52 protein-coding genes and 1 other RNA gene (2 of these 53 cut by a window edge) are annotated in these 57,671 nt (G+C 41.4%); 34 read left to right on the top strand and 19 right to left on the bottom strand.

The features are described 5' to 3' along the window. From LN995_RS15205 to LN995_RS15190, 4 genes are all read left to right on the top strand, one after another. A protein-coding gene (locus LN995_RS15205; protein WP_229961938.1) for an HAL/PAL/TAL family ammonia-lyase crosses the window boundary here: on the top strand, nt 1–1,124 show its 3' portion. 352 nt of this gene lie to the left of the window's left edge; 1,124 of the gene's 1,476 nt are visible here — the last part of the coding sequence; the start codon falls outside the window, past its left edge; its stop codon occupies nt 1,122–1,124. Nucleotides 1,125–1,275: 151 nt separating this feature from the next. After that, on the top strand, nt 1,276–3,177 hold the full coding sequence (locus LN995_RS15200) for a T9SS type B sorting domain-containing protein (protein ID WP_229961937.1): 1,902 nt from the start codon (nt 1,276–1,278) through the stop codon (nt 3,175–3,177). 393 nt (nt 3,178–3,570) lie between these two features. Then, on the top strand, nt 3,571–3,906 hold the full coding sequence (locus LN995_RS15195; RefSeq protein ID WP_229961936.1) for a YbaB/EbfC family nucleoid-associated protein: 336 nt from the start codon (nt 3,571–3,573) through the stop codon (nt 3,904–3,906). After that, entirely contained in the window at nt 3,896–4,918 is a 1,023-nt protein-coding gene (locus LN995_RS15190; protein ID WP_229961935.1) for a glycosyltransferase family 2 protein, read from the top strand. Before LN995_RS15195 ends, LN995_RS15190 begins: the two co-directional genes overlap by 11 nt. Here LN995_RS15190 and LN995_RS15185 read toward each other — a convergent pair. After that, nucleotides 4,913–5,131: a PspC domain-containing protein gene (locus tag LN995_RS15185; RefSeq protein WP_229961934.1), complete on the bottom strand. Its 219-nt coding sequence runs from the start codon at nt 5,129–5,131 to the stop codon at nt 4,913–4,915. The two genes, LN995_RS15190 and LN995_RS15185, sit on opposite strands and share 6 nt — an antisense overlap. Nucleotides 5,132–5,359: 228 nt before the next feature. Between LN995_RS15185 and LN995_RS15180 the strand changes: the two genes are divergently transcribed. After that, nucleotides 5,360–7,054 carry a tetratricopeptide repeat protein gene (locus LN995_RS15180; RefSeq protein WP_229961933.1) on the top strand — a complete coding sequence of 565 codons (1,695 nt, stop codon included), beginning with the start codon at nt 5,360–5,362 and terminating at the stop codon, nt 7,052–7,054. 96 nt (nt 7,055–7,150) lie between these two features. After that, nucleotides 7,151–8,134 carry a pyruvate dehydrogenase complex E1 component subunit beta gene (locus LN995_RS15175; protein WP_229961932.1) on the top strand — a complete coding sequence of 328 codons (984 nt, stop codon included), beginning with the start codon at nt 7,151–7,153 and terminating at the stop codon, nt 8,132–8,134. A gap of 71 nt (nt 8,135–8,205) precedes the next feature. Here the strand turns inward: LN995_RS15175 and LN995_RS15170 are convergent, their stop codons facing one another. Both LN995_RS15170 and LN995_RS15165 read right to left on the bottom strand, forming a co-directional pair. After that, nucleotides 8,206–9,114, bottom strand: a complete 909-nt coding sequence (locus tag LN995_RS15170; RefSeq protein WP_229961931.1) for a YihY/virulence factor BrkB family protein — start codon at nt 9,112–9,114, stop codon at nt 8,206–8,208. A gap of 191 nt (nt 9,115–9,305) precedes the next feature. Continuing rightward, nucleotides 9,306–10,022 (bottom strand): class I SAM-dependent methyltransferase, encoded by a 717-nt coding sequence (locus LN995_RS15165; RefSeq protein WP_229961930.1) that lies wholly within the window; start codon nt 10,020–10,022, stop codon nt 9,306–9,308. 225 nt (nt 10,023–10,247) lie between these two features. Here LN995_RS15165 and LN995_RS15160 point away from each other — a divergent pair, with 225 nt between their 5' ends. From LN995_RS15160 to LN995_RS15140, 5 genes are all read left to right on the top strand, one after another. Next, on the top strand, nt 10,248–10,790 hold the full coding sequence (locus tag LN995_RS15160) for a DinB family protein (protein ID WP_229961929.1): 543 nt from the start codon (nt 10,248–10,250) through the stop codon (nt 10,788–10,790). A gap of 325 nt (nt 10,791–11,115) precedes the next feature. After that, nucleotides 11,116–12,015, top strand: a complete 900-nt coding sequence (locus LN995_RS15155) for a LysR family transcriptional regulator (protein WP_229961928.1) — start codon at nt 11,116–11,118, stop codon at nt 12,013–12,015. A 78-nt stretch (nt 12,016–12,093) separates the two neighbouring features. After that, nucleotides 12,094–13,293: a threonine synthase gene (locus LN995_RS15150; RefSeq protein ID WP_229961927.1), complete on the top strand. Its 1,200-nt coding sequence runs from the start codon at nt 12,094–12,096 to the stop codon at nt 13,291–13,293. 209 nt (nt 13,294–13,502) lie between these two features. Continuing rightward, the gene (locus LN995_RS15145; RefSeq protein ID WP_229961926.1) at nt 13,503–14,501 is read left to right on the top strand and encodes an aldo/keto reductase; all 999 of its coding nucleotides are present in this window, start codon (nt 13,503–13,505) and stop codon (nt 14,499–14,501) included. A gap of 506 nt (nt 14,502–15,007) precedes the next feature. Continuing rightward, nucleotides 15,008–15,607, top strand: a complete 600-nt coding sequence (locus LN995_RS15140) for a hypothetical protein (RefSeq protein ID WP_229961925.1) — start codon at nt 15,008–15,010, stop codon at nt 15,605–15,607. 1 nt (nt 15,608) lies between these two features. On the opposite strand, the gene LN995_RS15135 is transcribed toward LN995_RS15140, so the two are convergent. Beyond that, nucleotides 15,609–16,217, bottom strand: coding sequence for a hypothetical protein (locus LN995_RS15135; protein WP_229961924.1), 609 nt, complete (start codon nt 16,215–16,217; stop codon nt 15,609–15,611). Nucleotides 16,218–16,975: 758 nt separating this feature from the next. Between LN995_RS15135 and LN995_RS15130 the strand changes: the two genes are divergently transcribed. The 4 genes from LN995_RS15130 to LN995_RS15115 all read left to right on the top strand — a co-directional run bounded on the left by LN995_RS15130 (nt 16,976) and on the right by LN995_RS15115 (nt 21,723). Beyond that, nucleotides 16,976–18,484 (top strand): sensor histidine kinase, encoded by a 1,509-nt coding sequence (locus tag LN995_RS15130; RefSeq protein WP_229961923.1) that lies wholly within the window; start codon nt 16,976–16,978, stop codon nt 18,482–18,484. Between the two features lie 20 nt (nt 18,485–18,504). Continuing rightward, entirely contained in the window at nt 18,505–19,206 is a 702-nt protein-coding gene (locus LN995_RS15125; protein WP_229961922.1) for a sensor histidine kinase, read from the top strand. Between the two features lie 29 nt (nt 19,207–19,235). Continuing rightward, entirely contained in the window at nt 19,236–19,649 is a 414-nt protein-coding gene (locus LN995_RS15120; protein ID WP_229961921.1) for a response regulator, read from the top strand. Nucleotides 19,650–19,761: 112 nt separating this feature from the next. Beyond that, the gene (locus tag LN995_RS15115) at nt 19,762–21,723 is read left to right on the top strand and encodes a hybrid sensor histidine kinase/response regulator (protein ID WP_229961920.1); all 1,962 of its coding nucleotides are present in this window, start codon (nt 19,762–19,764) and stop codon (nt 21,721–21,723) included. A 123-nt stretch (nt 21,724–21,846) separates the two neighbouring features. On the opposite strand, the gene ffh is transcribed toward LN995_RS15115, so the two are convergent. Continuing rightward, on the bottom strand, nt 21,847–23,181 hold the full coding sequence (gene ffh / locus LN995_RS15110) for a signal recognition particle protein (RefSeq protein WP_229961919.1): 1,335 nt from the start codon (nt 23,179–23,181) through the stop codon (nt 21,847–21,849). Between the two features lie 249 nt (nt 23,182–23,430). Here ffh and LN995_RS15105 point away from each other — a divergent pair, with 249 nt between their 5' ends. From LN995_RS15105 to LN995_RS15050, 12 genes are all read left to right on the top strand, one after another. After that, a complete protein-coding gene (locus LN995_RS15105; protein WP_229961918.1) occupies nt 23,431–24,756 on the top strand; it encodes a glycosyltransferase family 4 protein in 1,326 nt (441 codons plus the stop codon). Nucleotides 24,757–25,002: 246 nt separating this feature from the next. Continuing rightward, nucleotides 25,003–26,625, top strand: coding sequence for an AMP-binding protein (locus LN995_RS15100; protein ID WP_229961917.1), 1,623 nt, complete (start codon nt 25,003–25,005; stop codon nt 26,623–26,625). A gap of 171 nt (nt 26,626–26,796) precedes the next feature. Beyond that, entirely contained in the window at nt 26,797–27,816 is a 1,020-nt protein-coding gene (pseB, locus tag LN995_RS15095; RefSeq protein ID WP_229961916.1) for a UDP-N-acetylglucosamine 4,6-dehydratase (inverting), read from the top strand. Between the two features lie 16 nt (nt 27,817–27,832). Continuing rightward, the gene (pseC, locus tag LN995_RS15090) at nt 27,833–29,035 is read left to right on the top strand and encodes a UDP-4-amino-4,6-dideoxy-N-acetyl-beta-L-altrosamine transaminase (protein ID WP_229961915.1); all 1,203 of its coding nucleotides are present in this window, start codon (nt 27,833–27,835) and stop codon (nt 29,033–29,035) included. After that, nucleotides 29,035–29,742, top strand: a complete 708-nt coding sequence (gene pseF / locus LN995_RS15085) for a pseudaminic acid cytidylyltransferase (protein WP_229961914.1) — start codon at nt 29,035–29,037, stop codon at nt 29,740–29,742. The genes pseC and pseF overlap by 1 nt, the downstream gene beginning before the upstream one ends. Beyond that, complete coding sequence (gene pseG / locus LN995_RS15080; RefSeq protein WP_229961913.1) at nt 29,714–31,204, top strand: UDP-2,4-diacetamido-2,4,6-trideoxy-beta-L-altropyranose hydrolase; 1,491 nt, start codon at nt 29,714–29,716, stop codon at nt 31,202–31,204. Before pseF ends, pseG begins: the two co-directional genes overlap by 29 nt. Nucleotides 31,205–31,228: 24 nt before the next feature. Further along, nucleotides 31,229–32,272 carry a pseudaminic acid synthase gene (gene pseI / locus LN995_RS15075; RefSeq protein WP_229961912.1) on the top strand — a complete coding sequence of 348 codons (1,044 nt, stop codon included), beginning with the start codon at nt 31,229–31,231 and terminating at the stop codon, nt 32,270–32,272. Between the two features lie 3 nt (nt 32,273–32,275). Beyond that, on the top strand, nt 32,276–33,568 hold the full coding sequence (locus LN995_RS15070; protein ID WP_229961911.1) for a glycosyltransferase family protein: 1,293 nt from the start codon (nt 32,276–32,278) through the stop codon (nt 33,566–33,568). A 46-nt stretch (nt 33,569–33,614) separates the two neighbouring features. Then, entirely contained in the window at nt 33,615–35,099 is a 1,485-nt protein-coding gene (locus LN995_RS15065) for a LamG domain-containing protein (RefSeq protein ID WP_229961910.1), read from the top strand. Beyond that, nucleotides 35,039–35,602, top strand: coding sequence for a T9SS type B sorting domain-containing protein (locus LN995_RS15060; RefSeq protein ID WP_229961909.1), 564 nt, complete (start codon nt 35,039–35,041; stop codon nt 35,600–35,602). The genes LN995_RS15065 and LN995_RS15060 overlap by 61 nt, the downstream gene beginning before the upstream one ends. A 152-nt stretch (nt 35,603–35,754) precedes the next feature. Then, the gene (locus LN995_RS15055) at nt 35,755–37,239 is read left to right on the top strand and encodes a lipopolysaccharide biosynthesis protein (protein ID WP_229961908.1); all 1,485 of its coding nucleotides are present in this window, start codon (nt 35,755–35,757) and stop codon (nt 37,237–37,239) included. A gap of 302 nt (nt 37,240–37,541) precedes the next feature. Beyond that, nucleotides 37,542–38,195 carry a hypothetical protein gene (locus LN995_RS15050; protein WP_229961907.1) on the top strand — a complete coding sequence of 218 codons (654 nt, stop codon included), beginning with the start codon at nt 37,542–37,544 and terminating at the stop codon, nt 38,193–38,195. Nucleotides 38,196–38,220: 25 nt separating this feature from the next. Here the strand turns inward: LN995_RS15050 and LN995_RS15045 are convergent, their stop codons facing one another. The 6 genes from LN995_RS15045 to LN995_RS15020 all read right to left on the bottom strand — a co-directional run bounded on the left by LN995_RS15045 (nt 38,221) and on the right by LN995_RS15020 (nt 41,662). Continuing rightward, entirely contained in the window at nt 38,221–38,937 is a 717-nt protein-coding gene (locus LN995_RS15045; protein WP_229961906.1) for a cell division ATP-binding protein FtsE, read from the bottom strand. A gap of 6 nt (nt 38,938–38,943) precedes the next feature. Next, nucleotides 38,944–39,147 (bottom strand): fructose-6-phosphate aldolase, encoded by a 204-nt coding sequence (locus LN995_RS15040; RefSeq protein ID WP_229961905.1) that lies wholly within the window; start codon nt 39,145–39,147, stop codon nt 38,944–38,946. Nucleotides 39,148–39,247: 100 nt separating this feature from the next. Beyond that, entirely contained in the window at nt 39,248–39,904 is a 657-nt protein-coding gene (fsa, locus tag LN995_RS15035) for a fructose-6-phosphate aldolase (RefSeq protein WP_229961904.1), read from the bottom strand. A gap of 115 nt (nt 39,905–40,019) precedes the next feature. Further along, nucleotides 40,020–40,117: signal recognition particle sRNA small type (gene ffs, locus LN995_RS15030), an RNA gene on the bottom strand. Nucleotides 40,118–40,264: 147 nt separating this feature from the next. Further along, nucleotides 40,265–40,957: a DUF421 domain-containing protein gene (locus LN995_RS15025; RefSeq protein ID WP_229961903.1), complete on the bottom strand. Its 693-nt coding sequence runs from the start codon at nt 40,955–40,957 to the stop codon at nt 40,265–40,267. Nucleotides 40,958–40,966: 9 nt separating this feature from the next. Beyond that, on the bottom strand, nt 40,967–41,662 hold the full coding sequence (locus LN995_RS15020) for a DUF421 domain-containing protein (protein ID WP_229961902.1): 696 nt from the start codon (nt 41,660–41,662) through the stop codon (nt 40,967–40,969). Nucleotides 41,663–41,933: 271 nt separating this feature from the next. On the opposite strand from LN995_RS15020, the gene guaA reads away from it, so the two are divergent. From guaA to dcd, 5 genes are all read left to right on the top strand, one after another. Next, the gene (guaA, locus tag LN995_RS15015) at nt 41,934–43,463 is read left to right on the top strand and encodes a glutamine-hydrolyzing GMP synthase (RefSeq protein ID WP_229961901.1); all 1,530 of its coding nucleotides are present in this window, start codon (nt 41,934–41,936) and stop codon (nt 43,461–43,463) included. Between the two features lie 116 nt (nt 43,464–43,579). Beyond that, nucleotides 43,580–45,256, top strand: coding sequence for an ABC transporter substrate-binding protein (locus LN995_RS15010; RefSeq protein WP_229961900.1), 1,677 nt, complete (start codon nt 43,580–43,582; stop codon nt 45,254–45,256). A gap of 25 nt (nt 45,257–45,281) precedes the next feature. After that, entirely contained in the window at nt 45,282–46,580 is a 1,299-nt protein-coding gene (gene hemL / locus LN995_RS15005; protein WP_229961899.1) for a glutamate-1-semialdehyde 2,1-aminomutase, read from the top strand. 46 nt (nt 46,581–46,626) lie between these two features. After that, nucleotides 46,627–46,956, top strand: coding sequence for a DMT family transporter (locus tag LN995_RS15000; RefSeq protein WP_229961898.1), 330 nt, complete (start codon nt 46,627–46,629; stop codon nt 46,954–46,956). A gap of 178 nt (nt 46,957–47,134) precedes the next feature. Beyond that, complete coding sequence (dcd, locus tag LN995_RS14995; RefSeq protein ID WP_229961897.1) at nt 47,135–47,671, top strand: dCTP deaminase; 537 nt, start codon at nt 47,135–47,137, stop codon at nt 47,669–47,671. Between the two features lie 164 nt (nt 47,672–47,835). On the opposite strand, the gene LN995_RS14990 is transcribed toward dcd, so the two are convergent. After that, nucleotides 47,836–48,771, bottom strand: coding sequence for a DUF389 domain-containing protein (locus LN995_RS14990; RefSeq protein WP_229961896.1), 936 nt, complete (start codon nt 48,769–48,771; stop codon nt 47,836–47,838). Between the two features lie 334 nt (nt 48,772–49,105). Here LN995_RS14990 and LN995_RS14985 point away from each other — a divergent pair, with 334 nt between their 5' ends. Then, nucleotides 49,106–49,558, top strand: a complete 453-nt coding sequence (locus LN995_RS14985; protein WP_229961895.1) for a hypothetical protein — start codon at nt 49,106–49,108, stop codon at nt 49,556–49,558. 72 nt (nt 49,559–49,630) lie between these two features. On the opposite strand, the gene gldC is transcribed toward LN995_RS14985, so the two are convergent. Next, on the bottom strand, nt 49,631–49,969 hold the full coding sequence (gene gldC / locus LN995_RS14980; RefSeq protein ID WP_229961894.1) for a gliding motility protein GldC: 339 nt from the start codon (nt 49,967–49,969) through the stop codon (nt 49,631–49,633). A 41-nt stretch (nt 49,970–50,010) separates the two neighbouring features. Between gldC and LN995_RS14975 the strand changes: the two genes are divergently transcribed. Beyond that, a complete protein-coding gene (locus LN995_RS14975) occupies nt 50,011–51,096 on the top strand; it encodes an endonuclease/exonuclease/phosphatase family protein (RefSeq protein WP_229961893.1) in 1,086 nt (361 codons plus the stop codon). A gap of 360 nt (nt 51,097–51,456) precedes the next feature. On the opposite strand, the gene dnaN is transcribed toward LN995_RS14975, so the two are convergent. From dnaN to LN995_RS14945, 6 genes are all read right to left on the bottom strand, one after another. Continuing rightward, a complete protein-coding gene (dnaN, locus tag LN995_RS14970; protein WP_229961892.1) occupies nt 51,457–52,581 on the bottom strand; it encodes a DNA polymerase III subunit beta in 1,125 nt (374 codons plus the stop codon). 107 nt (nt 52,582–52,688) lie between these two features. Beyond that, nucleotides 52,689–54,389, bottom strand: coding sequence for a gliding motility-associated ABC transporter substrate-binding protein GldG (gene gldG / locus LN995_RS14965; RefSeq protein WP_229961891.1), 1,701 nt, complete (start codon nt 54,387–54,389; stop codon nt 52,689–52,691). After that, nucleotides 54,383–55,111: a gliding motility-associated ABC transporter permease subunit GldF gene (gene gldF, locus LN995_RS14960; protein ID WP_229961890.1), complete on the bottom strand. Its 729-nt coding sequence runs from the start codon at nt 55,109–55,111 to the stop codon at nt 54,383–54,385. The genes gldG and gldF overlap by 7 nt, the downstream gene beginning before the upstream one ends. A gap of 97 nt (nt 55,112–55,208) precedes the next feature. Then, nucleotides 55,209–56,123 (bottom strand): gliding motility-associated ABC transporter ATP-binding subunit GldA, encoded by a 915-nt coding sequence (gldA, locus tag LN995_RS14955; RefSeq protein WP_229961889.1) that lies wholly within the window; start codon nt 56,121–56,123, stop codon nt 55,209–55,211. Between the two features lie 219 nt (nt 56,124–56,342). Then, nucleotides 56,343–57,071: a hypothetical protein gene (locus tag LN995_RS14950; RefSeq protein ID WP_229961888.1), complete on the bottom strand. Its 729-nt coding sequence runs from the start codon at nt 57,069–57,071 to the stop codon at nt 56,343–56,345. Between the two features lie 54 nt (nt 57,072–57,125). Further along, on the bottom strand, nt 57,126–57,671 hold the 3' portion of the coding sequence (locus LN995_RS14945) for an SDR family NAD(P)-dependent oxidoreductase (protein ID WP_229961887.1). Its footprint extends 162 nt past the window's final position; only the last 546 of its 708 coding nucleotides appear in the window; its start codon lies off the right edge, out of view — the gene reads right to left on this strand; its stop codon occupies nt 57,126–57,128.

Below are 57,671 nucleotides of genomic sequence, written 5' to 3'. Positions count from 1 at the left end.
CGATAAAGCGGCTCATTGATTTCTTTAATCGGGAAGTGTATCCTGTGGTCTATCAACAAGGTACTTCAGCGGCACTAGCTCATTTGTGCCTGCCCCTTGTTGGTTTAGGTGAAGCTAACTTTCAGGGTTATAAGTTAGCCAGCCAGCATATACTGGAGATGTTTAGTTGGCAGCCTATCAGTCTTGCAGCACATGAGGCTCTAGCCTTATTAAGCGGAACACATTTCGTTACGGCTTATGGTACTCATACACTGCTACAGACGAAGCGCCTCTCTAATAATGCTGATACCATAGCAGCTCTATCCTTAGATGCCTCTAATAGTAATCCGACAGCTTTTAAACCACTTTTGCATCAACTAAGGCCACATAAAGGACTACTAGAAACGGTAAAACAAATCCAGTCTTTATTAGAAGGCAGTGAGATAGTCCAGCAGAAAAAGCAACATGTACAGGAGGATTATTTTTCCCGTTCTGTTCCGCAAGTACACGGAACAGCAAAAGATGCCATTCTATATATTGAAGAAGCTTTTACTACGGAAATAAATTCAGTTACAGAAAGCTTAGTAATATTTCCGGAAGAGGATGAAATACTATCAGGCCGCAACATACAAGGCCAGCCTTTAACCTTGGCTCTAGATTTATTAACTATTGCGCTCACAGAGCTAGGAAGCACATCTGAGCACCGGACTTATCAGCTTCTTAAAGAGGACAAAGGTATTTCTGAGCTTTTAACGGCTGGCCCCGACGCTGTTTCTTTCTATACCACAAGCCACCAAACAGCAGCGGCTATAGCAAATCAGAATAAACTTTTATGTGCCCCTTCGTCCATCCAGCATACGGCAACAGCTTATGGGCAGGACGATTATAGCAGTGCGGGAGCTAGCAGCGCTGCCATGAATGCTTACCAGGTGGTGCACAACCTGGAGACAATTTTAGCCATTGAACTGCTAAACGCTACAATGGCCCTTAAGCTCCGCAGGCCCCTTAAAACCTCCTACAAGCTTGAAGAACTGGTTAAGGCCTACCAAGAAGCTGTACCTGATGTTTCACCTGATGGTCTTTTACATGCTGTGCTGGAGAAGACCGTTCACTTCCTCAGAGGTTACCAAGCAGAGATAGCATAATAATATCTTTTGGGAAAAAGCACCTCTACCAAAAGATAAACTTTAAGCGGCTATACTTGCAAAGGCAGGTATAGCCGTTATTACTTAACAGCTGATACTTTTAAAGTATCAGATTAATTTATTACTTGTAAGCTGGCTACAATTTATACCATTGAAAAATCTCCTTGTCTTATTGTTCCTGATAGTAAGTACTTCTAGCTGGGCCCAGACCTTATGCTTTAAGGCCTATGATGCGCAGAACAGAGAAATAACAACCATATGTGCTGGCCAGGAAGTACTGTTTCAGGACTGTGGCAATACTATACCGGATGAGAATGAGTATTATGTCTTTGACTATACTTCAGGGACTCCTATTCCAACACCATCTTCTACTACACAAAAACATACTTATGATACCCCTGGAACATACCGGGTTTTGCAGATTGCCAACTATGGCGGCAGCAGGCTCACAGACACCGTATCACAGGTTTTTGAAGTAAAGACAACTCCAACGCCAGTATTTTCAGCCTTTGCCTGTGCCAACAGGCAAGTTAGTGTTCATGTTACAGACACTCAATATGACACTTACCAAATTGATTACGGCAACGGTCAAAGCCAGCTGATAAGTCCGGGACAGCAGATATCTTATACCTATGCTACGGCAGGTCCTTATGCTATTACAATAAACGGCACCTACCTGGGCAGTTATTGCACGGGCAGCAGCACCTTGCAGGTAGAAGATTTGGCGCCATATCTTCCTCCTGTTATCAGCAGATTACAGGTACAGACAGAAGACGTAACAAACGGCTCTATTAGCTTTACCATTGATAATCTAATAGAGGGCTATGCGTATACTATAGAACGTAAAGCTGCCACAGGATCTGTTTTTACGAAAGTCACCACTCTTGTTAGCTCTCAGCCAACCTTTACTTTAACTAATGTAAATACAAACGAGGCTGCATTATACAGAATAGTCGCACAAGACAGGTGCGGAAGTAACTTATCATCGTCTAATCTGATTAGTACTATTACCTTAGAAGCGACAGGAGGTGATGAACAAATCAATCTTACATGGCAAAGCGTGGCAGGCCAGCAGGAGCGTTATGAACTTTACCGCAACGGAAATTTACTTAAAAGCTTTGACAAAGCAGCCACTAACTTTACAGACATGGAGGTAAGCTGCGGAGAAGAGTACTGCTATCAGCTACGAGGGCTATCTTCTAACGGTCAGGTAACATCTGTAACAGCGGAAGCCTGTGTAATGGCCACATCAACTTCTAAACCTGATAAAGCCCAGTTATTTAGCACCTTTAACTTAAACAATCAGATTGAGCTAATATTACAGCTACCTCAGGGGCAAACACTCAAAAATACGAGTTTCGAACGCAGCATAAGCGGAGCACCTTACCAGTTGATTTCTTCCGGGCCGCAGCCAGAGTATACGGATGCTACCCTTACACCTCAGGAAGTCTGCTACCGTGCCCGATACACCAATGCCTGTGATAACTCATCAGACTACAGCAACATTAGCTGTCCAATCATATTAGAAGCAACACAAGCTGATGATGCAAGTGTTTCTCTGGAATGGACTTCTTATACAGGATTTTCTGATGGCGTAAGTCAATATTCAGTAGAGCTGCTGGATCAAAACAATAATATTATAGCCAGCTACCAGGCAAGCGGCACCACCTATATGGATCGTTCCTTACCTGACGAGCCATTCTTTCAATATCGTATAAAAGCCATATCGATCAGTAACACAGCTACTTCTTACTCTAATATTGTCTCAGTTAAACAACCCATACAATTATATGTGCCAAGCGCCTTCACACCTAATAACGATGGGTTAAATGATGTGCTGGAAGTTAAGGGCAAGTTTTTTAGCAACTACAGCATTACTATCTATAACAGGTTAGGAAATGTCGTTCACCAGTCTACAAACGTAGCGGAAGGTTGGGACGGAACGTTTAAAGGTAATCCTGTTCCAGCTGATGTTTACACTTATGACATTAAAGTAACAACTGCAGAAGATGATCTAAAACACAGAACTGGTACCATAACCTTAATAAGGTAACCATCTGCTTACCCGACACAATACATTTTCATACCATTTTAAAAACCAATATTTTAAATAACACTTATTAAACAAAAAGAGCAACTGTAATTCATATCAGCACCAGTGCTTTTACAGATCAATCAACTCCTACAGTTCAGCTTTGAGAGCACTTAAAGGTGCTCTATTCCAGCCTCTCTGCTTACTCTGGATAATGCTATCTCCTCTTTCATATTTTCCTGATCAAACGCAGATGAGCAGCATTAAAAACAAATCATAATCAATGTTGAGCATTACAAAAGGCATTCTCTTTCATTAACCAATGCTTAACCTTTAAAAGAAGCATGTATATTTGTAACAGCCATATGGCCGGAGCAATATTCCTCCGTATAAGAGAAAAAAACGAAATAGCTTATGTTTGATATGTTCGGCATGATGGGCAAAATGAAAGAAGTCCAGGCCAAATTAAAAGAAGCACAGGATAACCTGCAGCATATAACTGTTACCGCAGAATCAGGAGCAGGATTAGTAAAAGTAACTGTAAACGGGCAGAAAAAACTTCTGAAAATTGAGATAGATGATTCTATCCTGAATGTGAATGACCGTGAAATGGTTAATGATTTGGTGGTAGCAGCAGTAAACAATGCAATGCTTACAGCTGGAGAGAGAGCACAGGAAGAAATGAAAAAACAGACAGAAGGGTTACTTCCAAACATTCCGGGTTTAGATTTAGGAAACTTTGGGCTATAGTGACAGCCACGCGGCTATTGTTATATTAAACTGGAACGGGTTGCATTTTTTGGAGCAGTTCCTCCCATCAGTAGTAACTAACAGCTCAGGCTGTGAAGTTATTGTTGCTGATAATGCCTCTACCGATGGTTCTATAGCATATTTACAGGCGAATTTTCCTCAGGTTCGCATCATTCAGCACATCAGTAACCTTGGCTTTTGTGAAGGTTACAATATGGCCCTGGCTCAGGTACAGGCAAAGTATTATGTGTTGCTTAACTCTGATGTACATGTTCCTGCTAATTGGACAATACCAATTCTGGAGTTAATGGAATCAGATGAAAGCATAGCTGTGTGCCAACCCAAGATTTTAGATCAAAAGCATCCAGGCCTTTTCGAATATGCTGGTGCCGGAGGAGGTTTCCTAGATGCCTTAGGCTACCCTTATTGCCGTGGCCGTTTATTCGAATCCATTGAAGAAGATTTGGGGCAGTATAACGATGTACAGGAGATATTCTGGGCAACAGGTGCCTGTATGTTTGTACGTGCAACTGCCTACCATGCACTTGGTGGTTTAGAACCCGCATTTTTTGCGCACATGGAAGAAATTGACTTCTGCTGGCGCGCAAAAAATGCGGGATATAAGGTTATGTACAACGGGCATAGCCAGGTCTACCATGTAGGCGGAGGGACTTTGCATAAATCAAACCCAAGAAAAACTTATCTTAATTTCCGAAATGGACTGGCACTGCTTTACAAAAACCTGCCTGCTCATGAATTAATTTCTACCGTATTAATTAGAGTGTTGCTGGACTGGGTGGCTGCTCTAAGAATGGTGGTAGCAGGACAGACAAAAGATGCACAGGCCGTACTGGAGGCACATGCAGACTTGTTGCGCAACAACGGTTACTGGCGCAAGCGCAGAAAGGAACAAAAACAAAAAGGTAAGTTCCCCGATTTAAGAGGTGTATTTAAAGGGAGTATTGTCTGGGAGTATTTTGTAAAGCAAAAACGTAAGGTACAGGCACTATAAGTCCCATACAGTGCTTCGTTCCCGCCTCAGACTCTTCTGCACATTTAACCAGAAGGCAAGCATAAGGTATACAATAACAGGCGAGCCCATGGTCAGGAATGACACATAAATAAATGAAAAGCGAATACTACTGGTAGCAATACCTAACTTTTCTCCCAGCATCGTACATACACCAAATGCCTGAGATTCGATAAAATACTGGAAACGTTTCATTTATAAACTAAGTTAAAAACAAAAGTATTCGTAATTATTCTTCCGTCAAAATTTAACAGCTTCTTATGTAGATCAAAACTATAACGCAGCTTCTTGAGTTCATAGTTTATCTACTTTTTACGTATGAAGTTAAAACAGGATATGCAACTGTACAAATATAACTATCTATACCTATTAACTTATACGCTCATTAGCAGCCTTTTCTGTTCAGGATGCACACTCTCACGTATGGCGAACCTGGCCCGAAAGCAGGAAATAACTATACAACCTAACCCCTTATATGCAAGTGGACAGCAAGTAGAGTTTGACCTTAAAGCTCAAATCCCAAGTAAGCTATATCATGATAAACAACTTTATAAGCTAGATGTTTACTATGAATATGGGACTTATGAGCGTGAAGATGTTGCGACGCTAAATTTCAACTTTGGTGAGTTTATCTATGAAGATAAAAAGCCAACCATCATCCGGCATTTGGCCTTTCCCTATGCTCCGGAAAAAGACAAAGGTCGCCTGATGGTGCAGGGCTTAATTGTTGATAAAAGGAATGACAATATTAAAGTAATGCAGCCTATGGAAGTAGCTACAGGCCTCATTACCACTCCTCTATTGGTTACCCGTAATAATAAAACAGACTACTTGCCTGATAATTTCACAGAAATTGCTGATGGACCTGCTGTTGTTCCTTTTTACTTTGGCAAAGAAGATAGCAAGCCTAGCAAATCTTTAGGTTCCAGCCTGGTAATACTGGACAAATACGCACTGGATAACATCAAATCACAGCAAATAATTGTTGAGGGAAGTCAGTCGCCAGATGAAGAAGCTGAAGGTGTAGCTAGTGTAGCTGATAAAAGAGCTAGGGCCATAGAAGCTTTTTACTTACAGAGAGTTAAAACTTTAGATTATAATAATAAGAAAATTCGCGTACAGAGGAAGGTATTAAAAACTAACTGGAATTTGCTGCTACAAAAGGTAAAAGCCTCTGCCCTGCCTCAAGCAGAAATCCAGCAAGTCATTAACATTATCAACAGCAATCAGGAAGAAAAAGAAAAGGCACTGCAGCAGACTGCTGCTTATGAATACCTGCAACAATATATTTATCCAGCCTTACGCTTCACAAAAGTTGTATTCAACTATAACCGCGATAGAAAAGCAGACTACGAAATATATGTGCTGGCAAAGAAAATAGCAGAGGAAAAGATAGAGGCTAGTATGCTAACGGAGGATGAGCTACAATATGCTGCGACGCTTACGCCTCTGTTGGCAGAAAAAAGAAAACTATATGAGGCTGCCGTTAAAACCACAGACAAGTGGCCTGCTTACTATAATTTAGGAACCGTGTATATTGAGATGGCACGAAAAGAATATCGTGCTCCGGCAAAGCAAGCTTTGCTGGCTCGTGCCATTCATAACCTGACATTCGCCGGGTTTCGAAACCCGACTGCCGAGGTATACTACAGTCTTGCCAGCGCCTACCACTTGCGTAGCGATAAACTGGAGGCTCTACAGTATTATGATTATGCCATTAAACTTGGTGGTTCAAAAGAAATACTACATCGCATTTTTGCAGACAAAGCAGCCCTCGAAATTGAGATAGGCCAATACGATGATGCCATTAAGAGCTTACGCTATGCCGGCGACAGCTATCAAACTACGATAAACCTGGGCCTGAGCTACCTCTTAAAAGATAATTATGAAGGTGCAGAAGAATATTATAAAAAAGCATTGAAACAAAAACCAGGTGGAGTCCTTGCCCACTATAGCCTAGCTTTGATTGGAGCCCGTACAGGCAATGAACAGCAGTTGGAAGAGCAATTAAGACTTGCTGTAAGAGCTGATGGTTCGTATATGGAACGAGCCATAAATGATCTGGAATTCGCTCCTTACAAAGGCAAGCCTTCGTTTGAAGACGCCCTATCTAGATAAAATATTAGCCAAAAACTATGGCTTTAACCGTAAGAACATTGGAAATTGCGAGAGTTCTTTTAATTTTACCTTCAGAACCGAGAATATAAAACATATATGCGAAGTATACAGTTTAGAGAAGCCCTGCGTGAAGCTATATCAGAGGAAATGCGCCGTGACGAAAGCGTGTTCCTGATGGGTGAAGAAGTGGCTGAGTACAATGGAGCTTATAAAGTAAGCCAGGGAATGTTAGACGAGTTTGGCCCGGATCGAGTTATTGATACTCCTATTGCCGAACTAGGTTTTGCTGGTATTGGCGTTGGTGCCGCTATAAACGGCTTACGCCCAATTATTGAGTTTATGACTTTCAACTTCTCGTTGGTAGCTATTGACCAGGTAATCAACTCTGCTGCTAAAATTATGTCCATGTCTGGTGGCCAGTATAGTGCTCCTATGGTATTCCGTGGCCCAACAGGTAGTGCAGGTATGCTGTCTTCACAGCACTCTCAAAACTTTGAGAACTGGTATGCTAACACGCCAGGCCTTAAAGTAGTGGTGCCTTCAAACCCTTACGATGCCAAAGGTCTGTTAAAATCAGCTATTCGTGATAACGACCCTGTTATCTTTATGGAGTCTGAGCAAATGTATGGCGATAAAGGTGAAGTTCCGGAAGAAGAATATCTTATTCCGATAGGTGTTGCCGATGTAAAACGTGAAGGTACTGATGTAACTATCGTTTCTTTTGGCAAGATAATGAAAGTAGCTTTGGCTGCTGCGGAAGAACTGGCCAAAGAAGGCATCAATGCCGAGGTGGTTGACCTGCGTACTGTACGCCCCATCGATTATAAAACGCTTATTGAGTCAGTAAAGAAAACAAACCGTATGGTTGTGGTAGAAGAGGCGTGGCCATTGGCATCTATCTCTTCAGAAATTGCTTACCACATCCAAAGCAATGCGTTTGACTATATGGATGCTCCGGTGAAGCGTGTAACCTGCCGCGATGTTCCACTTCCTTACGCTCCTACACTTATTGAGGCATCACTGCCTAATGTAGAACGCACAGTGAAAGCTGTTAAACAAGTAATGTATAAAGAAGCTTAGCCTTTATACAAACCTTATATTTTATAAACAAAATAGGGAGCCACACAGGCTCCCTATTTTGTTTATAATCCTCAATCTTCCGATTCAACTTCCTTTACGCGCACTTTCACGGCATTGTCCTTTGGCTCTATGCCCTGGTCATGGCTTTTAGAATAGACTTGTGTAAACTCAGCACCCAGTAACAAAATGACAGAAGAATAATATACCCATACAAGGATCAAGACAAGAGAACCAGCCGCACCATACGTATCAGCTAAAGGTTCGTGCCTGAAATATATATTTAGAACGTATTTACCAACTGAAAACAGAACAGCTGTAACAGACGCTCCCACCCACACATTTCGCCACATAATTTTAGCATCTGGAAGCACCTTGAAGATAACAGCAAAAATAAGAACGCTGATCAGGATAGAAACAAGAATATTGGCAGCTGTCATAAGATAAACGGCCAGCCCTGATACTTCCTGCTGAAGATAGTCACTTACTACACCCAGTACTATATCAACGGATAAGGATACCAGCAGAAGGAAACCCAGACTAACAACAGTAGTAAGCGATAAAACCCTGTCCATAATAAGCTTCAGCCATCCTTTTTCAGGCTTTGCTCTTACCTCCCACATAGAGTTAATAGAGTCCTGCAAAGCCACAAACACAGTAGTAGCTGTAAAAACCATAGTCCCGATTCCGACAATGGTTCCTATAGTGGTAGACTCTGACTGGCTCGCATTTTCAATTATATTCTGGATCTGTGCTGCACTGTTCTGCCCTACTATTCCTCCTATCTGCTCTACCACCTGCCCCCGAACTGCCTCCTGTCCAAAAGCTGCCCCAGCAATACGTATAATAATGATGAGTACAGCTGGAAGAGAAAATATGGTATAAAACCCTATGATGGCGGCATGATCCAGAGGTTTATCATCGGAGAACTCCTTAAATGTATGCTTTGTAATTTCCCATGTAGATTTTAAAGAATTGTTCATATGCTATGCTACCTTAAACTAAATACCAAAACTTCTGCAGCGCCTAAACAACAAGCTCTGTAGCAGTAATTATTTACTTTTCATACGCACCAAACCTGTTCCTGATACCATTGTTTATTTGCACAATAACACCAATCCTACTGTTACTGCCTCTACAGGTGTTACATACTTTACAGGGTTAAGTAAAAAAATTACTTTTGCATAAGCTTAGCCAAGTAGTTACCAGCTTCACCTTCATAAAGAACTTCAAAGGTGTAGCCATGCTTTTCAGCATAATCTTCCAGTACCGCAGGATCAACAAATAACCAGTTAAACCATCCGCTTTCATGGCTCTTGTACTTCATGTTGTACTTCACCTCTCCATAGTAGCCAGCGTTCAGGTCAAGTAAAACAGAGCCGTCTTCATCTTCGAACATATACAGAATGTCCGCTGATTCTAACAAAATCTGTCCGTCAGCTTGAAGCAGCTTTTTACAATGCTCCAGCAGTCGCTCCAGTCCCTCCAGGTTACCGGCAATACCAATACCGTTCATCAGAAGGAGTATGGTGTCATACTTGCTGGCACTTTGCAGCTCAAACACATCCTGCAGCAGCACTTGCTCCACCCCCTGCTTGTACATAGCCTGCACTGCTCCCTCCGAAATATCAAGTGCTGTAACCAGATGCCCTTGCTGCTGAAGCACCAGGCTATGGCAGCCAGAGCCTGCGCCTACGTCAAGTACAGCTCCCCTGCATTCTTGTAAGGCCAGTTGCTCCCACTCCGGCATTTCTTCTTTCTTCCTGAAAAGATAATCCACAGCAATCACATCATCTTCAGCTAAATTACTTTCTACTGTTACCTCTCCGTCTAAAGCGCCCTGCAAATAATCTAACATGGCAGCACCCATTGGATCATTATCAACAATCATAAACGTTACATTTTGTTACCAGCAAAGGTACTATTTATCGTATTCAAATGATCTTGTTTAAAGTAGCACTTTGTTGCACCAGAAGCGACTCCTGTGCACTTTAATGCATTTAAGCATAGCAACTAAGCTATATGCACTTTGCTTTTAAATTATTTTTTATTAGCTTAGCTACAGTACAAAAACATAAGCCCCATGAGAACTACCTCCTATAGTCACATCCAGCTTATGAATCCAAAACTGGAAATTAAATATTTAAAGTTAGAGAAGTCGAGGAACCGTCTTTTTGACGAATTAGATGGACTGGAGGGAGAAATGCTTAACACACCGCCTGCTGAGGGAAAGTGGTCAATAAACCAGATTATAGCACACTTAATGCTCGTTGAGAAACTTAGCGTGGATTACATTCAGCACAAAATAGAAAAAAAACAACCTCTGCCCCTCTCTTCATTCTCAAATTCTTGTAAGTCGCTTTTAATGAAAGCAGTTTTACAATCTGGCATTAAGTTCAAAGCACCGGAATCAGTGGCTTCCGTACCTGCTACAGCTACACTGTCTTCGCTCAGGAACCAATGGGATGAAGAACGATTTAGGTTAGAGGATGTACTAACAGACCTGCCACACAACTTGTTTGATAAATGCCTCTTTAAGCACCCTTACGCTGGCCCTCTGTCTATCACCCAGACGCTGATTTTCTTTCAGGACCACTTCAACCACCACCTTCGCCAAATACAGCATCAGAAGCAAGTGCTATTGAAGCAGACAGATTAAACTACTCTGATTTTTGTTCTCCATTATGGACATTTCTATCAGATTCTACAGCTTTCCTTTGTACAGCCAACTGATAAATCCATATTCCAATATCCCTTCTTAAATGGCAGCCATACAATAATAGATACATATCCTAAATCTGCCGCTGAACCTTCCTGATATTTAAAGCACGTCACATTTAAGTATACATATTGCAAGGATTCGCAGCATAAATAAAACTGTACTATTTGCTGCACCATATAAAACAATGATTTAATCGGTAATATTATTAGCCTTATTTACCTTTGATGCTGATAAGCAGAAGATATTTACCATATTATACCCCATGCTCTCCCATCAGCACGAAATTTTTCTAGAGGTTGCACGAGTGCTTAGCTTTACGAAGGCAAGTCAGCTGTTATACATTAGCCAATCTGCTATTAGTAAGCAGATTAAGGCACTGGAAGAGTTTTATAAAACAGGATTATTTGAGCGGCATGGCAACACTATTAGTTTAACCCCTGCAGGTCAACTCTTGTACAATAAGCTATTGATAGCAAAACAGCTGCAGCAAGAACTTTACCAGGAGTTCAAGGCGGCTAATGAACAATTTTCGCCACAACTGCGCATGACTATTGGAGCCAGTACAACCATTTCTCTTTATATTCTTCCACCCGTACTCTCTGCTTACCTCCAGAAAAACCCAAACGTCCAGCTAACACTAAAAAACAGAAACAGCCAGAACATATTAAAAGCCTTACTGGACCATGAAATAGATCTGGGCATTGTAGAAGGAGTTAATAAAGTAAGTAATGTCACCTACACTCCTGTGCTAACAGATGAAGTAATTGCTGTTTGCTCTAGCAAAAATCCTTACATAAAGCATCGACTTGAACTCAAAGATCTTTATAATACCCCCCTGGCTTTACGCGAACAAGGATCAGGCACGCTGGCAGTGCTGGAAGATGCTCTTGATAAGAAGCAAGTCAAGTTAACAGATCTGCCTATAAAAATACGCCTTGGTGGTACAGAGGCCCTGAAGAATTTTGTGCGGGTAGATACGTGTCTCTCCTTTCTGCCTAGACAGGCGGTAACAAAAGAATTACAGACAGGTGAACTGGTTGAGGTAAAAATTCAGGACCTTACTGTTATAAGAACCTTCAACTTTATCCAACGCAAAGGCACAGAAAATAATCTTCCCTATAAAGATTTTATACAATTTACAAAGCGGCAGTATTCCAAATAGGAATAGCCTATTCCTAAATTCCATTTTGTTTTTTCATGGTTCAGAGGCTACTTGTTCTAAAATTCACCTCCAGCCATTATGCAACCTGCAACAGAAACCATAAGCCGCATCAGCCTGTTAGAATGCTCTGCCTGCGCAAATACCTGTTCTGCTTTTTCACTTCAAAGAACTTCAGACTGCTGTTCCATGCCACTTGTGGCAAGGTATGAGCAGGCAGAACTGCTGCCTAAGGAGGTGTTAACGCATCGGGAGGGCACCATGTGGCGGTATCGGGAACTTCTGCCAGTATTAAGCAATGAACACATAGTGACCTTAGGGGAAGGATTTACGCCCCTGCTCAAATTGCAGAACCTATCTAAAGAGTACAGCTTAGACTCCCTTTACTTAAAGGACGAAGGGCAAAACCCCACCGGATCTTTTAAAGCCCGGGGATTAAGCATGGCAATATCTAAAGCTAAGGAATTAGGCGTGACTGGCTGTATTATACCTACTGCTGGTAATGCCGGTGTGGCCATGGCAGCATATTGTGCGAAAGCAGGCATGAAAGCTGTAGTCGTAATGCCCAGACACACGCCAAAAGCCTTCAAAGAAGAATGCTACTGGTATGGTGCTGAAGTTCATCTGATAGATGGTTTGATAAATGACTGTGCCGCCAAAGTAAAAGAACTAAATGCAGATGGTAAACTCCTGGATGTTTCTACCCTGAAGGAGCCCTATCGGCTGGAAGGTAAAAAAACCATGGGTTATGAGATTGCAGAGCAAATGAGCTGGCTGTTACCTGATGTTATACTTTACCCGGCTGGCGGCGGCACAGGATTAATCGGTATCTGGAAAGCTTTCTTTGAGATGCAGTCTTTGGGCTGGCTTAGCGCAGAGGTGATGCTACCACGGATGGTTGCCGTGCAGGCAGAAAACTGCAAGCCTTTGGTAGATACTTATTTTGCAAAACAGAAAAATTCACAACAGTACGTAGGAAAGCCCACCATCGCCAATGGCTTGGCTGTACCAAGGCCTATAGGCGAGCAGATGATGCTGAAGGTTCTAAAAGAATCGAAGGGAACGGCAATTAGTATTACGGAAGAGGAAATGATACAGGGGCTACAGGAGCTTGGGAAACAAGAGGGCCTTTTTGTTGCGCCAGAAGGGGCAGCCGTATGGATGGCAGCACGAAAGCTTATAGGCACAGGCATAATAGCACCAGAAGAAAAAATATTACTACTAAACACTGGTTCCGGGCAAAAGTACCTGGAAAATGTTGCTGGAGCTTACAATAAATAAATTTTATCGGATAATTTCTAACTAAGTACGTCATGGGGCCTGATAGCTGACATGGCGTACTTTTTCATTTTATGCTTGAGCAAATATTCGTGGCATAAACAAAAGCTTGGCTAAAGCAATTATACATAATGTAAAGAAATGCTTACCCATTTTGCGCAAATTGCAGTATAGTACACTTAGTTAGCAAAACTCAGACTTCAACCTTATATATGGAACACAGAACCTTAGGAACATCAGACCTTAAAGTATCAGTCATAACCTTTGGCGCATGGGCAGCCGGAGGCTGGATGTGGGGTGGCACTGAACGAAAAGATGCCATAAAAGCCATTCAGGCAGCTTATGATAACGGAGTAACCTCCATTGACACAGCTCCAATTTATGGACAGGGAACCAGTGAAGAGATTGTGGGCGAAGCCATTAAAGATTTGCCAAGAGACAAAGTACAGATCTTGACCAAATACGGCATGCGCTGGGACTTAGCCAATGGAGAGCTTGCCTTCCAAAGCCAGGATAACCAAGGCAATGACATTGATATTTACAAGTATGCTGGTAAAGACAGTATCAGAAAAGAATGCGAAGACAGCCTTCGTCGCTTGGGTACTGACTATATTGACCTTTACCAGATTCACTGGCCGGACCCTACCACTCCTATTGAAGAAACCATGGAAACAGTGGCACAGCTTATAAAAGAAGGCAAAGTGTTGCAGGCAGGCGTATGTAATTATGATGCAGAGCAGATGAAAGAGGCAAATAAATATGTGCAGTTAGCTTCTAACCAGGTTCCGTATAGCATGGTCAAACGCGATATTGAGGCTGATGTAGTACCCTATTCAATCGAAAACAAGAAAGCTATTTTAGCTTACAGCCCGTTGGAGCGCGGTTTGCTTACTGGTAAAATGAAACCAGGATACCTGTTTAGTGAAGGAGACCACAGAGCCGGCTTATACTTCTTCAAAGATGAAAACTTGAAAAGAACCAATGAGTTTCTGGAAAAGATCAAGCCTCTGGCAGATGAGAAAAACGCAAGTCTTAGTCAACTGGTTATCCGCTGGACAGTTGAGCAGCCGGGCATCACAATTGCACTTGTTGGGGCACGTAATGCTGAGCAGGCAGTACAAAATGCCAAAGCTATTGACGTTAAGCTAAGCCAGGAGGAGATAAACTTTATTACAGAACATTTAAACAAACTGGAGCTGGTAAAAGCTTAAAGCACATATCAGTCTGAAGTTTACTTACCAGGGAAAACAAAATTTAGGTATTTACACGGCAGGAGCTTAAAATCTGTTATTATAAGCTTAATAAAGAAATGAAGCGGCACTTGCTGGTTAATACCTGAACCCTGGCTTACTAAATTTGTGTTGTACTTCACCTTGTTATGTAATTTTTACTAAGATTAATCACCTCTGATTGCTTATCTTTATTATTACTTTTGAAAGTCATAAACAAAGAAGCTATGTCTAAACTCAAGAAGAGTCTTAAAAAGCTTGGTATAGCAGGTTTCTTATTCTTCCTGATTAAAGGATTGATATGGATTTTTATTTTTTTAGGCGGTGCCAAACTTCTATTTGATTAAGTTAAAAATTTTGGCACTATAAACAACCAAGCATAACCTAAGAGTAAACCACACTTTACTTTACATAATACTTCAACCACTCTATCAATAGTAGCCTTCCCTGGCTTGATCAATTCAAGAATTAAAACTTCATAAACTAATATGCCGGAGCAGTTTCTTCATATGGGCCTTGACTATGGTTCCCAACTTGCCGGAACTACTGCGGCGGCTATGCTTGTAGAGGGACAAGTTCAAATATGGCAAAGTAAGAAAGGGCAAAATGCTGATGATTGGCTGCTAAACCTTGTTCAGGAAGTAAAGCCAAAACTCATTTATATAGATGCACCTCTTACATTACCTGCTGTTTATTCTCAAACTCCCCTTACTGTTAAAGCAGATTTTTTCTATCGTGTCTGTGACCGGGAGGTAAAAGCAATGTCTCCAATGATTATCGGAGGCCTGACAGCAAGAGCTATTAAGCTAAGAACTCAATTAGCAACTGCAGGGGTTGCTACGCTCGAAACATATCCTACACAGCTTAAGCACCTTCTTTTTCCCCACCTGGAGAACTATAAGAAAGACCTGAAATATCTTACTGAGTTTACAGAAGCACTCGAAGGTATGATAAACTTTAAAATAAATATTCCTCCTGCAAACTGGCACCAGTTAGATGCAATGCTGGCCTGGTACAGTGGTTGTCGGCATTTGCAAAAGCAGTCTGTGCTTTATGGTGATGCCACAGAAGGGAGGATTATTGTTTAATCTAGAGATATCCACTTGCATCATCAGCTGTTTCCAGTGCGCTGAACTCTATTTGCAGGGCCTTAATTTTGACTTCATCATCTGTAGGCAGGTCCTGACCAATCACGCTTTTCCGGTCATTCAGTTTCTGTAGAACACGCTTAGCCATATCCCAATCTTCATTCGACCAGGTCTCATTTTGCTTGCGCACATTTTCTATAAACGTCACATAAACATCCCGTACATTCTGACGGTTGATAGTAGAAAAATCAGCATATTGCCCCAGTAGGTTTCGCTCCCAGGCAGCTATTTTAGCCTCAGAACGAGAACGTTCATAGGAATCGTCCAAGCTTCGAAACTCATTCTTAAGCTGCTGATAGTCTTGTTTAAGTTCATTCGTAAAATGCTCCTGCTGTTCATCCAGGACCTCTGTCCGCTGTTTAAAATCCTGTTTTACCTGCTGCCAATCTTCTTTAGAACGGTTTGCTACATTGGTCGTCTGTGAACTCACCCAAGCCCGGAAATCACTTAACTCATCCTCAACTTCCTGGTCACGGGATGTAGCACAGCTGCTAAGCCCAAGACTAACAAGTACCATAAACCAAAGTAATGTTTTAAGTTGGTTTCTCATTTTTCATAAAACTCTTAATTAAAAATGCATTACACTAACTTTAGCTTACGAAGCTTAAGCATAGAAGATTACTTTGCCAGCAGGCTTAAAGAAGTGTCTGCTACTGAACATTAAGATAACAGAGAGGAAAGGAAAGGCCAAGAGTATCAAAAGAATGAATATCCTAGTATTGAAACTGCCTAAAAAAAGAGAAAGGGTTGCCAGTAGCTACCCCCTCTTTATGGTTACCTAAAATTTATTCACTTAAACAAACTAACGTTAGTAAACATAACAACTTTAGTATACACTTCCAACATTATAATAATATTCTTTTCCTTAGTTCCAGAAGAGCTTAAAGTTAAAAGATAATTTAACTGAGTGAACAGTCATTAAAGCAGATAGGTACTGTACCATTTTACGCAGCTTATTCGATGTATTTGAATATATTTTGATGGACCAGACAACGATAAGCAGTTAAGATAATATTTTGATATAGGCTGTCTGAGTAAAAGAGAAAAAAGAGTAGCTTATAATTCGTGCAAAAAAGAGGCATTCAAGGCTTACGTTCAGGTTTCGATTCCTTTCACTATAAAAGCACAGGACCATGAAGCTATTTAATGTTAAAAATATCAGCAAACTATTTAGTACATTTTAAAGTTTTACAAGACTTTGCGTTTGGAAATATCAGTATAATTTTATTTTCTTTGCGGCATTAAATAAGTGCAAAGGTTGGGAGAAAAAACTAGTTAAACTCTTACCTTCTTTATATTTTCTCCTTTATGAATTTACTCACCAAGATTTACCTTGCCTTTGGCTCAATTCTTTTAATATTCAGCTTTGTTACCCTTACTTATGTAAAGCAGTCAGACAATGTTGCATTCAACATGCATCAAGCTCTTAATTCGGCTCAAGTGATGCGTTTGTCTGAAAGTATGGAAAAAGCTGTTATTGATATGGAAACAGGTGTACGAGGTTACCAAGTATCTGATAATGCTGCTTTTCTGGAACCTTATTATAAAGGCAGAGAAACATACCAGGAAAGGCTCTCAGAAGTAAAAGAACTCGTAGACAATGCTTCCCAAAAACAAAGATTGGCAGTTATTGATTCGTGTGTAAACGAATGGCTGCAAGTTTTTGCAAATCCATCAATTCAACTACAAACAAAAGCACTTTCTTCACCAGCCGAGATAGCTGCTTATCATGAGTTCCTGGTTAAGTACATTCGTAAGGGAGTAGGCAAAGAAATGATGGATAACATTAGAATGCAATTCAGTGCTTTTGATAAACATGAAAGAGCATTAAAAAACGATAGACTGGAAACACTGGATAACTCTTTAGCATTTACAAATGATCTTTCTGTGAGCCTTACAATTTTCTGTATTTCACTTGGTATTGCCATTGCACTTGTACTGGGTAAAACAATTAGGAACAGGCTGAATGAAATTGCGTCGATGGCTAATGAAGTGGCACAAGGGCATTTTAATGCACGCATTTCAGATAACAGGGACGATGAAATTACCAGGGTATCTCAGTCTTTAAACGTAATGGCGCAGAGGCTGGATAACAGTTTCACAGATCTGAAAAAGATAAACAATGAACTTGATCAGTTTGCCTATGTAGTTTCTCATGACCTTAAAGCTCCATTAAGGGCTATAAATAGCCTGGCAGAATGGATTCAGGAAGACCTTCCAAATGTAGAGCCAGATATTCAGCGGAACCTTGAGCTAATGCGTGGGCGTGTATTCAGAATGGAAAATCTTATCAATGGTATTCTTGACTATTCCCGCATTGGCCGGAAAGAACTTCCACAAACTACGTTCTCTGTCACAAAACTTGTAAATGACATTATAGATTCATTGGCACCTGCAAGCAATGTCAGCATACAGGTTAAAGGGATACTCCCAGAAATAACTGCAGAAAGAATACTACTGGAGCAGGTATTTGCAAACCTTATTGGTAACGGGATAAAGTATAACGACAAGCCAAACCCAACTGTAATAGTAAGAGGACGAACATTAGACAATACCTACGAATTTACTGTAGAAGATAATGGCCCTGGTATACCTGCAGAATACCATCAAAAGGTTTTTGGTATTTTCCAGACCATGGAAGCCCGAGATACCCGGGAAAGCACAGGTGTAGGCCTGGCTATTGTAAAGAAAATTATCGAAGAAAAAGGCGGTACTATTCGTCTGGAGTCGGAGGAGGGTATAGGAACCAGCTTTATCTTTACCTGGACCCGAGCCACAGTAAAAGCCAATGCAGTTAAGTCACCTGTAACCGTTTAGAAACACCACAATCCAGCATTATGCAGCAAGCTGATACCACTAAAGAGCAACTCGAACAGCTAAAGCAAGAGTTTGAGGAATTTGCCTACATTGTTTCGCATGACTTAAAAGCCCCCGTACGCGCCATTGCAAACCTGTCGCATTGGATTGAAGAAGATCTAGGAGATAATATTTCAGAAGATGTACGGCAAAACATGGACCTTATGCGAAACCGTGCTAACCGCATAGAACGCATGATAGAGGCTCTCTTAAAGTACTCCCGCGTTAACAGGCAGGACCTCGACATTGCTCTTACTAATGTAAATGAGTTACTGAAAGCTGTACAAGAGGCTTTAGGTTCTGAAAAAAGTCTGGTACTTCATGTTTCTCAGTCGCTACCAACTTTTGATACTTATAAAACAAAGCTTTACCAGGTTTTCACGAACCTCTTACAAAATACAGTATCTTTCAGCCCAAAGCCTGTTGTAAATGTTACAGTAGAATTTTCAAAAAAAGGTACTGACTATGAATTCGTAGTTTCTGACGATGGCATAGGAATACCAGAAGAAGCCCTTGACAAAGTTTTTAAGCTTTTCTACACAGTTTCTCCAAAAGATTCTGTTGATACGGTAGGTGCAGGATTGGCTATTACAAAAAAAATAGTTCAATTTGTGAACGGTAAGGTCGAAGCAGAACAAAACTCTCCGCATGGAACTACTATTCGTTTTACCTGGCCAAGTTAATTAAAAGACCATAATAGAATATATATTATATGAGCGAAAAAGTAGTAAATATCCTACTTGTTGAAGACGACGAAGTAGATGTAATGAATGTGCAGCGGGCATTCAAGAAGAACAGCATCAAAAACCCTCTTTTTATCGCCCGTAATGGATTGGAAGCATTTGAAATGCTTCGAGCTGGCCAGGTACCTTTTCCGCACATTATTATTTTGGATATCAATATGCCAAAAATGAACGGCATAGAGTTTCTGCGTGAGTTAAGAAGTGATGAGGAGTTAAAAAGTGCAAGTGTTTTCGTTATGACTACTTCTAATGAAGACAGCGACAAATTGAACGCTTACAATTTGAATGTAGCAGGTTATATTCTTAAACCTCTTTCTTTTGAGAAATTCATTTCTTCTGTAGCTACATTAGACAGCTACTGGAAGCTTTGCGAACGTCCCTAAACTCTCTCCTATTACCTGTTCCCTTAAAGCTCCTTCCCCTGTTGATTTCTGAAAACACTCTTCATATCGCGTTAGAAATAAACAATTTGAAAGTACAACAAAGACATTGCTCATGCCTGCTTATTTAGATGCTAAAGACGAACCTTCAGAAGAACTACACATTCTTATAATTGATGATGATGAGGTAGACCGGATGATTATCCGCCGGTCTATGCAGAAAGCTAAGCTGCAGGCACAGGTTTACGAAGCAACAACAGCTGCCGAAGGTTTGCAGCTAGTATCGTGCAGAATATACAACTGTATATTTATCGATTTTAAACTGCCTGACATGGACGGTCTGGAGTTGATGGAGCAGATACACCGGAAAGGTGTTCAAGCTCCCATACTGATAGTGACTTCACATGGTGATGAACGACTTGCAGCTAATGCGATTCGTTTCGGTGCTGCAGATTATCTTCCTAAAGCGCTTCTTACTCCGGAAGGTATCTCTAGAAGCATTCGAACAGCTATCCGTTTACAAAAAGTAGAGGCAAGCAGAAAAGAGGCCGAAGAGCGTCTTAGAATGACCCAGCATCAGCTAGAATTTGTAATATCAAATACTCCCATGATTGTTACCAACATTAACGGGGATGGTATTTTTAAATTTGCCAGCGGAGCAGGCTTCAGTCTTCTTAACCTTAATAAAGATGATTTATTAGGTAAAGCTTACTATGATGTTTTCGCGGATTCTCCTCGCCTTTTGAACCGGGTTGAACGAGCTTTAGCAGGAGAAACAGTCCAATCTATAGATGAGACAAACGGAAGTTATTTTAAAGCGCATCATGTACCTATTCTAAGTGACAATAATAGTGTAACAGGCGTTACAAGCTTTGCTTATGATATAACAGAAAGCATTATAAATGAGCGGGAGCTTATACAGGCGAAAGAACTAGCAGAGCAGTCTGTGCGTGTAAAGGAGCAGTTTATTGCCAATATAAGCCATGAGATACGAACACCTATGAACGGTATCCTTGGCTTAACCAGTATATTACAGAAATCAGAACTTGACAATGAGCAGAAGAAATATCTAAAAGCCATCCAGACATCTGCTCAAAACTTAATGGTCATCATTAATGATTTACTTGATTTCTCTAAAATAAGCGCTCAGCAGTATTCATTTGAGGAAATTACATTTAACATAAATGATCTTATTCAGGAAACAGTAGACCTGATGGATGTCAGAGCCAAGGAAAGAAACAATACTCTCTCAACTTATACTGATAAGAAAGTTCCGGAATTGCTGCAGGGAGACCCGCTACGCTTGAAACAGGTTTTACTAAACCTGATCGGTAATGCCACCAAGTTTACTGAAAACGGGGGAATAAAATTGCTGGTGCATAGCATAGAAGAAAGAGCAGATAATGTGATGCTGGAGTTTACTGTAGAGGATACGGGTATTGGTATACCAGCAGACAAACTACAGGCTATTTTCGAAAGCTTTAACCAGGGCAGCAATGATACAACACGTAAGTACGGTGGTACAGGATTAGGCTTAACTATATCTAAAAGCCTTGTAGAGTTGCAAGGTGGTACCATAGCTGTTCGAAGCCAGGCAATGGTAGGAAGTGCTTTTACCTTTTCTCTGCCATTTAAAAAAGTTAACATAAGCTCCTGCCCTAAAGAACAAGACGAAGCATTAGATATAGAATATCAGCATGGGGAGTTAAAAGGACTGAGAATACTACTGGCGGAAGACAATGAGATAAACCAACTCCTGATTAACACGGTATTAAGCGACTGGGAAGTTTCAGTTGATACAGTTGCTAATGGCTTAGAAGCATTAGCAATGTTTGATACCAATGCCTATGATATTATCTTGATGGATATGCAGATGCCAGAGATGGACGGATACGAAGCTATCAATAGGATCAGAACATCGGGGGTGGCGAATGCTGCATTACCTATAATCGCGCTTACGGCTCATGCAACAACAGGAGAAGTTGAAAAGTGTATAGCCGCTGGAGCTAATGCCTATGTGTCAAAACCTTTTGAACCGGAAGATCTTTTCCAGACAATTATGCATTTAACCCGCTAAAGTTATACCTGTCAACCCTTTTTGAGTTCCAGGTTAGAGAATTACACTTCAATACCACATAAAGCAGAAGGGGCGATACTTTGAAAGTATCGCCCCTTCTGCTTTTATTACTTGAAAGAAGTTCTAACGCTTCATCATGTTGGCCATATTGGCTAAACCACCACGCTTACCTGCCATTTTATTCATGGAACGCATCATCTTGCGCATATCATTAAATTGCTTCATCAGGTTATTCACCTGCTGAATATCAGTGCCACTACCTTTTGCAATACGGTTGCGGCGACTACCATTAATCATATCAGGGTTTTCACGCTCAGCCGGGGTCATAGACCGGATAATAGCCTCAATAGGTTTAAAGGCATTATCATCAATTTCTATATCTTTTAGAGCTTTGCCTACACCTGGAATCATTCCAACAAGGTCCTTAATATCCCCCATCTTCTTGATCTGCTCCAGCTGCGTCAGGAAGTCATCGAAGTTGAACTGGTTTTTGCGGATCTTCTTGTTAATGCGTTTTGCTTCATCCTCGTCAAAAGCCTGCTGCGCACGCTCCACCAGGGAAATAACGTCACCCATACCAAGAATACGCTGCGACATACGATCCGGGTAGAACAGGTCAAGAGCTTCCATTTTCTCACCAGTAGAGATAAACTTAATTGGCTTCTCTACAACTGCACGGATAGAAAGGGCTGCACCACCACGGGAATCACCATCTAACTTGGTAAGAACCACCCCGTCGAAGTCAATGCGCTCGTTAAAAGTCTTGGCTGTGTTTACCGCATCCTGACCAGTCATAGAGTCTACAACAAAGAGAGTCTCCGTCGGGTTAACAGCTTTCTTGATCTCCGCAATCTCTTTCATCATCGCCTCATCCACGGCCAAACGACCGGCGGTATCGATGATAACAATTTTTTTGTTCGATTTTTTAGCGTGCTCAATAGCGTTTAACGCTATCTGTACCGGGTTCTTATTCTCCAGCTCAGTATACGCCTCAACGCCTACCTGCTCTGCCAGCACCTGCAACTGGTTGATGGCAGCCGGACGGTACACGTCGCAGGCAGCTACCAGCACATTACGGTTCTGCTTTTTAAGGTAGTTAGCCAATTTACCAGTAAAAGTTGTTTTACCGGAACCTTGCAAACCAGCGATCAGGATAACAGCAGGATCACCTTTGATGTTAATATCCTGCTTCTCCCCACCCATTAGTTCGGTGAGTTCTTCATGCACGATTTTCACCATCAGTTGACCAGGTGAAACCGCAATTAATACGTCACGGCCTAAAGCCTCGTCCTTGATTTTATCGGTAACCGTTTTGGCAACTTTATAGTTTACGTCGGCATCAACCAAAGCACGGCGTACCTCTTTGATAGTTTGCGCAACGTTGATTTCCGTAATGCTTCCCTGCCCTTTCAGCGTTTTAAAGGCGCGGTCTAACTTGTTACTTAAATTATCAAACATCTCTTTTTCTGGATTTACCTACAAAAATAAGCATTATCTGCTTTAATTACGAATTATGGCCTATGAAATACACCTGCTAAACTGCAAAACTATATAGTTTTGACGCTACTACACTCTAATATCCCGAAGAAACACTCAAAAGACTAAGCAGCAACACTTGCAGGGCTAAACAGCAGCAGTTGCAAACCGTAAAGCAAAAGTGGTATAATATTTTTTATCTTTGAAAATTCAGAACATCAAGAGACAGCTTTGAAAGAACAAACTACCCTAAACATCCTATTTATTTCCTACTACTGGCCTCCTTCTGGCGGACCAGGTGTGCAACGTGGTCTCAAATTCATTAAATACTTTCCTCAGGCCGGAATAAACCCAACGGTACTTACTGTAGATGAAAAGCAGGCCTCCTACCCTCTTCTTGACGAAACTTTTATAAATGAAGTTCCACAAGACCTGGAGGTTTATCGTACCAATACATCAGAGCCTTTTGAGTATTACAAAAAGCTTTCCGGAAAAAAGGAAATCCCGTACAGTGGCTTTGCTAATCAGAAAGCAAAAGATACTTTCGTAGATAAACTATTTAAGTTTGTAAGAGGTAATCTCTTTATACCTGACGCCCGTGTAGGTTGGAATAAACATGCTCTTAAACAAGCTGATAAGCTGTTACAAAGCAGCAAGTATAAAGCCATTATCACGACCAGTCCTCCGCATTCCACGCAACTTATCGGACTGAAACTGCGCAAAAAGCATGAAATAAAATGGGTAGCCGACCTTCGTGACCCGTGGACAAATATTCATTATTACGACCAGTTACAGCATACAGCTATAGCCAAAAGGATTGACGAGCGCTATGAACTACAGGTATTGGAGCAGGCTGATGCCATTATTGTTACCAGCGAAGATACAAAGCGCCTTTTTCTGAACAAGCCTGTCAATATCGACCCGAACAAAATACATGTTATTCCCAATGGTTATGACGAAGAGGATTTCAAATATCCGTCAGAACCACCAGAAGACACCTTCCTGATTACCTACACGGGTACCATTACAGAGAACTATAACATTGATGTTTTTCTGAAGGTAATAGCGCACCTAATGTCGGTGCACAGCGAGATAAACTATAGGCTAAGGTTTGTTGGCAAGGTATCAGATGGTGTAAAGGATAAAATAGAAAAAGCAGGAGTGCTGGGTATTACAGAATTCATTCCTTATGTGCCGCACGACCAGGCAATCCAATATCTGATGAAGAGCACTTTGCTATTATTAGCTATTGCCGATGTGCCTAGTGTTTATTCTAACGTGCCTGGTAAGCTTTTTGAATATCTGGCAGCTAACAAACCTATTGTTTGCTTGGGCCCTGTCCATTCTGATACAGACCATATTATAGATGAATGTGGGGCTGGTCGTCTCTTTCACTACTCTGCCTTTGACCTCATGCTGGACCACATGACTCAGATGAGCAAGGGCTGGAAAATTAATCCCAATCTCGACCTGCCACTTATCAACTATGGACGGTTTTCGAGGAGAGCTTTAACAGAGAAGCTGGCTGACGTTATAAGAGATTTAGTAGAAGAATAAAACTTCAGTATTACTACTTTCTAATATTAAATCATAAAAAAGCCATGTTAGAAATAGTAGCCCTCTAACTTAAACATCAAGTAAACATAACTGAATAACAACATGTTATCATACCCTGCATTCTTATTCATGATTAATAATTGCGTTTAAACTTTGTATAAATGCAATACAGTAAGCTTGTTTTAATGTTGTTTATGTTGCAACATTAAGGTTTTAATATATCAACATTAGCCAAGCACAATTTGCATGAATAACTCATCTTACAGCCATGGTGTAAGCAACACACCTCTGAAAGGAGAAACTATAGGAGAATGCCTGAGGCAGACGGTTAATAAGTATGGCGACCAGGAAGCACTTATTATGATTACTCAAAACTACCGCGCCACTTATAAAGAATTCTGGGCTCAAGTAGAGGAAGTAGCTAAAGGTTTAATGGCTTATGGCATCAAAAAGGGCGACAGAGTAGGTATATGGTCTCCAAACCGCGTGGAATGGGTGCTAGTGCAGTTCGCCACGGCACGGGTTGGAGCGATAATGGTTAATATTAACCCCGCCTACAAAGTAAACGACCTGAAGTATGCCCTTCGGCAAAGTAAAATTGACCTGCTGATAGCATCGCATTATTTCCGCCAGACCAATTACGTGGAGATGCTGAACCTTATCCGCCCTGAATGTGAATATCCGAAGCGCACCATTATTATGGAACGAGACTGGAACAGGTTTATAGAGGCAGGTAAAGTTATAACAGACAAAGAACTACATGAGCGGGAGCAAACGCTACAGTTCGACGACCCGATTAATATTCAATACACCTCCGGCACCACCGGCTATCCCAAAGGTGCAACGCTCTCACATCACAACATCCTGAATAATGGGTTCTTTATAGGTGAACGCCTAAAATATACTGAACAGGACCGGGTATGTATTCCGGTGCCTTTTTACCATTGCTTTGGTATGGTATTGGGCAACCTTGCCTGCATTACGCATGGGTCCTGCATGGTTATTCCGGGGGAATTCTTTGCTCCGGAACAGGTGATGCAAACAGTGCAGGATGAGCAATGCACAGCACTCTATGGCGTTCCCACTATGTTCATTGCCGAACTGGACCATCCTAATTTTCACAAATACGATTTCTCTACCCTCCGCACAGGTATTATGGCTGGTTCTAACTGCCCTATCGAAACCATGAAACTGGTACAGTCTAAAATGAACATGCGGGAAATAACGGTTTGCTATGGCATGACAGAAACCTCACCTGTTTCAACACAAAGCCAGTGCGATGACCCTTTAGAAAAGCGTGTGTCTACTGTCGGAACAGTTCACCCGCACCTTGAAGTAAAAATTATAGACCCGGAAACAGGCTTAATTGTGCCTCATGGCCAGCGTGGCGAATTATGTACCCGTGGCTACTCTGTTATGATTGGCTATTGGAACATGCCGGAAGAAACAGCAGAAGCCATTGATAAAAACGGCTGGATGCACACCGGGGATTTAGCAGTAATGGATGCAGAAGGTTATGTACAGATAGTAGGCCGCATCAAAGACCTGATTATCAGAGGAGGAGAAAACATTGCACCCCGCGAAATTGAAGAATTTTTGATGACACACGAAGCTGTGACCGATGTACAGATAATCGGGGTGCCCGACTGGAAATATGGCGAGGAAGTAATGGCATGGGTAAAACTCCGCAATGGCTATTTCACCAGCTCTGAAGAACTTAGGGACTATTGCAAAGGCCAGATTGCCACCTTCAAAATACCTAAATACTGGAAATTTGTAGAGGAATTCCCTATGACAGTAACTGGCAAAATAAGAAAAGTGGAGATGCGGGAAACTTCAGCTGCAGAACTTGGGCCGCAACAGGTATAGAATCAATAATGTGGAGTTACATCAACAAGGCGCACCTGACAAGTGCGCCTTGTTTGTTGAAGAACAAAAAAGTCTTATCCTATGAAGTCTGTGTCGTATAGCTAAATTAAGTAAATTGCAGCAAAAAGGGTGACTAAACAGCACTCTTCGTATAAAGCATAAAAACAGATAATGGCATTAGACCTTAATAATAAGTCTATATTAGTAACGGGTGGCACTGGCTCATTTGGAAAGAAATTTGTGGAAATGGTTTATGCCCGTTTTCCACAGGTAAAACGTTTGGTAATTTATTCCCGCGATGAATTGAAGCAGTTTGAGATGTCGCAGATCTTCCCGCACAGCAAACATAATTCTATCCGTTTTTTTATTGGTGATGTACGAGATGGCGAACGCTTTAAGCGCGCCTGTGAAGGCATTGACATTATTGTGCATGCAGCTGCTTTGAAGCAGGTACCAGCTGCAGAATATAACCCAATGGAGTGTATCAAGACAAACGTACTTGGCGCAGAAAACGTGATTAATGCAGCACTTGATTGTGGCGTTAAGGATGTAGTGGCTCTTTCTACGGACAAGGCTGCTGCTCCAATTAATTTGTACGGTGCAACAAAGCTTTGTTCAGACAAGCTTTTTGTGGCTGCCAACAATATGAAAGGCAAACGTGACATCCGTTTTTCAGTAGTTCGTTACGGCAACGTAATCGGCTCCAGAGGCTCAGTGGTACCTTTCTTCCTGAATAAGCGTTCTGAAGGTGTACTGCCTATCACACATCCTGATATGACCCGTTTCAATATATCTCTGGAAGAAGGTGTTGAACTGGTCTTTCATGCGCTGGCTAACCATTGGGGGGGAGAGATTTACGTACCTAAAATTCCATCTTATCGCATAACGGACGTAGCAGAAGCCATAGGCCCCGATTGTCGTCAGGATATAGTGGGAATCCGCCCTGGAGAAAAGCTTCATGAGGAAATGATCACTGAAACAGATTCCATAAACACAGCAGAGTTAGATAAATACTACGTGATCCTTCCTTCCACTCCGGTATGGAATGCAAATGACTTTTTGAAAGCAAACAATGGGAAGATGGTGGAAATGGGCTTTAAATACAATTCCGGAACTAACGAGGAATGGCTTACCGTAGAACAACTTCGTGCCCAGATTCGCAAACACGTAGACCCAGGTTTTACAGTGTAAAACTTAAAATTAAAACATGACGCAGAAATCAGAAGCCGTTCCAGAGACTAGCCCCATCCCCTACGGGCGCCAGCACATTACAGAGGCAGACATAGCTGCTGTGGTAGAAACCTTGCAATCAGATTTTCTGACACAGGGGCCAAAAGTTGAAGCTTTTGAGCGTGCCTTTGCCGATTATGTAGGTGCTAAATATGCCGTGGCCGTTTCTAATGGAACTGCTGCCTTACATTTATGTGCCATGGCGTTAGGTGTAAACGAAGAAACAAGAGTAATAACCACTCCCATTACCTTCGTAGCTTCTGCCAACTGCATTCGTTATTGTGGTGGCACTGTTGATTTTGCTGACATAGATTCTGCAACAGCCTTACTGGACATAGAGAGGGTACGCGAAAAACTGGAGAGCAAGCCTAAAGGTTATTACAGCGGTCTTATACCCGTAGACTTTGCTGGCAACCCGCTTAACCTGGAAAAGTTCCGCAAACTTGCAGATGAATATGGCTTATGGATAATAGAGGATGCCTGCCATGCGCCAGGTGGCTATTTTTACGACAGCCACGGCAACAAGCAAATCTGCGGCAATGGCCAGTATGCTGATCTGTCAATCTTTTCTTTTCACCCAGTTAAACACATAGCCACAGGTGAAGGAGGCATGATAACGACAAATAATGAATTGTTATACCAGAAGTTGCTAAAGCTACGCACACACGGCATTACCAGAAATCAGGAACTAATGGAGGAAAACCACGGAGGCTGGTATATGGAAATGCAGGAGTTAGGTTATAACTACCGCATACCAGACATGCTTTGCGCTCTTGGCATATCTCAATTGCATCGTGCCGATGCTGGTTTAGCCAGAAGAAAAGGAATTGCTAAAGTATACGACGAAGCTTTTTCAGACATAGCAGGAGTTGAAACGCTGCAGACAAACAAGGTTGCTATAGATGAAAGCGGAGATACAGGCCATGCCTATCACCTTTATGTTATTCTTGTACAGAATCGCAAGGGGCTTTATGATTTCCTGCGGGAGCGCAACATTTTTGCCCAAGTGCATTATATTCCAGCGCACACTATGCCTTACTACCGCAAACTCGGCTTTAAGAAAGGAGATTACCCGGAGGCAGAAAAATATTATGCCGAATGCCTCAGCTTACCAATATACCCAAGCCTGACACAGCAAGAACAGGAGTATATAATAGAGAAAGTGAAGGAATTTGTTTAATGAAAAAGATTGCAATTATTCCTGCCCGTGGCGGTAGCAAACGTATACCCAGAAAAAACATTAAGCCCTTTCTGGGGAAACCAATAATTGCCTATTCCATTGAAGCCGCTGTACATTCTGGTTTGTTTGACGAGGTAATGGTTTCAACTGACGATAAAGAGATTGCTGAAATAAGTAAGTGCTTCGGAGCCAGCGTTCCTTTTTTCAGAAGCACCGCCTCCTCAAACGATTTTGCTACAACAGCAGATGTTCTGACAGAAGTGCTGGAGCAGTACAAAAACAAAGGCAACACCTACGACTACGGTTGCTGCCTCTATCCTACTGCACCGCTAATCAATCAACAAACATTACATAAGGCGCAGGACCTGTTACTGCAAAAGCAATACAACTGCGTGTTTCCGGTAGTAAAGTTTAGTTACCCAATCTGGAGAAGCCTGAAGCTAGAAAATGGTAAAGCAGAAATGAACTGGCCTGAGCACCTTAACACCAGATCTCAAGATTTACCTCCAGCGTATCATGATGCAGGCCAGTTTTACTGGTTTCATGTTGATACCTTCCTGCAAAATAAAACCATTATTGGAAGTAATGCAGGAGCAGTTGAACTTGATGAAACCGAAGTGCAGGACATAGATAACCTTACCGACTGGAAACTGGCTGAACTAAAATATCAGCTTTCACATGAAAGGCAAAAGGATCAGGATGAATAAAACACGTATCATTTTTCGGGCAGATGGTAACAGTAAAATAGGTTTAGGCCATGTGGTGCGTTCACTGGCACTGGCACAAATGCTTCGGCATGAGTTTGAGTGTGTATTTGCCATACAATCTCCTGACATTTTTTTACAAGAGCAAATTAAACAAGTCTGTGATGGATTTATTACACTACCACCATGTTTACCTTCAGAAGATCGCTTTATCTATGAATTAAATGCCTATATATCTGAAGAAGAGATTGTAGTAGTGGACGGTTATAATTTTGATAAAGCCTATCAGGAGAACATAAAAAGCAAAGGCAGCAAGTTAGTTTGTATTGACGATATCAGTGCTTATCCTTTTGTGGCCGATATTGTGTTGAATCAAGCTGGAGGAGTATCAGCCGATACTTATAATATTGCACCTTACACCAAGCTGTTACTGGGTCCGAAATATGCTTTGCTACGCCCCCCCTTTCTAAACGCTGCGCTAAAAAAAAGAACTGTACCAAAAGGAGAATTAAAATTATTACTCAATTTAGGTGGTGCAGACCCAGCTAATCATACATTAGCTATAGCAAAGGAATTGGCAGCTAATATTACTGTCTCTCAAATACACATTGTTGTAGGAAGTGCTTACCTGCATATGGCAGAGCTGGAACAATGGATTGAAGAGCACACAAATATCAGCCTGTACAAAAACTTGTCTGCAGATGAGATGTGCCTTCTGATGACTAGCTGCCCTGTAGCAGTGACATCAGCTAGTGGTGTCGCTTACGAATATGCTTCTGTAGGAGGATTATTATATGTAAAACAAACTGCTGATAACCAACAGACACTATATCAATTTCTTATGAAGAGTGGCATAGCAACAGACTATAGCATGCTGCACGAAACACTTCAGCAAAAGTTAGAGCCAGAAGTTTATGAGGGACAAATACAATACCAACGGCAGTATTTTGACGGGCAAAGTCCGGAAAGGATATTACAAGTCTTTCAATCCCTGAATCAAGGCTCTAAGCTTACTGTTCGTAACGCCATTAAAGACGACCTGCTGCTGCTGTTTAACTGGGCAAATGACCCTGAAGTACGCAAACGATCTTTCAATAAGACTCCGATTCCATTTGATAGCCACTCAATCTGGTTTGAGGCAAAGCTTCAGGATAGAAACACTTTCTTATATGTTGCAGAAGTAAACAGTGAGCCAGCGGCGCATATCAGGTTCGAAATTAGCGATAATGAAGCCATTATCAGCTATTTAATAAGCTCCGCCTTTAGAGGCAAAGGATTAGGACATACTGTGCTGCTAAAAGGCATTAAAAAGCTGCAACAGCAATTACCACAAAGCCTACAGATAGTCGGCTTTGTGCAAAAAGATAATGTAGCTTCCATTCGTGCCTTCGAAAAAGCTGGTTTTGCTTATGCAGAGGCAGATGCAAAGTATCCTGATGCGCAAAAGTTTACGCTTTCTTTATAGCTGTTTAAGCAAGAGATATTACACATGATTAACGAAATAGACATAGCAGGCCGTTTAATTGGCCTTAACTATAAGCCTTTCATAATTGCAGAAATGTCAGGCAACCACAACCAGTCTTTAGAGCGTGCATTGGCTATAGTAGATGCCGCTGCCGATGCTGGTGCTGATGCCATTAAACTGCAAACTTACACCGCTGACACCATGACCATGCAGGGAGCTTTCACGATTGAAGATGAAAACTCGCTATGGAAAGGGCGTGAGTTGTATGACTTATACCAAGAGGCTTATACTCCATGGGACTGGCACCAGGCAATTTTTGAACGTGCTAAAGAGCGAGGTATCCTGGCATTTTCCTCTCCTTTCGATGAAACGGCTGTTGATTTTTTGGAAAGCATAGGAGCACCTGCTTATAAAATTGCTTCCTTCGAGAATACTGACCATCCGCTACTTCGGAAGGTAGCCTCTACAGGCAAACCTGTTATTATGAGCACAGGTGCGGCCACTTTATCAGAAATTGATGAGGCTGTAAGGGTACTGCATAATGCCGAATGCACTGAACTGATATTGCTCAAATGCACCAGCACTTATCCAGCCACACCAGAAAACACAAATTTAAATACTATTCCGCACATGCGGGAGTTGTACCAGGTGCAGGTGGGCCTTTCAGATCATACAATGGGAGTAGGTGCCTCTGTGGCTGCTGTAGCGCTGGGGGCTACTGTTATTGAAAAGCATTTTACTTTAAGGCGTGCCGATGGTGGTGTTGATTCTGCTTTTTCTTTAGAACCAGCTGAACTACAAGCTCTAGTGGTAGAGTCGGAAAGAGCCTGGCAGGCATTAGGTAAAGTGCAATATGGTGTGCAACGGGCTGAAGAAAAAAGCCGGTTGTTTAAGCGTTCAGTTTATGCAGCACAAAACATCAAAGCCGGAGAAGCTTTCTCCAAAGAAAATATCCGTGTAATAAGGCCGGGGTTGGGACTTGCTCCTAAATATTACGATCAGCTACTGGGGCAAAAAGCTAAAGCTGACATTAAAGCCGGCACGCCGCTAAGCTGGGACCTGGTGTAGTTCATGAACAAGTGGTATAAGCTTTACAGTAACATCCTTTACCTGCACTTTTCGGACGGATTTTATAAGCTCCCGGAAAGTGCTAAAAATGCTGTATCCCCCACAAAAGGATGGATGCGACTGTTGAGGATGGCTGGTTATACTGTAGTGCGGCTATTGGGAAACCTTCTAAAATCTGAAGAAAGGCCGGAAGAACTTAAAGGAAAGGTTTGGCTGTATGTGTTGAGCCAGAACAACTACGACAGCTTAAAATTTATACAGGAGGCAATACCCGAAGCTATATTAGTTGCAGGTCAACGTAAAGAAATCGGCAGCTACAATGGCGTCGTCAACAGAATATCCCTCCGATCAAAAATACTTTATTACTACAAGTTCTTCCCGCTGCTGTTCAATTTCCTGCGTAGGAAGCCCCAAAGTACCCGTCGTTTTTTTGATCTGATTTATGATGCAGTAGGGTTCTACGAGGTGTACCTGAAAAAGCTCCAGCAATATAAACCGGCCTGTATAATTTTTGCCAACGATCATAATGCCGACGCACGGGCCATGCTTTTAGCAGCCAACGCCTCAGGCATAAAAACAGCATATATTCAGCATTCCAGTGTAAGCACGCTGTTCCCTCCCCTTCAGTTTGACCTTAACCTTTTGGAGGGCCAGGACTCACTGGATAAATATAAAGCCTGTGGTCCGGTGGCAGGTGAGGTAAAATTAGTAGGAATGCCTAAAGCAGATGATTATGTAAAATATAGAAACTCAAACACAACAATAAAATCAATTGGTATAGGCTGTAACTTAATGGATCTTACAGAAGAGATAAAAGAACTTGTGCAATCTCTTCTATTTTCGTTGCCAGATGTAACAATAGTTTTACGTCCACATCCACGCGATAAAAGAGATTTTTCTTTTATAAAAGACATTGCGCCATCACACATCATTTTCTCCGACAGTAATAAAGAGTCTGCTTTTAAATTTCTCCAAAGAATTGATGTGCAAATAAGCGGCAACTCCGGTATTCACCTGGAAGCGGTTCTTCTTAATGTATGGTCTATTTATATTAACCTCAATCCGAGTGAGAACCTTTACGATTACTATGGTTTTATTTCTAACAACTTAGTAGATGCAGTAACTGACAGAGAGGGTTTAATAAACCTACTCAGAAAAAAATTAAACAGTAAGCCTGATGTTTATCTTAAAGCTCAATATTATAATGCTACCGTCGGCACTCAATATGATGGTTCGAGCAGTAAGTTAGCTTTAAAATATCTTGCAGATTTTATTTATCAATATATTAAAAAATAGAAATTTTTAATATATTGATAAATAATTATCTAATTTCAGTTCAACCTTGAGAACAAGAACATACTTCTGCTTACTAATTTCCGCCATTCTTTACATCTTAAATAATAATATTCATGCACAAGGATCTGGTAATGCCTTTAAAATGGATGGTTTGAATGACTATGTAGGGTTTGATAACAATAACAGAGGCATTGAAAATGAAGTTACTGTAGAAGCTTGGATAAAGACAAACTCCTTTGGACATCACCATATTCTATCTAAATATGATCGTGATGCTGAGAGAGGCTTTCAGCTACTTATTCAGAATGGGAAAGCTTGTTTGGCAGGCAGAGATGGATCTGGAAGCTATAGATTGTCAGGCTATTCCGCTACAATAGTAGCAGATAACAGCTGGCATCATATAGCTGGTGTAGTTCATGAAGGAACATGGACAATATATGTAGATGGGAAATTGCAGAACCAGTTCATTTCCAGATATGAGAATACAATATTAAGGAGCAATGAAGAACTTTTGATAGGGAATTATTACTATTCCCAATTAGGTAATCACTTTTATAATGGCCAGGTCGACGAAGTAAGGATTTGGAAAAGGGCACTTTCGATTGAGGAAATCAGACAGAACATGTGCCAGTCTGTTCCTGTAGCTTCCACTGATCTGGTAGCATATTTTAAGTTTGATGAAACATCTGGCAGTACAGTAAAAGATTACAGCAACTTAAGCATAGATGGCGTGCTTAGAAACACAACCATTGCCACTGCTAAAGTAACCTCTGGTGCCCCTATAGGTGATAAAAGTATTTACCTCTACCCTAGTAGCTGGGCAGGGCAGCAGCTGGAAATTAAAGACGAATATAACAATTCGTTTAAAGTAGATTCTGTTGGAATAGGTTCTCCTATGGTTGGCATTCATCTTTATCATGTCCGTTCAAGGCCAAACTCATTGGCAGGATTAAATAATGCAGTTGATTCTTATTATGGTGTTTTTACCGCTATAAGCCCAGCAACTGCATATAAAACCAATTATGCGGTTGAAGACAATATATGTAGTGCCAGTTTCTTTTCAAGGGCAGATAATTCGGTTCTTTTTTGGAATCCATTGGCAACAACAGTACAGGAAGGAAAAGCAACAGCAAAAACGGATGGCAACAGCAAGGAGTATGTTGTTGCAACAGCACCTGTAGGTAAAGTTAATATACAAGGTCCCAACTATTTCTGTGCTGGTTCAACAATAGAGCTATCTGTTATAAGCGACGCCACACCAATATGGAGCACCGGAGAAACAGGCAATAAAATAACAGTAAGCAGAGGTGGAAAATATTGGGTAAGCATTCAGGACGGCAACTGTCTATTAACAGATACCGTGCAGGTTCAGGCATTTCCCAAACCTGCTTTATCTCTTGGAGATGATATAACAATATGTGATGGTGAAACAGTAGAGCTTGGCGCTCCACCTGGTTTAAATAATTATGTATGGAGCACCGGAGCAACTACTTCTTCTATAAAAGCAACTACAGTGGCAAATATTGGATAACGGCAACGAATCCTTCAGGCTGTTCAGAAACAGATACGGTCAACATATCAGTGATTCCCTCAGCTGATATTGCATTACCATCAGAAATAAATGTTTGCTATGGCAACACCGCCAGATTAAATGCCGCCACCATAGCTGATGCGACTTATACCTGGAGCACAGGCCAAACGACACCTGAAATTGAAGTTGCATCTACATCACACTTATATGAAGTGACAATACATGTTAATGGCTGCTCCTACACCAGAACTATACAGATTATTGAAGAAGAGTGTCCAATAATACCCAATATCATAACGCTTAACAACGATGGCAAAAATGACACTTTCCTTCTTGAAGGAGCTAACCCTGAGAATTTTGCTTTAGAAATTCTGAACAGGTGGGGAAAGTCTATATATAAAACAGAACATTATAATAATAAATGGCCTTCGTCTGACCTTTCCACCGGTACCTATTACTACTTGCTAAGAAGCCACATAAGTCAAAAGTCTTTTAAAGGATGAGTAGAAGTAGTTAAATAAACTCATCCACTACCTAACCTTGTCTCAGAATATCTTTATGTTTAAGCTTGAAGAAGTTTAAGGCAGAGAAATATTATCTGCTTAGTTGAGAAGCAAAAGATAAAGCATAGTTTTGCAACCAGATTCTTGAAAACATGGGTAAACTGCAGCGCGAGGGTATCTGGAACACCATCATTTCTTATGCCGGAATAGCAATCGGTTATATCAATACCATTCTGCTCTTTCCAAACTTCATGGATGAGAACCAGGTAGGGCTTACACGCCTCATTGTTTCTCTGTCCGTGATGTTTGCTCAGTTCTCTGCCCTTGGCTTTGTAAACATGGGCGTGCGGTATTTCCCCTACTTTCGTGATAAAGAAAATAAACATAATGGGTTCCTGTTTCTGCTGCTTTCGGTGCCAATGCTGGGCTTTATACTCGTGTCGGCACTGTTTATTGTTTTCAAACCCATCGTAGTTGATTATTACCAGCAGAACTCGCCCCTGATTATTGACTACTACTATTATATTATTGTACTTTCGTTTTTTACGCTGCTGTTTAACCTGCTTACAGCTTATTTACGCTCCCTCTTTAAAACAATTGTATCTTCTCTGGCGCAGGATTTCCTGCTGCGTGTTCTTACCTCTCTATTGATAGCAGTTTATGCCTTTAACTGGATTTCTTTTCACCAGTTTGTACTGCTGTACGTCTGTATAAACTCTCTTGCTGTTTTAGTGCTGATAGTTTATACTATGTGGTTAAAGCAGCTCTTCATCATGCCTTCGCTTAAAGGATTACGCATATTCCCGCTGGGTGAGATGCTGAACTATGGCCTTTTTACCTTCATGGGAAACATTTCATCCACCATTATTACAACAGTAGACCAGGTGATGATCAGCTCCTACAGCCTGGGCGACAACGGCATTTACACCACTGCGTTTTTTATGACGAGTGCCATTATGATACCAGCCCGATCTATTTACAAAATTGCTTTTCCGCAGGTAGCTGAGTATTGGAAAGAGCAAAATATGGCTGGTATGAAAAACCTTTATAAGCAAATCACTCTTATTAATCTTATTGTGGGGCTGTTGTTGTTCGTAGGAATATGGGCAAATATTGACAACCTTTTCTCATTTATGCCTGAAGCCTATCGTGCAGGTAAGTACGTGGTGTTGTTTTTATCCATGGCACGCCTTATTGACTTAGCAACTGGTATTAATGGCATTATACTTGCCACCTCTGAAAAGTATCGCTGGGATTTATTGTTCAATGTTGTCTTGGCTGTCCTTACCATCTGGACCAACTCCTACTTTATTCCAATCTATGGCATTAACGGTGCTGCACTGGCCTCTATGTTGTCTTATATTATTATAAACCTGCTAAGGCTCTTCTATGTACAATGGGTATATAAAATTCAGCCCTTTGCTTTAAGTTCTGTAACTATCACTATCATCGCGGCACTGGCTTTGGGGGCCACTTACCTCCTGCCCTACCTTGGCAATGTTTACTTAGATATGATAGTGCGATCACTGTTGATTATAGCTATTTATGGCAGTCTCACACTTGGGTTTAAGGTCTTTCCTGAGATGAATGAGCGGCTGCGAAAGCTTCTGAGACAGTACTTTGGGTTAAAGTTGTAGCTTAAGGCTTATTTTATCAGCATCAGGGTTACAGAAACAATTTTCTAAGTATACATTTATTATACATCGGCCGTAAGTATAAATGAGTAGCGTCTTTACAGACTGAGATCTTTATAGTAGCATCGGCACCTGCTCCTTTGATAAGACATAACGAACCTATTCTTTAACTACCTCTCCATTTCAAGTTAGCTATTGAAGTTATCAGTAAGCTCAGAAAGCTTTAGCTCTGCTGCTAAGGCTACACATTAAACCATTGCTTTCCGGCTGCGTTAATATTTTATAAACCAAATTTTTGTTCTAAAATGCTCCAGAAAATTAGAAGTACTGCTATCGCACTTATCATAATTACTGTTGCTGCCTGCAATTCAAATGGCAGTCAACAAGAAGGTGAAACTGCTTTCCAGGAATATGAAGCGTTTGTGACGCAGGTAGAGCGAGATACCTCTGCAGATGTTACTGCTATAGATAGCAGTGCCTGGAATAAAAGTACTCAGGAGTTACAGCAAGAGTTCGATCAGCATACAGAAAACATGGAAGTGTATTTAGAAAGCTTCAAGCCTGAGCGCCGGGAAGAAGTACGAAACCTGATGCAACGTTATGATCAGGCTTTTGAACGAAGGCAGCAAAATTACGAAGAAGTAAGCAGGCGGTATAAACTTAGAAAGGAAATGCTGGGGGTTGAGGTTAATTCAGATGATCTGAACAACATAAAAGCCCAGGACCTTCCAGAGACATACCAGCAATTTGTAAATGCATTGGATGACCGGAAAGAAAACTTAGACAGCAGAGATTGGGAAATAGTAGAAGGATTATGGAGTGCTCTGAATAACCGCAAACGTTCTCTTGAGAATGAACTAGATCAGTCGGCCCGTAATACGATAGAGCAACAGCAAAAAAAATTCCTGGAAATAAGTAACAATTATAAAACAACTGCTCAGGCTAATGCGACAGAGTAGTTGTAAACGCATAAATTTTGCTTACTTATAATCTATAGCCGCTAACCAGATCAAAGGCTTCTTCTTTAGAATCTATCACTCTGCCATTCTCACATTTAAGAACACGCTTCGGATAACGGTTTATAATTTCATAATTATGAGTCGCCATAAGAACTGCTGTTCCACTATTGTTTATCTCCAGGAAAAGGCTCATTATATCATCAGCTACTGCAGGGTCTAAGTTACCGGTAGGCTCGTCGGCAAAAAGAATAAGTGGCTCGTTTAATAATGCACGTGCCACAACCACCCGCTGCTGTTCGCCTCCTGATAATTGGTGCGGCATTTTATTTGCTGATGCGTCCAGTCCTACACGCATCAGAACTTCCGATATACGCTGTTTTCGCTTAGATGTATTTCGCCAGCCTGTTGCTTTTAAAACAAAAGCCAGGTTTTCAGCCACTGTACGGTCGAACAGCAGTTGAAAGTCCTGAAAAATGATACCTATTTTTCTACGAAGGAATGGCACTTGCTTTCGAGACAGCTTAGCAAGGGTAAAACCAGCTACAGCAGCAACCCCTGTATATAAAGGCAAGTCGGCATAAAGTGTTTTAAGCAGGGAGCTTTTGCCACTTCCTGTACGGCCAACTAAATAGACGAACTCTCCTTTCTCAATATCAAAATTGACATTGCTCAGGATGGTATTTACATCTTGATAAACAGCTACATCTCGTAGCGAAACAACAGGAGAGGAAGAAAAATTCATGTAAACTTAAATCTCTAATTTCTGAAGCTTGCCAAACTCCAACCCTTCTATCAATAAGGCAAGAGCATCTTCTTTGCCCTCTAAGCCATAGCGGTCCAGATTCTTTAGAGGACGATCGGCACGAAAATAAGCAATAAGCACAAAATTATTATCCCGCAACTGTATATAGTCAGGAATTTTGGCCTTTCCCTTAACTTTTATAATGTACATCCTTTTGAATTACGAATTAAGAATTATTAACTAGAAACACAGCAAGCAAAGTTAGGCTTACTTCACCTCTAATTCATAATTCTTAATTCACAATTATAAACTAAGCGTTTCCTTTTGCGTGGTCAGCAAGGAAAGTTTTAAGGCCACTGTCGGTAAGTGGATGCTTCAATAAACCTGTAATTACAGATAAAGGGCAGGTTACAACATCTGCTCCAACTTCAGCACATTGTACCAAGTGCATTACATGGCGTACTGAGGCTGCCAACACTTGCGTCTGATAGCCATAGTTACCATAAATGTTTACAATCTGCTCAATCAGTTGAATTCCATCAGTTGAAATATCATCTAAACGACCAACAAAAGGAGAAACATAAGTAGCTCCGGCCTTAGCTGCCAATATTGCCTGTCCTGCAGAGAAAACCAACGTACAGTTTGTTTTAATGCCGTTCGCGCTAAAATGATGAATAGCTTTGATACCATCCCTGATCATTGGCACTTTAACTACAATGTTCGGATGTAATTCAGCAAGGGCTTCGCCTTCACGAACAATCTCGTTGTAATCAGTGGCAATTACCTCTGCACTAATGTCGCCATCTACAATTTCGCAAATCTGCTTGTAGTGCGCCATTACATTATCGTGACCAAAGATACCTTCTTTAGCCATTAGTGATGGGTTAGTGGTAACGCCATCCAACACACCTAAATCGTATGCTTCCTGAATATCTTTCAGGTTTGCAGTGTCAATAAAGAATTTCATAGTAATGTGATATAGATTTATTACAAATCTAATGTATTATTCCGAATCTGAAAAGAATATGAGGTTTATTTGGAATAATAAATGTAAAATATACATTTAAAAGGCAGGGCAAAAAAAAGTGGCAAACCAACATCGCGCCGCTACGACCGCCTACCCTTGCTACCTTCCGGTCCTGGGGGAGTTTGGCGGGAGCTGGCCGTGCCGATTTGCCGATACAAAAGTAGTAAACTTTTTGTTCAACCCAAACTTATGCCTGAAAATTTATTTTTTATTTTGGTACCTGATTAAACAAGTAGTGTTACCCTTTATTTCCCAATCCATTATTGCGAGGTTGAACTAAATGCAGCAAGTTTCTAAGAACTATGCACACACGGCCTGTGCCCAATCCTTACTTGAGCAACGTGCACAAGGAAGTACAGGTCGCTCCTGTGCCATAACGACATCACCACAGCTGCAACAGGCAAAAGCATCTTTTGCAAGAGACTGCTCCTCAAAAAATTCGCTATCCCAGCGTGGAATGATAGAAAGCCCAGGTCTTGGATGCTTAAATGTATAAACTGTAAAAGAACCATTTGCTTCAATATACACCCTTTCTGCTCTGCCCAGGTTTCCGATCTCCTCGCTCCTTAATTCAGCAAACAAACGCTCTCTGGTAAGTCTGGTTTTTTCCATGTTATTTAGGTTTAAAACACCGTCTTTTACAATTATGTCCATATCATCAAGAATGGTACTTTCAAAATTAGTATCATTCGCTGATCTCAAAGAGACAATATACTGTACTCCAATAACCACAACTGCAATAATAACGATGGGAAGTAAGCCCCTTGTTGGATCAGCCATGGGCACCCCTATTGCAGCGGCCATGGATACCAGAGAAGCCATCTCCATGCGTGTCAGTTGGGCAGCCATCCTCTTCCCCATAACCCGCATTGAAAAAATGAGGATAAAGAAAATGAAGAGGACTCTAATAACTACTTCTATGAGAAAAGACCAGGGAACTTCACCTAATAATATCCTTAACCAATCGGTAATTTGTATATCTTCTGGTTTCATGTTAATGTACTAGCTTAACGTTGGGTTGGTCCATTCCTGATACTGGCAAAGGTTACATGGTTTGTTTATGTAATTTTCATCATAAGCCACAAGATTTCCACATTTCTTGCAGACCAAGTTTTCAAGTTCTTTGTCTACAGGCTGTGGAAGCTGATGATCCCGCCCTGGAATAATGCTTAACCCTGGCTTGGGTTCAGCCCTTTTGAAAACACTAAAGAAGCCTCCCGACTCTAAGTATACCCTCTTTATTTCTCCTAAGTGCCTGATTTTATGTGTGCGTAGAACCCCGAAAAGCTGCTCTCTGGATACGCGGGATTTACCCATTTCCTCCAAGACTAAAACACCATTTCTCACCATCAAACTAACATCACCCTGCGTTACAACCTCTACCTTTCTATGCCTGAACGACAACATCCCCAGCCCCTGTTGAAGAAACAGTAAAACTGTTAGGCTAACAAATGCCGGTAGCAAACCACGATCAGGTATCTGCATAGCTGGTGAAACTATAGCACCGAGTGTCAACATTATTGCCATTTCAGTTAATGTTAACTGTGCGTTCATACGCTTTCCGAGCATCCTCAGAATAAATATCAGGAACAGGAAAATGATAATTGTCCGGAAAAATGATTCGAGCATGAATTCCAGAGGCACTTCTCCAATAAGGATACGCTCCCAGTTTGTTATATCTAATTCATCTTTATTCATAGCTTAAAAGAATACGCCTTAGACAACATGTAGTTACGCTTAATTGAATAGTAAAAGTACTTATATGAATGATTAAATACGGTTAATAAAAAGAAAGAACTCCAACTGGCTTTTAAAACATTGTTTCGTTCTGAAAGAATTTACAATCGATAAAAGTATATGACAATACTGTTAGAGAACATCTTGTTAAGTGACTTGAATTTATTCTCCCTATTTACAAAATCATCTTAAAGAAGTTAGTAAAAACTGTAAAAGAGCCTTAATTTTGCACATGCCAGAAAAAATTCTCATTCTCGACTTTGGCTCCCAGTTTACCCAGCTTATAGCCAGAAGGGTACGTGAGCTTAATGTTTATTGCGAAATACACCCTTACAACAATGTGCCAGCTCTTACAGAAGATGTAAAGGGCATCATCTTGTCAGGCAGCCCTTGCTCGGTGCGTGATCAGGAGCACCCCACCATTGACTTGAGCCAGTACCTTGGCAAGTTGCCGGTGTTGGGTGTGTGTTACGGAGCCCAGCTTATAGCTTATGAGCATGCCAGCGAGGTAACGCCTTCTACTATCAGGGAGTACGGTCGTGCCCGCTTAACAGAAATACACAATTCAAACCGCCTGCTGAAAGAACTGACGCTGGGTTCTGTTGTGTGGATGTCTCATGGTGACACCATCAAGGAAATTCCTGATAATATTGAGGTAATCGCCAGTACAGAAAGTGTGCGTGTTGCCGCATATAAACTACGTGACCAGGAAACATACGGGATTCAGTTCCACCCTGAGGTTACGCATTCGGCAGAAGGAAAGACCCTGCTCCGCAACTTTGTAGTGCACATTTGTGAATGTGAGCAGGACTGGACATCAGAGCAATTTATAGAAAACACCGTAGCAGAACTACAGCAAACTATCGGGAACGACAAGGTGGTGCTTGGCCTTTCAGGTGGAGTAGACTCCAGCGTAGCTGCTATGCTGATTCATCAGGCAATTGGTAAAAACCTATACTGTATTTTTGTAGACAACGGTTTATTGCGCAAAGATGAGTTCGAAACAGTATTGGACTCATATAAACATATGGGCCTTAATGTAAAAGGCGTTAATGCAAAAGATAAATTTTATGCTGCTCTCGCCGGCATTAGTGATCCTGAGCTGAAGCGTAAAGCTATCGGGCGTATATTTATAGAAGTGTTTGACGATGAGGCGCACCTGATTGAGGATGTAAAATGGCTAGCCCAAGGTACCATTTACCCAGACGTTATTGAGTCTATTAGCGTAAAAGGCCCGTCTGCCACTATTAAGTCGCACCACAACGTTGGAGGTCTTCCAGATTATATGAAACTGAAGGTGGTGGAGCCTCTGAAGACATTGTTTAAAGACGAAGTACGTTTAGTAGGTAAGACCTTACAAATTGATGAAACCATTATCGGACGTCATCCATTCCCTGGTCCTGGGCTGGCCATTCGTATTTTAGGTGACATAACACCGGAAAAGGTACACATTTTGCAGCAAGTGGATCATATCTTCATCAGCAACCTTAAAAAAACAGGTTTATACGACGAAGTATGGCAAGCCGGTGCTATCCTGACCCCCGTACAATCGGTGGGTGTAATGGGCGATGAGCGAACGTATGAAAGTGTAGTAGCGCTTAGAGCCGTAACCAGTGTAGACGGTATGACTGCAGACTGGTGCCGATTGCCTTATGAGTTCCTGGCTGACGTTTCCAGTGAGATCATCAACAAAGTTAAAGGAGTTAACCGCGTGGTGTATGACATTAGCTCTAAACCACCAGCCACAATTGAGTGGGAATAAATTTTAAGAACACAAATTCAGGAGGCAAGACACAAGGCTTTTATACTACAGTTATAATAGTCCTGTGTCTTATGTTTTATACCAATAATAAAATGAAGAGAAGCTTTTGGAAGCACATGGCAGGAATAATAGTAGCCGGCACACTTGCCCTACCTGTTCAGGCCCAGCAAAGTAATGAGGTGCAGTATCGGAATGGCAAAACGCTAATGGAGCAACAGCGTTATGATTTGGCAATGAATGAACTGTTGCCGCTCACAAACGCATCGCCTGACAATGCTTATGCACCTGAGGCCTCTTACTTTTATTCTTTAGCTGCTTTAAAAGCAAATAAACTGCAGGAAGCGTACCAGATGCTGGTACAGTTACAGAACCAGCACGCTCAATGGTCTGGCATGCCTGAAGCCGATTACCTGCTCGCAAATGTCCTTTTTGAGCAAGGAGAATATGATCATGCTTTAAGTAAACTGCAGGAATTAAAAGGCTCAGCACTTGAGTCTGACGCAGAAAGTTTAAAGCGATATTACCTTAACAGGTTAACAGACAGAACTACATATGAACTGCTGTTAGAGCGATACTGGAACGATAAAACCATTGCACAGGTATATGCTGATAAACTTCTTGGCGGCTGGTACAAAAAACAAGACAGGCAAACACTCGAAAATATTGTTACCCGGTTTAACCTCGATCGCAGCCGTTACCTTAGCAAGGATGCGTTTAACAACCTGGGTTTTAATGTAGCTGTACTTCTCCCCTTTCAGCTGAACCAGGACCTTATGCAGACTGCCCGTAAAAACCAATTTGTAACCGACTTATATGCGGGCATGCAGCTGGCGCAGGACTCTTTGCTGACACAAGGTATTCAGGTCAAACTGTTTAGTTATGATGTCGGAGCAGACACCTCGTCCACTAAACGAATACTTAACCTTCCTGAAATAAAGCAAATGGACCTGATTATTGGTCCTGTTTATAAATCGACTGCTAAGGTTGCCGCCAGGTTTGCAACAGAAAATAATGTAACAGTTATCAACCCCCTGTCACAGGATGCTCAAATGGCTAGCAGTGAAAATGTGTTCCTGTTTGAGTCATCTGTGGCAACACAAGCGCGGCAGGCGGCAGCGTACGCTTACCAGAACTTTTCACCCAAAACAGCCGTCATTCTTTATGAGAATACCAAAGACGACACGACTTTTGCCTACCATTACCGCCAGCAATACATAAAGCTTGGAGGTAAAGTAAAAGTATATAAGAAGATAAGTTCTAACGAGGCCTCTGTTACGGCTCAGACCTTTAAAGACCTGAAGTTAGAAGAAGTTGGTCATATGGCAGTTTTCTCTGATAAGATGACGGCGGCTGTAAATGCTACCAGCTTGTTGCAGAGTAAATCCAGAATGCTACCGCTGCTTACGTACGAAAAGTGGCTGGACATAAACCAGATTACATTGCGGCAGTTAGATGACCTGGAGGTGTACTTTGTTAGCCCTAAATATTTTAATAAGCTTAACCCAGCCAACAATTGGTTCAGAAAGCAGTACATAAGCAAGTATAACCTGCCACCGTCTGTTTATGCCTATTCCGGTTTCGAAATGCTTTACTACTTCGGAATGGCACTTCAGAACTATGGGGCTAACTTTAATCAGGCCTTACCAGCGGCAGGCGTACAGCCTGGTGTATTTTACCCAGGCATTGGGTACAACGATACCAGCATGCGTAACGAAATGCATCAGGATAACCAGTATGTACCTATTACAAAACTTGAAAACCTGCAGCTAACAGTAGTAAATCCTATTTTTTAACCACACAACATCGACTTTCTATTCCATGATACAAGCAACCAATAGCAACGAGCTTTTCGAACGTGCCAAACATAGTATTCCGGGTGGTGTAAACTCACCAGTACGTGCCTTCAGGGCCGTTGGAGGAAATCCTCGTTTTATGGTATCTGCCAAAGGAGCCTATATGTTCGACGAAGACGGAAACCGTTTCATTGAGTTCATCAACTCCTGGGGCCCTATGATTTTAGGCCATGCGGCTGAAATAGTGCAGGATGCCGTACAAGCTGCTATTCCGAACTCTTTATCTTTCGGTGCCCCTACCCGACGCGAAATAGAAATTGCAGAATTGATTGTAAGCATGGTTCCTGGCATTGAGAAGGTACGAATGGTTAACTCAGGTACTGAGGCTACGATGTCGGCTATTCGTGTAGCCAGAGGATACACAGGCCGCAGTAAGATTATTAAGTTCGAAGGCTGCTACCACGGGCATGGCGATTCTTTTCTGATAGCTGCCGGTAGTGGTGCTATTACACTTGGCGTACCAGATAGCCCAGGTGTAACCCAAGGTGTAGCTGCTGATACGCTTACGGCCCCTTATAATGACCTGGAAGCTGTTAAAGATCTTCTAGTTGCTAATAAAGACCAAGTTGCCGCTATTATTTTAGAGCCTGTAGCAGGAAACATGGGTCTGGTGCTACCGAAACAAGAGTTCCTGAAAGGGCTGCGTGAGCTTTGTGACCAGGAAAACATTGTACTTATTTTTGACGAAGTGATGACAGGCTTCCGTCTGGCTCCTGGTGGTGCACAGCAGTTGTTTAATGTAACCCCTGACATGACCACCTTAGGTAAAATCATAGGTGGAGGTATGCCTGTTGGCGCCTATGGAGGCAAATCGGAGATTATGGATTTTGTGGCACCTGCCGGACCTGTTTATCAAGCAGGGACATTATCAGGAAATCCTATCGCGATGGCAGCTGGTATGGCTATGCTTCGGCACCTGGACAACCACCCTGAAGTATATGAAAGGCTTGAAAAAACAACCACGAAAATTGTTAACGGGATAAAGCAGAACATGCAGAAATTAGGGCTGAATTATACCATAAATCAGGTAGGCTCTATGTTCAGCATCTTCTTTACAGAGCAGCCGGTGGTAGATTTTGAAAGTGCTAAAACCTCAGATACAGCCTTGTTCGGCCGCTACTTTAATGCAATGTTACAGCGTGGTGTTTACCTTGCTCCATCTCAGTTTGAAGCACTATTTGTTTCTACAGCTATTACAGATGAGTTGGTAGAAAAATTCTTACAGGCTAATTATGAAGCCCTGAAGGAAGCACATGAGGAATAAGCCATTAGAGAATGTAATCCTGTAACTGACTGAAGCTGCCTCTGCCATGCATTATGTTTATCTTTTATTAGCTATTATTTCAGAAGTAATTGCGACTAGTGCATTAAAAGCCTCAGAACAATTTACAAAGTTAACACCAAGCATTATTGTTGTTGTTGGTTATGCTATTGCATTTTACATGTTAAGCCTAGCCTTGAGAGTATTACCTGTCGGTATAGCTTATGCATTATGGTCAGGCGTAGGTATTATCCTGGTATCCTTAGTCGGTGTTGTGTTTTATAACCAGCAGCTTGATACTGCAGCCCTGCTTGGTATGCTTTTAATCATAGCCGGTGTAATCATCATAAATGTTTTTTCAAGGTCTGTCAGTCATTAATGTCTCATAAGTTCTTCATATAATAAATACCAGGCTAGTGTAAGTGTCGCCGCTTATTATGAAGAACTTATCAGATAACTTTAAAACAGGCTCTCATTCCTTCGAATCATTAAAATAAGATAATTAGCTCATATTCCCATATTTGCTTACTTTTACAGTCAGTTTTTTAGCCTACACCATGATACTTACAGATAAGCAGATTTTAGAGGAGATTGAGAAAGGGAACATCCTGATTGAGCCTTTTGATAGAGCCGGCCTTGGTACTAACTCCTATGATGTACACTTAGGACGATACCTGGCTAACTACCGCGATGAGGTACTTGATGCTCGTAAACATAATGAGATTGATGTGTTTGAGATTCCGGAAGAGGGTTTTGTGCTACGCCCTGGCACACTTTACCTGGGGGTAACAAAAGAGTATACTGAAACACACGCACATGTTCCTTTCCTGGAAGGAAAATCCAGTGTAGGCCGTTTAGGAATAGACATACATGCCACAGCCGGTAAAGGCGATGTAGGCTTCTGTAATACCTGGACATTAGAAATATCGGTATCTCAACCAGTAAGAGTATATTACAACATGCCTATTGGCCAGCTTATTTACTTTGAAGTAAGTGGTGGGATTGAAAACTACTATAATAAAAAGCCTAACGCCAAGTACAACAAGCGCACCATTACTCCGGTAGAGTCTATGATGTGGAAGAATGAATGGTAAAAGATCATAACAAAGCCCAATAACTTTAGTTATTGGGCTTTGTTATTTATGAGAACTGACACTCCCAAGAAGAGGAAGAGCTATAATAGCTTTTATTTAACCACCCCCAACTTACTGGATCATTCTGAAACATACATATAACTCCCACCTAGATATTAAAGTTTTTACACACTTGTGTCACGTTTGTGTGAACGGGAACGCTCCCAGTAGAGGTACAGCAAGGGCAGTACGAAAACCAGCGCAATATCTACAATAAACCGTAGAAAAGCCCTACCTGCAAGAGTAAAATCTTCATTCACTAAACCTATACCAATTATTGCAGCAGAAGGCACTAAAGCTAAACCGATCATTACACCAGATGTAAACACAGATTTATTAGTTGCTACTAAAATAGCACCTGCCACACTGGCCACTGCAGAGGCTAACACAGACGGGAAAGTAAATGTAGTCCAATATTCTAGCAGTTCCTTATCAGGGATATAATAACTGGTAGCCCCTACCATTGGGCTATAGTTCAGCGAAGCAAGAATAACAGCCGTGACCGCAGCACTTAATATTAAGGTTACATATGCTTTTAAAGTGTCCCAAATACCATAGTGCCACCTCTCGTACCTGGAAACAATACCTAGTGAAACTCTAAGAATGGGCATAAAACCAGGCGCAACTAACATTCCTCCTATAACTAAATGAATAGAGTTAGTAGCTATACCAATGGTAGCCAGTGCTCCTGATATTGTCATGATAATCAATGTATTAATAGTTGTATTACTATCATTACTAATGATCATTTCCATCTCTTCCCAGGTAGACTCATTATCGTCACGATAAACAGTGAATGAAGAACTAGTGGGTATAAAGCTATCTGGCTCGCTGGATAATATAGAAATCCCGTCTTTTTTACCTAAGCCAACTCCGTCAAGCACTCTCATCAGCTTCTGAAGATGCTTGTTAGGTGTAACAACCGTTATGACATCTCCGGGTGGTTTAACAGAAGCATTCTGTATTACTTGCAACTGCATAATGCCATCCATATTCTCCAAGTTCTTCAAAATCTCATCTGTCTTATCATAGGGTGAAGTGATACTTATAGATCGCGCCATTTAACTTAATTTATGTTAAAAAAAATTTACTTTTCATCTTCTGTATTCAATCCTCAATAAAACCTAAAGAGAAATTTACATAAGCTGCTTTCTAAATATTTGATGATAAATACTGTGCTTGTTATTACAGATACGGAAATACTCCGGGTTAGCCCATCATAATGTCTGAATAACCTATTTTGACCTGTAAAAAGGATGTTGGGTTAAGTAAACAATCTTGTACAATGTTATTTATATATATGGAAATGGGTAAGGAATGGAATTTTTTGCTAGTATGCTATGTTATACTTATAGACACGCAAACAACTCACTTAAAACTATAGAAAGGTAAACTATGAAGACACTATTGGTAATCACATGCTTAATGTTTGGATTTGTATTTACTACTGCTGCCCAGAATAATCCCATCAATGCACAGGAAAGAGCAACAAACCTATCAAACCAAATGATTCGAGATTTAGCGCTGAATAATTATCAGACTAAAAAAATACAAGAAATTAACTTTGATAAGGCCACTAAAATGCTTGCTGTAGAGCAGCAATATGCAGGTAACCAAGCTAAGATTGATGAGCTCTGCAAAGGCATTTGTGCTGAACGTGACCGTGAGCTGGAAAACGTATTAAGCATTGTCCAGTATAACCGTTACTTCGGCGCCAGAAATCAATACAACAATCTTGACAGAGAGTTTGTAGTAAATGCAGATAAAACAAATAAAGAAACAGGAACTAGTCTAACTAGCATCACTACTTTAGCAGATACAAACGCTAATTCACCTAAAGCAAACTAAAATTCAGTTACTTATAAAAACAGGAAAGCCCTTCCTTTTGAGGAAGGGCTTTCCTGTTTTTATAAGGTGCTACTAACCATTTTTCTGACGATCTTCTTCTACATGCTTCATCAGGTCTTCGCAAAGAGCACGCATTTTCTGAGCCATTACAGTGTCATTTGTGGCAGTAGCTACACTTTGAGCCATGGCACCAATGGTATCTATATAGAAATACTTCATCTCATCTACCGGCATATCTTTTGTCCAGAGGTCAATTTTCATTGTGCCTGCTTCATCACGATCCCACAGTGAAATATTAATGGCTTTTGCAAAATGAATCTTCTCTCCTGCATCGGTCGCACGCCAGCTAATAGCTTCAGGTACACGATTATCATCCAGGGCAATGCTAAAATATATCTCTGACTTCTTCATTATCTAATTAATTAAACTTTATAGTATAGAAACCTCGTAATATGTGTAAGTATATATATAAGGTACAAAGTTACACGATGCGTCACGGAATTAAAACTCTCTTCCTGCTTTTTACAATTCTTACCCTTACTGGCTGTGCCACAAGCACTACTTCCTCAAAAAAAGGAAGGCTGCATACTGTAGCTTTTTATAACACGGAGCGGCTCTATGATATCAATAACTCACCTTCTGCAAACGATGATGCCTTTACCCCTAGTGGAGCCATGCAATGGGATGAAGAGCGTTACCAAGTTAAGTTAGAGCACTTAGCATCTGTCATAGCCACAATGGGAGATAAAGAAGGTCCTGTACTTATAGGTTTAAGTGAAGTAGAAAACCACCAGGTACTGCGGGACCTGGTTAATTCTGAAGCTTTGTTGAAAAATAAGTATGGCATTATCCATTATGAATCAGAAGACCCACAGGGCCTTGATGTAGCCCTGCTTTACAGACCTAAATTTTTCAGTTTAACTTCTCAAGAAAATATTAGTATCAACTTCCCAGGTGCCAGCTTTAAGTCGAGGGGAATTCTGAAGGTAAAAGGAGTATTGCAGGGAGAAGAAATTACTGTTTACGTAAACCACTGGCCTCCGAAATACCGGAACAGCTTTGAGGGGGAGCGTCGCTTGCGAGCAGCAGCTACCGAGCTAAGAAAGCAGATAGATGCCCAGCAGGCTGTAAACAAAGATGCTAAAATTATTGTAATGGGTGATTTTGATGCAGAACCGAGCGCCAACATACTGAAAGATGTACTTAATGCTACAGGTAGGCCAAACCCTTACTATAATAAGGAGCTTTTTAACCCGTTTTACATTTATGATGTGCAGGGCACAGGAAGCTACCTTAACAGAGGTAGTTTTGAAATGCTTGACCAGATTTTAATTTCAAAATCATTAGTAGACGGAAGTAGCTTACAATACGTTAGAGGATCAGCTACTATTCATGCCACCAATGAGATAAAGTTCTTATTTGGGAAGTATAAAAACACTCCTAAACCTACTTTTTCAGGGGCTACCTACATGAGCGGCTATAGCGATCATTTTCCTGTATATATTAAGCTACAAAACAGAAAGCGCCAATTACAGTAGCTATACTTAATTGATATCAATCATGTATAGCTACTGGTACTTAATAAGCTCTGTTCTTTGCTAACTACTTAACTTTTAGAGAGTAATGATAGAAACTGCACATTTAATAGCTAATAACCTTTTATAGGTGAAAATTACAGTTCTTGTTCCTGTATACTGGAGTCAACTAAATTTTAAGAGAGGCTAAGCTTTTTCTATGCAGGCTGAGGATTCTATGTTTTAAAAGACTGCTTTTAAGAAAAAGTCAATTAAGAAATTCCTGCTTTTTAAATTGCTGATCTTAATATAATCAACTGTGACTGTGAAACAGAAAAGGCGAGCTTGCAGGCTCGCCTTTTCTGGTATGTAGAAAGAATTTATTTACACATAATTGTTCAGCATTACTGGCATTACCAGCATCAGAACATTTTCGTTGTCTTCATTAACAATTGGCATCAACAGACCTGCACGGTTCGGAGTAGATAGCTCGAAGGTAATTTCATCAGAATCGATGTTATTGAGCATCTCAAGAAGGAACTTAGCATTAAAACCTATTTCCATATCCTCTCCTTCGTACTGGCAGGTAAGGCGCTCATTTGCCTCGTTAGAAAAATCCAGATCTTCAGCAGATACCTGTAACTCAGAACCAGTCAGTTTCAGGCGTATCTGGTGTGTTGTTTTGTTTGAGTAAATTGAGATACGACGAACAGAACTTAGCAAGGCAGCTCGGTCAATAACTAACTTATTTGGATTCTGAACTGGTATCACATTCTCATAATCCGGGTAGCGCTCATCAATCAGACGGCAGATCATTCGGATATTGTCGAAGCTGAAGAATGCGTTTGACTGGTTAAACTCTACACGAACAGCAGTAGCCTCAGCTGGCAAAGTTGACTTTAATAAGGTAAAAGCTTTGCGAGGAATGATCAAGGAAGCTTCTTGGCTGGTGGCGATATCTGTCCGGCGGTAACGTAGCAGGCGGTGTCCGTCAGTAGCCACAAAAGTTACGTTATCAGAGCGAAGCTGCACAAAGATACCTGTCATAGCCGGACGAAGTTCGTCGTTACTTACAGCAAAAATTGTTTTGTTGATGGCTCTGGAAAGTACATTAGAAGGAATCTCAATAGCATTACCACCTTGTACTACAGGCACACGAGGGAAATCGGTAGCATTCTCTCCGGATAATTTATACCGACCGTTTGAAGAACTGATTTCAATAGTATAAGTCTCTTCGTCTATCGTGAAAGTTACCGGCTGGTCAGGCAGGTTTTTCAGCGTATCAAGCAATATTCTCGCAGGAGCGGCAATACGGCCGTTTTCTTTTGCTTCCACCTGCAGCTCTGTGATCATAGATGTTTCAAGGTCACTGGCAGTGATGGTAAGAACACTGTTATTTATTTCGAATAGAAAGTTCTCCAGTATAGGTACCACCGGATTATTGGTAACTACACCATTTATGCTGGATAACTGCTTTAACAGCGCAGAAGAAGAGACGATAAACTTCATTATGAATATCTATAATGTTATTAGGACAAAGTTATAAATTTTTCCCATTTATGCTATCTCTTCCGGCAGTCCTTTTTCATGTTTGCCTGTGTTATAGGCAGATAATTTTAGAAACGCTCATACTTTTGCTTGCGCATGTAATACCGGATAACTCCAAATACCACCAATAGTACAATCGGAGCCATCAGGTTCAGCAACTGCCAGTACGTTTTTTCCTCCCTCACCCGCACCCTGTCCAGAGGCCTTAATTGAACCTCTTTGCTTCTGACATTAATGAGACCCTCTGAATCCAGGAGGTAATGTATCGTGTTCATCGCCAGTTCTCTGTTAGCAAAGGTAATGTTATTGTATCGGTCGAAGCCAAGCTCGTAAGCCTGCCCTGTACGCGGATTTACTTCATTCCTCACGAGGTCACCATCAGAAAACACCGCAATTTTTGTAGGTATTCCCTCCTCTTTTACTTTGTTGCCCTGTATTCCTGCCGGTGCCCTGCGGTTTTTAAACAAGGAAGTAAATCCACCTTCTAGCAAAAACCCCACAGGCTGTTGCCCTGCCTGGTACTGTTCCGGGTTTACTTCCATGCGGGCTTCTTCAAGCGTTAACGGAACAGGTGCCTGCATAATACGGGAATAAGCAGACGTATAAATCAAAGGTGTCTTAAGAACTCCATCCGCTTTAACTGTATCCATGGTTCCTATAAACCTGGCATACACAGCATCCAGGTTCCTGGTAATAGGGTGCTTACTGAAAGTATTAAGAAGCGGGTAAAAACGCCAGTTCATCATTTCGGTCTGAGGCTGCTCGCCCATATAACCTGTTACCATAGGTATAAACCCGGAGTTAAGATCCATAACCATTGTCTGGTTCAGGCGCACACCATAGCGGAACAGCAGGTCATCGAGGTTCAGGTTGTAAGGTACAGCAAACATCCCTCCTGCACCTATACTATCCATATTGGCATTAAGGGCATCTACAAAAAACACAGCTTTACCTCCATTCATAACAAACTGATCAATTTTAAATTTATCAGCTTCTGAAAAGGCAGAAGTAGGTTTGGCAACAACAACTAAATCTAAACCCTCAAGTGACGGTATTTGCGAAAGCTCACCACGAGCCACACGATAATACTCCTGCAATGAGCCTAGTAAATCTGTAACCTGCTGCATTTCCAACTCTCCCTGCCCGGTTATGTAACCAATAATCTTGTTTCCCTGGAAAGCAACTTTTCGAATAGCATTAGCCAATTCATACTCTACACCCTCTACTGATTGGTTAAGGCGTACTTCTGAAGAGGCTGCAAGATTCCCCTTCAGTAGATTAACGGCAGCCTCTTTGCCTTTATATCTGATTACTGCACCTGGAAATACCAGGCGTTCTACCTGCTTTCCTTCTTCCGATGCTCTTAAATTGGTTGGCTGTATGCCTTTCTGCGCCAAAGTCTGGTAAAACTCCGTCCGTTGTTTCTCATCAGAAATATCGTTCGGGTTAATAAAGTTATAACGGATATTGCCTCCAGCATAAATGCGGAACTCATCCAAAGTCTCCCTCACCGATTGCTGCAAGCGTTTAAAACCTGCCGGAAAGTCACCTTCCAGGTATACATCCACCACTACCTCATCCTGCAGGTTACCCAGCATCTGTTTGGTTACTGGTGCAATGGTATAACGTTTATCCTCCGTTAAATCTAAACGTAAGAAATAAGTGGCAGCCAGTACATTAAACAGAATAATGGCTCCAACCCAACAAACAAAGCGAATTATATCGTTGCTACGCTTGCTCTTGTTCTGCTCTTGCGGTGTTGTTACCATTTTCTGCTCCTCAAAACAAGTCTTGTAGCTAAAACCATTATGGCTATTACGCTAATAAAATATAGCAAATCCCGTGAATCAATTAGGCCTTTGCTGATGGCGCTATAGTGATAGGAAATGCCTAACTGGCTAATCAGGTAGCCGTAACTGCCCACCCCTGGAATAGAAGCAATCAAATCAAAACCTGCGTACACGATGTAGCAAAGGAGTACTGCGATTACAAAGGAAATAATCTGGTTATCAGATATGGATGAGGCAAAAACTCCAATAGCAGAAAACACTCCTGCTAAGAAAATCAATCCGATATAAGACCCTACTACTGCGGCAGAATCAACATTGCCTTGTGGCGCTCCCAGTTCATAAACCGTATAGTAGTAGAGCAAGGTAGGCAACAGCGCAAACAATGCCAGCAGCAAGGCCGCGAAAAACTTCCCCAGTATAAGCTGAATATCTGTCAGAGGCTTGGTAAGCAGTAACTCTATGGTTCCCTCCCGCTTCTCTTCGGCAAAGGTGCGCATGGTAATGGCAGGAATCAGAAACAGGAATAACCAGGGAGCCATGTTAAACAGCGTCTGCATATCAGCATAGCCATACTCCAGTACACTGCTCTCGGGAAACACCCACATGAACATGCCGATTGCGATCAGGAATACCGCAATTACAATGTAGGCAATCAGTGAGTTAAGAAAGCCGTTAAATTCTTTTTTAAGTATTGATAACATCCTTTTAATTACGAATCATGATTTATAAATTAAGCTTTAGGCCAAACAGTATATAGCAAAAGTCAGCTCTCAATTTATAAAGCACAATTTCTGATTCTTAATTCTTCGTAAGTTGCTGAAATATCTTTTCAAGAGAGTTTTCTTCCTGTCGCAGACCTACCAGCGGCCAGTTTCGTTCGGCTGCTATTCGAAAGACAGAAGATCGTATATCTGCATCTTTATCAGAAATAACTCGGTAAGTATTACCTTGGGCTAAGCTAACGCTTAGAACACCAGTAATAGTCTGCAAAGCCTCCACCTCTACTGGTTGCTCAAAATCTACTAAGGTTACTTTCTCGCTACGGTTAGCAGCCTGTAAGCTGGTTACATCACTATTGGCAACTAACTTTCCCCTGTTTACAATTACAACTCTATCACATATAGCAGCAACCTCCTGCATAATGTGCGTAGAAAAGATCACTGTTTTATCCTGCCCGATACGTTTGATCAGTGCCCTGATTTCGACAATCTGGTTTGGATCAAGGCCAGTAGTTGGTTCATCTAAAATAAGCACCTTTGGGTCATGTACCAATGCCTGTGCCAGCCCTACCCGTTGACGGTATCCTTTAGACAGAGCCCCAATCTTCTTACTTTGCTCCTGCGTCAGGCCGCACAGCTCTACCATTTCCTGTACACGCACTTTTGCCAGCTTTCCTTTCAGGCCATACACTGAGGCAACAAACTGTAGATATTCATGCACGTACATGTCCAGGTAAAGCGGGTTGTGCTCCGGCAGATATCCAACACTGCGGCGAACAGCCATAGGGTTCTGCACCACATCATAGCCATTTACCTCTATTGTTCCGGCAGTGGGTGGCAGATAGCAGGTAGCTATTTTCATAGTCGTAGACTTTCCGGCACCATTTGGCCCCAGAAACCCCAGAATCTGCCCCTGCTCTACTGTAAAAGAAATATCATCCACAGCACGCTGCGAACCGAATATTTTTGATAAGTTTTTTACTTCAACAGACATCTAAAACATAAAAGATAAAGGACTTATGACTTACCTCTAAAAAAGATTAAGCTTATCGTCTTAAATCCTTTCAATTTAATCACAAAGCTACAAAAGCCGAGCCAGACTGTTTTTGTTTCTTATGCCTCGCTTTAGGCATAAGAGGTAGAACCTCTTATGCTGCATGTTTAGCAGAGTTCTATAGCCATTCTTATATCATGTTATGCTAAAACACTTCTTCTATTTGGTCAGCCGGTAAAGTACTCCAAGCCTGAAAACCCTGGAATAGACTTCCATTTTTGCTCCGTTAGAATACCCATTCACATAGTTAACAAGCCCATTTGCATAGCTGGCCGATAGGCCAACCCTTTGGTAATTTGCAGTTACCCCTACTCTAGGTCTTATATCTACAGATTGATTGTTCAACTCCAGGCTGGTTTTATGCTGCTCTCCCTGTATATCGGTAGCCGTTCCTTCTTCCTTACTGTTCAGACCAATTCCTATATCTGAACCGATGGTAACATCTAAGTCAAACGTTCCGGCTTTTAATCTTTTACCTATGAATGGCTGCAGATTAATGAAGTCATTTCTAAGATCAGATTGTCCGGAGGCCTGCCTATAGCCTAAGGAGCTAGTATTAATAGCTGGAGTAATAGAGACACCGCGTACATTCACACGGCTTTGTAAAGACTCTACCCCCGCCTCCAAACCCAGCAGTAGGTCAGTTTTTGATACCCTTTGAAACTGCACTGATGCACCGTAAGAAGATTTAAATCTTTTACCATATGGTGATATGGCCCCACTATTTTGCGTGTTGCTAGAATAAATTTGCAGAACCGTAGAATTAGACGCACTTACACCTCCAAACCTTGAAAGACCACCATTAACCTGTACCGAAACTTCCAGTTTCTGTCCGAAAGAAAATGCAGACAAGGCCATACCTAGTAATACTAAAGAAAGCTGTTTCATAGATAATAGATTATAACATTAACAAGCACTGTTCTTGTGTAAAAGCGGTGCAAACTACAAATCTCCCAACTGCGGCCTTATCAGAATTTCCTCTACTACACTACTGGCTGATAAATTGTAAGCTCCGTAGATAGACGTAGCCACATCTTCAGGTTTCATAAAACGCTCAGGAGGGAGGTCCACGCCTTCCCAACTAGCTGTATAAGTAGCTCCTGGCAGTATGGCAGTTACTTTCACGTTATGCTCTTTCAGTTCCTCACGGAGTACTTTTGTCATACCATAAAGCGCAAACTTTGAGATGCAATAAGATCCACCATTTGTATAAGCTGTGATACTTGCCGTAGAACACATATTAAAAATATGCCCTGAACGCCTTTCAATCATATCATGTACAAAAGCTTTGGACATATAATAGGCACTGTATAGATTCGTATTAATCATAAAAGGCAGTACCTCATCATCCTCCTTGTGTATCTCGCCGGGAGTAAACCATCCACTGTTATTTACCAGCACATCTACTTCTATATTTAACCCACGAACATATTCTACAAACGAGTCAATCGATTTTTTATCGCTCAGATCAGCCACCTGGTAAAACAC

Origin of the sequence: Pontibacter silvestris, assembly GCF_020907275.1 — a bacterium.
GTDB lineage: Bacteria > Bacteroidota > Bacteroidia > Cytophagales > Hymenobacteraceae > Pontibacter > Pontibacter silvestris.
Note: the sequence above shows the minus strand (reverse complement) of the source record. Positions and strands in the feature narration are given on the sequence as shown.

Coding starts and splice junctions, on each gene's coding strand:
- LN995_RS14950 (WP_229961888.1), bottom strand. CDS start 57,071: ATGAAACAGCTTTCTTTAGTATTACTAGGTATGGCCTTGTCTGCATTT.
- LN995_RS15070 (WP_229961911.1), top strand. CDS start 32,276: ATGAACAAGTGGTATAAGCTTTACAGTAACATCCTTTACCTGCACTTT.
- LN995_RS15145 (WP_229961926.1), top strand. CDS start 13,503: ATGGAACACAGAACCTTAGGAACATCAGACCTTAAAGTATCAGTCATA.
- LN995_RS15000 (WP_229961898.1), top strand. CDS start 46,627: ATGCATTATGTTTATCTTTTATTAGCTATTATTTCAGAAGTAATTGCG.
- LN995_RS15140 (WP_229961925.1), top strand. CDS start 15,008: ATGCCGGAGCAGTTTCTTCATATGGGCCTTGACTATGGTTCCCAACTT.
- LN995_RS15135 (WP_229961924.1), bottom strand. CDS start 16,217: ATGAGAAACCAACTTAAAACATTACTTTGGTTTATGGTACTTGTTAGT.
- dcd (WP_229961897.1), top strand. CDS start 47,135: ATGATACTTACAGATAAGCAGATTTTAGAGGAGATTGAGAAAGGGAAC.
- LN995_RS15175 (WP_229961932.1), top strand. CDS start 7,151: ATGCGAAGTATACAGTTTAGAGAAGCCCTGCGTGAAGCTATATCAGAG.
- LN995_RS15055 (WP_229961908.1), top strand. CDS start 35,755: ATGGGTAAACTGCAGCGCGAGGGTATCTGGAACACCATCATTTCTTAT.
- LN995_RS15060 (WP_229961909.1), top strand. CDS start 35,039: ATGGAGCACCGGAGCAACTACTTCTTCTATAAAAGCAACTACAGTGGC.
- LN995_RS15170 (WP_229961931.1), bottom strand. CDS start 9,114: ATGAACAATTCTTTAAAATCTACATGGGAAATTACAAAGCATACATTT.
- LN995_RS15100 (WP_229961917.1), top strand. CDS start 25,003: ATGAATAACTCATCTTACAGCCATGGTGTAAGCAACACACCTCTGAAA.
- LN995_RS15115 (WP_229961920.1), top strand. CDS start 19,762: ATGCCTGCTTATTTAGATGCTAAAGACGAACCTTCAGAAGAACTACAC.
- LN995_RS15185 (WP_229961934.1), bottom strand. CDS start 5,131: ATGAAACGTTTCCAGTATTTTATCGAATCTCAGGCATTTGGTGTATGT.
- LN995_RS15180 (WP_229961933.1), top strand. CDS start 5,360: ATGGCGAACCTGGCCCGAAAGCAGGAAATAACTATACAACCTAACCCC.
- hemL (WP_229961899.1), top strand. CDS start 45,282: ATGATACAAGCAACCAATAGCAACGAGCTTTTCGAACGTGCCAAACAT.
- LN995_RS15155 (WP_229961928.1), top strand. CDS start 11,116: ATGCTCTCCCATCAGCACGAAATTTTTCTAGAGGTTGCACGAGTGCTT.
- LN995_RS15195 (WP_229961936.1), top strand. CDS start 3,571: ATGTTTGATATGTTCGGCATGATGGGCAAAATGAAAGAAGTCCAGGCC.
- LN995_RS15125 (WP_229961922.1), top strand. CDS start 18,505: ATGCAGCAAGCTGATACCACTAAAGAGCAACTCGAACAGCTAAAGCAA.
- ffh (WP_229961919.1), bottom strand. CDS start 23,181: ATGTTTGATAATTTAAGTAACAAGTTAGACCGCGCCTTTAAAACGCTG.
- fsa (WP_229961904.1), bottom strand. CDS start 39,904: ATGAAATTCTTTATTGACACTGCAAACCTGAAAGATATTCAGGAAGCA.
- LN995_RS15025 (WP_229961903.1), bottom strand. CDS start 40,957: ATGAAACCAGAAGATATACAAATTACCGATTGGTTAAGGATATTATTA.
- LN995_RS15050 (WP_229961907.1), top strand. CDS start 37,542: ATGCTCCAGAAAATTAGAAGTACTGCTATCGCACTTATCATAATTACT.
- gldG (WP_229961891.1), bottom strand. CDS start 54,389: ATGGTAACAACACCGCAAGAGCAGAACAAGAGCAAGCGTAGCAACGAT.
- pseC (WP_229961915.1), top strand. CDS start 27,833: ATGACGCAGAAATCAGAAGCCGTTCCAGAGACTAGCCCCATCCCCTAC.
- LN995_RS15020 (WP_229961902.1), bottom strand. CDS start 41,662: ATGAATAAAGATGAATTAGATATAACAAACTGGGAGCGTATCCTTATT.
- LN995_RS15130 (WP_229961923.1), top strand. CDS start 16,976: ATGAATTTACTCACCAAGATTTACCTTGCCTTTGGCTCAATTCTTTTA.
- LN995_RS14985 (WP_229961895.1), top strand. CDS start 49,106: ATGAAGACACTATTGGTAATCACATGCTTAATGTTTGGATTTGTATTT.
- LN995_RS15165 (WP_229961930.1), bottom strand. CDS start 10,022: ATGATTGTTGATAATGATCCAATGGGTGCTGCCATGTTAGATTATTTG.
- LN995_RS15150 (WP_229961927.1), top strand. CDS start 12,094: ATGCAACCTGCAACAGAAACCATAAGCCGCATCAGCCTGTTAGAATGC.
- gldA (WP_229961889.1), bottom strand. CDS start 56,123: ATGTCTGTTGAAGTAAAAAACTTATCAAAAATATTCGGTTCGCAGCGT.
- pseB (WP_229961916.1), top strand. CDS start 26,797: ATGGCATTAGACCTTAATAATAAGTCTATATTAGTAACGGGTGGCACT.
- gldC (WP_229961894.1), bottom strand. CDS start 49,969: ATGAAGAAGTCAGAGATATATTTTAGCATTGCCCTGGATGATAATCGT.
- LN995_RS15040 (WP_229961905.1), bottom strand. CDS start 39,147: ATGTACATTATAAAAGTTAAGGGAAAGGCCAAAATTCCTGACTATATA.
- pseF (WP_229961914.1), top strand. CDS start 29,035: ATGAAAAAGATTGCAATTATTCCTGCCCGTGGCGGTAGCAAACGTATA.
- LN995_RS15120 (WP_229961921.1), top strand. CDS start 19,236: ATGAGCGAAAAAGTAGTAAATATCCTACTTGTTGAAGACGACGAAGTA.
- LN995_RS15045 (WP_229961906.1), bottom strand. CDS start 38,937: ATGAATTTTTCTTCCTCTCCTGTTGTTTCGCTACGAGATGTAGCTGTT.
- pseI (WP_229961912.1), top strand. CDS start 31,229: ATGATTAACGAAATAGACATAGCAGGCCGTTTAATTGGCCTTAACTAT.
- LN995_RS14990 (WP_229961896.1), bottom strand. CDS start 48,771: ATGGCGCGATCTATAAGTATCACTTCACCCTATGATAAGACAGATGAG.
- guaA (WP_229961901.1), top strand. CDS start 41,934: ATGCCAGAAAAAATTCTCATTCTCGACTTTGGCTCCCAGTTTACCCAG.
- LN995_RS14975 (WP_229961893.1), top strand. CDS start 50,011: ATGTGTAAGTATATATATAAGGTACAAAGTTACACGATGCGTCACGGA.
- gldF (WP_229961890.1), bottom strand. CDS start 55,111: ATGTTATCAATACTTAAAAAAGAATTTAACGGCTTTCTTAACTCACTG.
- LN995_RS15160 (WP_229961929.1), top strand. CDS start 10,248: ATGAATCCAAAACTGGAAATTAAATATTTAAAGTTAGAGAAGTCGAGG.
- pseG (WP_229961913.1), top strand. CDS start 29,714: ATGAAAGGCAAAAGGATCAGGATGAATAAAACACGTATCATTTTTCGG.
- LN995_RS15010 (WP_229961900.1), top strand. CDS start 43,580: ATGGCAGGAATAATAGTAGCCGGCACACTTGCCCTACCTGTTCAGGCC.
- dnaN (WP_229961892.1), bottom strand. CDS start 52,581: ATGAAGTTTATCGTCTCTTCTTCTGCGCTGTTAAAGCAGTTATCCAGC.